Source organism: Neorhizobium sp. R1-B (genome assembly GCF_004368875.1).
Classification (GTDB): Bacteria; Pseudomonadota; Alphaproteobacteria; order Rhizobiales; family Rhizobiaceae; genus Neorhizobium; species Neorhizobium huautlense.
The window spans coordinates 111,431-166,802 of the sequence record NZ_SOEM01000003.1; the positions used below are offsets into that span (position 1 = coordinate 111,431).

The following is a 55,372-nucleotide window of genomic DNA, read 5'->3' on the forward strand; positions in this document are numbered from 1 at the left end:
TTTTTATTGCAGAATATACAACTTCTTTACTACGGTTCTACAACCGGACAAATCTCGCCAGCCCGGTTCAGTGAAGTTTAATCAATGCGTGAAAGCATGAACTGAGTTTGAGGATAAGGGAACAATCCGGCATCACCGGAGGATAAGTGCGGGAAAGACGAATGACTCGTTCTGTGGAGAGTCGTTTCATCGCGATCATTTCTGGCGCCCTGCTGGTCGTCGTCGCTCCGCTTTTCACGCTGTTTCTGGCGCTCTCTTCGCAACAGGCAGCCAAGAACCAGGGTGAGCATGTCAATGTCATGCTGATCACCAACTCCCAGGCGCTTGGGAAGCCGCTTTGGGACCTGGACACCGACAGCATCCGCCAAATCGCCTCCGTACTCATCGCAGACTCCGCCATTTTCGGCGTGCAGATCAACGACAACACCGGCAAGCTCAATATTGCAGAGGTGGATGTCAACCCGGTTGATTTCCGCGGGCTGCAATCGATCTCCGAGCCGATCTTCTACAAATCCCAGCAGGGAATGCGCAATGTCGGCAGCATCACCGTCTACGTGCCAAAGCTAGGATGGTTTTCCGCCCTGCACGAGATGGAAATGGCCTTCATTTCCATCTTCATCATCGCCATCCTGACCGTTTTTGGAGCCGCCATCCTCGGCAACCGCGTGATGGTGATCAAGCCGCTGATGCGGCTGACGGCCGCTATCGAGGCAACCCGCCGCCTCGGCTCGCGCCACCACGTCGACTGGCGCTCCAATGACGAGATGGGCCGGCTGGCCAAAAGCTTCAACGAGATGCAGAGCCTCCTCGAACGCGAGGAACGGGAACTGAAACGGGCACATCAGCAGACGACGGAGATCTACAATCTCACTCCGGCCATGTTGTTCTCGCTTGACCGCAGCGACCAGATAGCTGCCGTCAGCGACTATTGGCTGCTTGCCACCGGTTATCGCCGCGACGATGTGATCAATCGTCCCTTTGCCGATCTCGTGGCTCCCGCAGACAGGGAGATCTACCACGAGCGCAAGGTACAGGGAAAATCGAGCGGTCCGGTGATCGAGGTGACGGTCCGCTTCCTTTGTGCCGATGGCCGCATGATCGACGTTCTGATCGTCGAAACCGAATTGAGTGCCGCAAGCGGCAGCATTCCCGGATCGCTCAGCGTCATGACCGATGTCACCGAGCTGAAGCAATCGGAACTGCGCAATCACCAGCAGGCCATATCCGATCACCTGACCGGGCTATTGAACCGCCAGGGCTTCGAGGCGATGCTCGACCGGAAGATTGCCGAGGCGGATGAGGCAGAAACCGAAGTCGCGTGCCTTTTCGTTGATCTCGACCGATTCAAGGCGATTAACGACAATCTCGGCCATGCCGCCGGGGATGCCATCCTGTGCCAGTTTGTCGAACGAACAAAACCGATGCTGCACGAGAACGACAGCGCATCGCGTCTCGGGGGCGACGAGTTCGCAATCCTGATTGCTGGCGCCGACGCCCAGCATCGCGCGATCGACCTGGCCCAGACGATCGTCGACATGTTCGAGGTGCCGTTCTGCGCGCACGGCACCGGCGTCCGGCTCAGCGCCAGCATCGGTCTCGCCTTTTATCCCACCCATGCCGCCAGCGCCGCAGAACTCCTGCAGAAATCCGATATGGCCATGTATGCCCGCAAACGCGACGGCAAGAATGGGTCGCAGGTCTATGATCCGGCCATTCTGGACCAGACACGGGAAAGGGCCGAGATCGAAAGCGATATCGAAGCCGGCATTGCCGCCAACTGGTTCGAGGCACATTTCCAGCCGATCGTCGACATCGACACGGACATGCCATCGGGCTTCGAAGCGCTGATGCGCATGCGTCATCCGCGCAAAGGTTTGCTGTCGCCGGCAGGCATTATCAGCGTCGCCGAGGAAACCGGGACCATCGGCCAGATCGGCAACCTCATCCTGGAAGAGGCGATGGCCAACCTTGCCCGGGTTTCGCACCTGCCCGGGATGGAAGAAACCTATGTCGCCGTCAATTTTTCGCCGCTGCAGTTCGAGCCCGGCCTGCTCGCCCGCCTTGCCGGACTGATCGGCCGTCACGGCATTGAACCTTCCCGCCTCGTCATCGAGATCACCGAAGCAGTGCTGATGCATGACAATCCCGAGATCCGCACCATCCTCAACGATCTTCACACTCTCGGATGCCGCATCGCACTCGACGACTTCGGAACAGGTTATTCTTCGCTCAGCTATATGAGCCGTTTCCCGGTCGATATCGTCAAGATCGACCAGTCCTTCATTCGCTCGCTGACGGAACAGGCCGGCGATATCTCCACCAAGAATCGGATGCTGGTCGAAGGGATAAGCGCGATTTCCCATAAGATGAATTGCAAGGTCGTCGCCGAGGGCGTTGAAACGGAAGATCAGCGCGCGCTGCTCCGCCAGATGGGCATCGACTACGCTCAGGGCTATCTCTTCTCGAGGCCCCGCGAAATTTCCGAACTGGTCTCGGCCCTATCTGCCCGGCAGGCCGAAGTGAGGTCCATGGCGAGTTAGAGCATCGTCTCCGCCGGACGACATGCTGAGTCAGGAAGACAACGTGCTCGTTTGGAGGGGAACAGATGAAAAGGGCATTACTGCTTCTCGCCAGTTTCAGTTTCGCGTCTGGTATCGCTGCCCAGACCCCCGTTGTCTTCATGACCGAATCCTACCCGCCCTTCAGCTATCAGGAACCGGGGGGCAAATATCGCGGCGCCGGCATCGACCAGATCGAGATCATCATGCGGGAGACCCAGGTTCCATACACACTGGAAATCCTGCCCTGGGCCCGAGCGATCGCCATGGCGGAAACGCAAGCCGACCACTGTATCTTCGCGGCAGCCCGAACAGCGGAGCGCGAGGCCCGGTTTAAGTGGGTGGTTCCGCTTTTCATTGACCGCAATATTCTGGTCCGGCACGGCAGCTCGAAAGTTTCGGCGACCACAATGGACGAAGCCAAGCACTATACGGTCGGCACCCATCGTGCCGATTATACCGAAGGTCTTCTAAGGAGCTTCGGCTTCCCGAAGATCGACCTCAGTTCCGACTTCGATACGACGCTTCGCAAATTGCTTGAGGACCGCATCGAGATGATGCCCATGTCGGAAGGCGCCTACGAAAAGCTTAGAGCGGCCGGAACCGCAGTCGAGAAAGTGTTTGTGTTTTCAGAGCAGGATCTCGGCATTGCCTGCAACAGGGCCACGCCCGATGAGCTGATCACGACGATGCAGGCCAATCTCGACAGGCTCATCAAGGACGGCGTTCAGACCGCCATCTTCAACCGTTACGGCATCAACCAGCCCAAGTAGCACTGCTCGACAATGAAACCGGTTGACATTGCCGGCGTTTCGCGTTGGTGAAGACCATCAGCGAAGGACGGATTTCTTCATGCTTATCATTGCGGGTCTCGGCAACCCCGGTTCCAAATATGCGGGCAACCGGCACAATATCGGCTTCATGGCGGTCGACGCGATCCAGCGGCGGCCCGGCTTTTCCACGTGGTCGAAGAAATTCAAGGCAGAAATCTCCGAAGGCGAACTCGCCGGCGAAAAGGTGCTGCTGCTGAAGCCGCAGACCTTCATGAACCTCTCCGGCGAAGCCGTCGGCGAAGCGATGCGTTTCTATAAACTCGGCCCGGAAAACGTCGTCGCGATCTATGACGAACTCGACCTGCCCGCCGGCAAGGCCCGCATCAAGACAGGCGGCGGCCACGGGGGCCACAACGGCATCAAGTCTCTCGACGCCCATTGCGGCAAGGACTATCGGCGCCTGCGCCTCGGCATCGGCCACCCCGGCGTCAAGGAACTGGTGCACAATCACGTGCTCGGCGATTTCGCCAAGGCCGATCAGTCCTGGCTTTCGCCTCTCCTCGACGCGATCGCAGACAATGCCGAGATGCTGGTGAAGGCCGAGGATTCGCAGCTGATGAATAAGCTGGCGCTTGCCATCGGCAGCAAACCGGACGACGAGAAGCCGAAGGCCGAGAAGGCCACGCAACCGAAGCTGGCCGGCAAATCGCATATTCATCAGGCCCGCGGCGGCGCCAAGGCGAATATCCCGACTAGCGGCCCGATGGCCGAGATCCTGAAGAAGATGTTCGGCGACAAGGGTAAGTGAGACGGCTCCGGCTGCTTCCCGAGAAAACAGATACAATCGGAAAATCTGGAATGAACAAGGCTACCAACCCGAGCGACGTCACCGGCGAGCTCTTCACGCTTCGCGACTACTGGCGCTACGCCATCTCCCGCTTCAACGCGGCCAACCTGAGCTTCGGGCACGGCACGACGACGGCGGGTGACGACGCCGCGTTTCTTATCCTCGATTCGCTCGACCTGCCGATCGACGCGCTCGATCCGTTTCTCGATGCGCGCCTGCTGCCGGCTGAACGCCGTCTCCTCGCCGAGCGGATCGAGGCGCGCGTCACAACCCGCAAACCAACGTCGTACATTACCGGCCATGCTTATATTCAGGGCGTGCGTTTCCACGTGGACGAGCGGGTCATCGTGCCGCGCTCGCATATCGGCGAAATCCTGTTCTCCGAATACCTGAGCGGGGAAGGCTCGTCCTTCCTCCCGGATCCCCTCAGCGTGGAAAGCGCGGTCGACATCTGCACCGGTTCCGGATGCCTTGCCATTCTGGCGGCCAAGTTCTTTCCCAATGCGGAAGTCGACGCTGTCGACCTCTCTCCCGATGCGCTGGAAGTCGCGAAACTCAATGTCACGGAGCACGGGGTCGAGGGCCAGGTCAGCCTTTATGAAGGGGACTTGTTCGCGCCACTGGGCAAGAAGAAATACGATCTGATCATCACCAATCCGCCTTATGTGGATCATGAGGCAATGGAAGGCTTTCCAGACGAGTTCCGCGCCGAACCCGCCATGGCTTTCGATGGGGGTGAAGACGGGCTCGATATCGTCCGGCAGCTGCTTGCCGAAGCGCCAAAGCACCTCAACCCGGGCGGTGGCATGCTTTGCGAGATCGGCTCGGGGCGGGAGATCCTTGAAGAGGAATTTCCGGATCTCGAACTGCTGTGGCTGGAAACGGCGGAATCCCAGGATGCCGTCTTCTGGGTCAGCGCCGAAGCACTGGGCGTCCAAGCCGGGGAATAAGCCCTATTCCTCGGGTTCCGTCGTGAACATCAGCGGATAACCCGCATCCTTGGCGAGATCCACGGCCTCCTTGGCTTTGGTCTCGGCGATATCCTTGGCGCAGACCACGACCACGCATGTGCCCATGCGATGCGCCGTCAACATGACCCGATAACCGGTCTCCTCGCTCATGCGGAAGACGGCCTTCAGCACCATGATGACGAATTCGCGCGGCGTATAGTCGTCATTGACGAGTATCACCTTGTAGAGCTTCGGCCGCTCGACTTTGGGCTTTGTGGTCGTTTTCGGTTTTAGGGTAGTGTCCTCGGCCATCGGCCTCTCCTGACGATGCAATCCTATCGGGAGACATGCCGGCTATATCGCACCGCAACCGCCATATTTCAAGCAACCGGTTGGTGAACGGCAGGTCAGCCTGCATCGGAAAGCAACAGGCAGTCGCGGCCTTTTGCGCGGATGATAGCGACCGCACGCTTGTCGAAACTCACAAACGTATCACCACCTACTCGTCGACCTTCGAATTCGATCACGCCGTCAGCGAAATCTCCGCCGGCATCAAGAAAGGCGAGGCCGGCCTCAACGGCGTCGCGATTGCAGGAGATCCTTGGATCATCGACAAGCTTACGCAGTGACAATGCTATATCGGGTGCATCAAGCTTATAGCTTCGCGAAAGGACCCAGACAAATTCGCAAATCGCCGGGAGCGGCAACGCGATTGCATCAAGCTCGGCAAGATAACGTCTTGCCAGGTGGGACTGCCATACATCGTCATCGAGCACCGCCCGTAGGAGCAGGTTCGTATCAGCGATGATCATTTTCGCCCGCCCAGGCCTTCGCGATCTCTTCGTTGATTTCCTCGATGGTCAAGTGAACGTTGTGCTTATTCTTGAGGCTTCCGAAAAATGCTTCGAGTCCGCCTGTCTTCTTAGCTTTGACGACATCCTTACCGGTGGTTTTCAGGGCTGACAGTTCGAGCGTTCCGTCGGCGCGTTCCACCACGGCAACCTGGTCGCCCGGCCGCATCCCGAGACGCTTCAGGACATCCTGAGTGAGCGTTACCTCGCCCTCTTTCGTCACTGTGAAAACGGTCATTGCCGACTCCTTCTCCGTTAAAATAAGATCAAATGGCCCTGCCCGCAAGGCAACCGCTCTGGCCCTTTCGCCTTGCAGTGTCCCGACCAAGCCTTGACCGTCAGGACAGTTTCCCCCATAGCCACAGCAACGAAATTTCTAGCGATATAGGGTCCGGACCCATGGGTTTTAAATGCGGTATCGTGGGCCTGCCGAATGTCGGCAAGTCCACCCTCTTCAACGCACTCACCAAGACGGCGGCAGCGCAGGCCGCCAATTATCCCTTCTGCACGATCGAACCGAACACGGGCGAAGTGGCCGTTCCCGATCCCCGCATGCAGAAGCTTGCGGCAATCGCCGGCTCCAAGGAAATCATCCCGACGCGCATCTCCTTCGTGGATATCGCCGGCCTGGTGCGCGGCGCGTCGAAGGGTGAAGGCCTCGGCAACAAGTTCCTGGCCAACATCCGCGAAGTCGACGCGGTCGTGCATGTGCTGCGCTGCTTCGAGGATGACGACATCACCCATGTCGAAGGCCGCATCGATCCGGTCGGTGACGCCGACACCATCGAGACCGAGCTAATGCTCGCCGATCTGGAAAGCCTGGAACGCCGTGTCGAGCAGACCCGCAAGCGGGCGACCGGCAAGGACAAGGATTCGATCGCGCAGCTGCCGGTGATGGAAGCGGTGATCAAGCTCCTGAACGACGGCAAGCCGGCCCGGCTGCTTTTGAAGACGCTGGCGCCCGAAGAGATCGAGATCCTGAAGGGCCTCAACCTTCTGACCTCGCACCCGGTTCTCTACGTCTGCAACGTCGCGGAGGCCGATGCATCGACCGGCAACAAGCACACCGAGGCCGTCGCGGCGATGGCCAAGGAACAGGGCGCCGAATGCGTCGTCATCTCGGCCGCGATCGAGTCCGAAGTGGCGCAACTTCCGGAAGAGGAGGCCAAGGAATTTCTCTCCGCGCTCGGGCTTGAAGAAGCAGGCCTGGACCGGCTGATCCGCGCCGGTTACCATCTGCTGGACCTGATCACCTATTTCACCGTCGGCCCCAAGGAAACACGCGCCTGGACGATCGTGCGCGGCACCAAGGCGCCGCAAGCCGCCGGCGTCATCCACACCGACTTCGAACGCGGCTTCATCCGTGCGTTCACGATCTCCTACGACGATTACATCAACTTCAAGGGTGAAGTCGGGGCCAAGGAAGCCGGCAAGGGGCGTGACGAAGGCAAGGAATATGTCGTCAATGACGGCGACGTCATCCACTTCCGCTTCAACACCTGATATCGAGGGCGGGAGGGCCTCATGGCGGGAAACGAATTCTATTTCGAGGACTTTACGGCCGGGCGGGTTTTTCCCCTCGCGTCGAAACTGGTGACGGCCGGCGAAATCATCGAATTCGCCGGGGAGTTCGATCCGCAGCCCATGCACCTGTCGGAGGAAGCCGGCAGGGCCAGCATTCTCGGCGGGCTATCGGCCTCCGGCTGGCACACGGCCAGTGTATTCATGCGGATGATGTTCGACGGCTGGCTGTCGCGTTCCTCGTCTGAAGGCTCTCCCGGCATCGAATTCATGGAATGGAAGAAGCCGGTGCTTGCCGGCGATACGCTTTCCGGCAGGTCCACCGTTCTGGAGTCTCGCCCCCTGCGCTCGCGCCCCGGTATTGGCCTCGTGAGGTTCCTTCATCAGGTGGAGAACCAGCGTGGCGAGATCGTCATGCGCGGGGAAAACCCCATCATGATGCGCTTGCGCGCGGCCCGCGAGGACGCCGCATGAGGCTGATCGAACTCTCCCCGCCGGGCCGCAAAGTGGTCACCGGCACCCTGCTTTTCACCACCGAGGATATCATCCGTTTCGCGAAAAAGTTCGATCCGCAGCCCTTTCACGTGGATGCGGAAGCGGCGAAGGACTATGTCTTCGGCGCCCTTTGCGCCTCCGGCTGGCACACCTGCGCCGGCTGGATGAAGACCTACATTGCCTATTGGACGAAAGAGGTCGCGCGCCTTGAGAGCGAAGGTCTCATCGCTCCGAAGCTCGGTCCCTCCGCCGGATTCAAGAAGCTTCAGTGGCTGAAGCCGGTTTATGCGGGCGACACTATCACCTATTCCGTCCAGCTCACCGAAAGCCGCCCTCTCACCTCGCGCTCCGGCACCTTTATCAACATGACCATCAACGACGGCGTAAACCAGCACGGCGACGTGGTGATGCGCTACGAAGGCACTGTTCTCGAGTTTGCGTAGGCCGGGCTGGCGTTCGCCCTCCTCCCTAATGGCCTGCGAACTCCACCAATGTCCTGACCTCGACGCCGAGCGTTTCGAGCTTCTTGCGGCCGCCGAGGTCCGGCAGGTCGATCACGAAGCAGGCCGAGACGATCTCGGCGCCCAGCTGCCGCAGCAGCTTCACAGCGCCCTCGGCAGTGCCGCCGGTCGCAATCAGGTCGTCCGTCAGGATCACCTTCTCGCCGGGCTTCACCGCGTCCGCATGCATCTCCATTTCGTCGACGCCATATTCCAGGCTGTAGGCGATGCGCACCGTGTCATGCGGAAGTTTGCCTTTCTTGCGGATCGGCACGAAGCCAGCCGAGAGCTGGTGCGCGAGCGCGCCGCCGAGGATAAAGCCCCGCGCCTCGATGCCGGCGATCTTGTCGACACCCAGGCCCACATAAGGCCGCACCAATTCGTCCACAGCCTGCCGGAAAGCGGCCGCGTCGCCGAGCAGCGTGGTGATGTCGCGAAAGATGATGCCAGGCTTCGGATAGTCCCGGATGGAACGGATTGCGGCGGAGAGATCGGATTTGGACATGAGACCCCGAGAGAAAAATGGCAGATGGCGGGAGGCTAGCCTATCAAGTCGGCAACTCTCTCCCAACAAAAAAGCCGGCATCGCTGCCGGCTTTTTCATGCGAGGCGAAAGCCTCAGTGTTCCTTGTTGGCGTAGACCGACTTCTTCGTCAGGTAGATCAGGCCGGTGAAGATCACCAGGAAGACCATGACCATGAAGCCGGTGCGCTTGCGCTCTTCCAGATGCGGCTCTGCAGCCCACATCAGGAAGGCAGAAACGTCCTTGGCATACTGATCGACCGTCTGCGGAGCCCCATCGTCATAGGTCACCTGATCCGCGCTAAGCGGCGGAGCCATGGCAAGAGATGCGGACGCAACGAAATAAGGATTGTAGTGCGTGCCTTCCGGGACTTCCATACCGGCAGGCGGCTCCTGATAACCGGTGAGCAGCGAATAAATATAGTCCGGTCCGCCTTCCTGATACTGCCTGAAGATATCGAAGACGAATTGCGGGAAGCCGCGGGTGACGCCGCGCGCCTTGGCGATCAGCGAGAAATCCGGAGGAGCCGCACCGTTGTTGGCAGCGGCAGCGGCCTGCACGTTCGGGAACGGCGACGGGAAATAGTCCGACGGCACGGCCTTGCGCGCAAACATCTCGCCATCGTCGTTCGGGCCGTCCTGAACCTCGTAGTTCGCCGCGAAGGCTTTGACCTGCGCTTCCGAATAACCGAGGTCTTCCAGCGTGCGGAAGGACACCAGCTTCATGGAATGGCAGGCGGAACAGACTTCCGTATAGACCTTCAGGCCGCGCTGAAGCTGGCCCCTGTCATAGTGGCCGAACGGACCGGCAAAGCTCCAGTCAACCTGCTTCGGATGCTGGATCGGATAATGCGGCGTGCCGCCTTCCGCGTGCTCTCCGCCGGCAGGTGCTGCAGCGTGATCGTCCTGAGCGACCGCCGAAGCGGCGCCGAACCCTGCCAGAAAGGCCAGCGACACGAGGCTTGCAACAAGCTTTTTCATTTTTTTAATCCCTCTCGGTCGCGTACTGTCAGGCGCGGGCTGTGGCAGCGGCTGCGGCGGATTTACCGTTCTTTTCGAGAACGGCTTCCGTGATGGAGTTTGGAATGCGCCGCGGCGTCTCGAACAGGCCGAGCAACGGCATGATGACCAGGAAGAAGCCGAAGTAGTAGAGCGTGCCGAGCTGGGAATAACCGACGTAGTTGCCCGCAAGTTCGCCCTTGAACAGCAGCGCCAGCAGTCCGCCGCCTTCTGCGGGCATGGCGCCGAGCCAGCCGAGCATGATCGCATCGACCACGAAGAGCCAGAAAAACAGCTTGTACCAGGGGCGGTAGACGGCGGAGCGGACCTTTGACGTGTCGAGCCAGGGCAGGAAGAACAGGATGATGATCGAACCGAACATCACCAGAACGCCGCCGAGCTTGGAGTCGATCGGGCCGACATTGAAGGTGATGGCGCGCAGCATCGCGTAGAACGGCAGGTAATACCATTCCGGAACGATGTGAGCAGGCGTCTTCAACGGGTCAGCCGGAATGTAGTTGTCCGGATGACCGAGATAGTTCGGCATGTAGAAGATGAACCAGGCATAGACGATCAGGAAGACCGATACGCCGAGCGCGTCCTTGAGCGTCGCATAGGGGGTGAAGGCGACGGTATCCGTCTTGGTCTTCACTTCGACGCCGGTCGGGTTCGTCTGGCCGGTGACATGCAGCGCCCAGACGTGCAGGACGACGACGCCGGCGATCATGAAGGGCAGCAGGTAATGCAGAGAGAAGAAGCGGTTGAGCGTCGGCTGGTCGACGGCGAAACCGCCGAGCAGGAACTGCTGGATCCACTCGCCGACCAGCGGGAAGGCCGAGAAGAAGCCGGTGATGACGGTTGCGCCCCAGAAGGACATCTGACCCCACGGAAGCACATAGCCCATGAAGCCGGTGGCCATCATCAGGAGGTAGATGACGACGCCGAGGATCCAGAGGATTTCGCGCGGCGCCTTGTAGGAACCGTAGTAGAGGCCGCGGGCGATATGCAGATAGACGGCGATGAAGAAGAACGACGCGCCGTTCGCGTGCATATAGCGCAGGAGCCAGCCGTGGTTCACGTCGCGCATGATCTTTTCGACGCTGTCGAAGGCGACGCCAGTCGCTGCGGCATAGTGCATCGCAAGCACAACGCCCGTCAGGATCTGCACGATCAGCATGACCGACAGCATGGCACCGAAGGTATATGCGTAATTGAGATTGCGGGGAACGGGGTAGGAAACGAAACTGTCATGGATCATGCGCGGCAGCGGAAGCCGCGAATCGATCCACTTTTCGATGCCGGTCGATGGCTGGTATGTGGAATGACCGCTCATAAGTATTTATCCCCTCACCCGATCTGGATCACTGTGTCGGACGTAAACGTGAAAGTCGGAATGGCAAGGTTCTCCGGCGCCGGACCTTTGCGGATACGGCCCGCCGTGTCGTAGTGCGAGCCGTGGCAGGGACAGAACCATCCGCCGAAATCGCCGGCCTGGCCGAGCGGAACGCAACCGAGATGGGTGCAGGAGCCGATCATGACGATCCAGTTTTCCTTGCCTTCGCCAGCCGAACGATCAACTGCCGTCGCTTCTGCATCGGCCGGAAGGTTGGCATTGCGGGCGACAGGATCCTTCAGGTCAGCCAAGGCAACGGCATTCGCCTCTTCCACTTCCTTCGGCGTACGGTTCCGGATGAAGACCGGCTTGCCGCGCCATTTGACGGTCAGAGACATGCCCGGCTCGAGCGCTCCGACATTCACCTCGATCGAAGCCAGCGCCAGCGTCGAGGCATCCGGACGCATCTGATCGATGAAAGGCCAAGCGACCGATACCGCGCCGACCACGCCGGCCATGCCGGTCGTCAGGTAAAGGAAATCACGGCGCGTAGGCTCGCCCAGTGTTTCGCTATGTGTCTCGTGCTCGCTCACGGCTCAATCTTCCTTCTCACGCAATTCGCGAAAACCGCATTGCTCCCGTCCCAGGCGAATCTCGGTTGAACACAATTCGAACATAGATTCCCCGGCAATTCGGCGCGTTCTATGCTTGATCGCAAAATATGTCCAGTCTTGGCAAGTGCTGCGGGCCAGTTTGTCGCGGGAAAACTGAACGGTTGCGGCGCTCTAGTAACGCGGTCGCTACAAGCCTCCCAGACACGAGAATGGACCGATCCCGCGCCTCCCGAAATCTCGGTTTTTCATGGCGCTCGATCGAAAATCGCCGGGCCGACCGTTAACCGCTTTCGAGCCCACCGCATTGCAACAGACCGGAGCGCATGATAGGCGAACCGCACGGCGAAAGGCGGCCGCTGCGGACGGACCTGAATGAGACAAGCATTATCGGTTGCCATCTGCGTCATCGTGTCGCTTGTTCTTGCCGCAATCGGCACCCGCTACGTCCATCCTCACTGGATATTGGCAACGCTTTACAGCCTGCAGCTGCATGCAGCGGCGCTGTGCGTCCTCGCCATGATCCTTGCCCTGGCGGTGAAGCGGCACTTCTCCGTCTGGTTGCTGTTTGCCGCCTCACTTCTTTTTACCGGCCACGCGGTGCTGATGGGCCGGGAGTTTGCCGCAGTGCCGTCCGCGGAGGAGGCCCAAGCGCCGACCGTCCGTCTTCTCTCTTTCAACATCCTCAACGACAACTACGAAAACGCTGGGGACATCGTCCGCGCCATTGCGGGATCGGGCGCCGATCTCGTCAACATTATGGAGGCGGCTCCGCTGCGCGTTCACCTTGATGAACTGGCGAAGACATATCCCTACCGCGTGGGCTGCGGCGTCATCATTCCGCTCTGCGATCAGTTGATGCTATCCAAGACACCGATCGAAACGCCGATCGTCCGCAGCCTCAGCGACATCTTCCCCTCGCGCTTCATTCTCGCAAAGGTCACTGTTGCCGGCCGGACCGTCAATCTCGTCGGGATCCACACGACGAAGCCCTATTTCGACAATTTTCACTCGCAGGAACTGATCCGTGCCGCTCTGGCGATTTCGGAAGCGGAAGGCCCGCTTCTGCTATCGGGCGATTTCAACGCGTCGAGCCTCGCGCCGAACATGCGACGTTTCCTGCGCCTGACCGGGCTCAAGACGGTGGAATGGGAGCCGGCGACCTGGCCCATTCGCGCGGGCGTCTTCGGCGTCCCCATCGACCACGTCTATGCGCGGCCACCGTTAAAGATAAAGTCGTTGACGCGGCTTGCCGACGCCCACGGGTCGAACCACTACGGATTGATGGCCGAGATCGCCATTACCGGCCCCGCACCCTGATCCTATTGGGCCGCATCCGCCGCCAGAAAGCCCCCCGATTGCCGTGCCCAGAGCTCAGCATAGAGGCCGCCGCGGCCGATGAGCTGGCCGTGCGAGCCTTCTTCGATGATCCGTCCCTGGTCCATGACGATCAGCCGGTCGAGCGCCGCGATCGTGGAGAGCCGGTGGGCGATCGCCATGACCGTCTTGCCGTGCATGAGCCGCTGGAGATTGGACTGGATGGCGGCTTCGACCTCGGAATCGAGCGCCGAGGTGGCCTCGTCCAGAACCAGGATCGGCGCGTCCTTCAGCATCACCCTGGCAATGGCAACCCGCTGCCGCTGACCGCCCGAAAGCTTGACGCCCCGTTCGCCCACATGCGCATCGAAACCCTTGCGGCCGCGCTGATCCTCCAGCGCTGCGATGAACGCGTCGGCCTCCGCCTTTCGCGCCGCCTCGACAAGCTGCTCCTCCGTCGCATCCGGCCGACCGAACAGGATATTGTCGCGGATCGACCGGTGCAGCAGCGAAGTGTCCTGCGTCACCATGCCGATTTGCGCTCTCAGCGATTCCTGGGTCGCCTTGGCAATATCCTGGCCGTCGATGAGGATGCGCCCGCCTTCGAGGTCGTAAAAGCGCAGCAGCAGGTTGACGAGCGTCGACTTGCCGGCGCCCGAGCGTCCGACGATGCCGATCTTTTCTCCCGGCCGGATCGTCAGCGACAGGTTGTCGATGACGCCCCTCCGCCTGCCGTAATGGAAGCTGATATTCTCAAACCGGATTTCCGGACGCGTGACGACAAGCGGCGCCGCATCCGGCGCATCCACGAGCCCGATCGGCTGCGAGATCAGTTCCGCGGAATTCTGGATCGTGCCGATATTGCGCATGATACTGTTCAGCTGCGTCATCAATCGGCCGAGGAGAAAGTTCAGCCGCAGCATCAGCGCCAGCGTGAAGGCGACGGCGCCGGAGCTGATCAGCCCCGACAGCCAGAGATGCACGCTCATCGCGGCCATGGTGACGATCATCGTGCCGGAGAGGAAAGCCATCGAGGCTCGCACGCTGGTGAGCAGGCGAGTAAAAGCGATGATCGTCTCCTGGAAAGTCTCAAAGCCCGACCGCATGTAGCGGTCGTTGGCTTCGTCGCGGCCGAAGAGACGAAGCGTCTGGATATTGGAATAGGCATCCACCATCCTCCCGCTGATCATCGAACCGGCCTCTGCCGATGCCTTGGAATGCTCGCGGATGCGCGGCACGAAATATTTCGCAAGCACCGCAAATATCGAAAGCCAGGCGACGACCACGACAGCTAGGCGCCAGTCCAGTTGCGCCACCAGGGCAATCGTAGAGACCGAATAGATGCCGACGAACCAGACGCTTTCCATGAAGGACGTCAGCACGTCCCCCGTCGCCTGCCCCGCCGACCAGACCTTGGTGACGATCCGGCCAGAAAAATCGTTCTGGAAGAAGCTCAGAGACTGGCGGGAAACATGGATATACGACTGCCAGCGCACCAGGTTGTAGAAACCGGGCGTGATGATCTGCTGATCGACCAGCGCGGTGAACAGGCCGATCAGGAAGCGGCCGATGAAAACGACCAGCGCCATGACGACCAGCTCTGTCCCATGTTCGGCAAAGAGCCCGGACCAGCCGTCCGCGGGTTTGGCCGTATCGAGGATATCGACCAGCCGGCCCACATACCAGAACATCGCCGCTTCGACGCCCGCGGCAAGACCGCCGAGCACCAGCATGGCGAAGAAGGGAAGCTTGGCCTGCCGCACGTAAAACCAGATGAAGCTTATCAGGCCGGCAGGCGGCTTCAGGTCGTCCCGCCTCTCGAACGGCTTGATCCAGTTTTCGAAAGTGCGGAAGACCGTTTTCAACATCACCCCGATATAGGCGGATTCCCCTCTCCGGCAAAGGAGAATGGACGGATGACCGGCTTACATTTTCGTAACTTCGGCCATGAGGGAAGGAGAATGATGGAAGAAGCGGCGGATTACTCCGCCGCCTCGTCTTCGAGCGCGTGATCGCCGAGGAAGCCGCCGGACTGGCGGTTCCAGAGGTCGGCATAGATGCCGCCGGAAGCGACCAGTTCCTGATGCGTCCCGGCCTGCACGATCCGGCCGCGGTCGAGTACGATCAGCCGGTCCATTTCCGTCAAGGTCGAGAGCCGGTGGGCGATCGCGATCACCGTCTTGCCCTGCATCAGCGCAAAGAGGTTTTCCTGGATCGCCGCCTCGACTTCGGAATCGAGCGCCGAGGTCGCTTCGTCGAGCACCAGGATCGGCGCATCCTTCAGGAACACGCGGGCGATCGCGATCCGCTGCCGCTGGCCGCCCGAGAGCTTCACGCCCCGCTCGCCCACATGCGCTTCGAGCCCCTGGCGTCCCTGCATGTCGGAAAGTCCCTCGATGAACTCCCAGGCATTCGCCCGCTTTGCCGCCTCGATGATATCCGCATCGCTGGCATCCGGCTTGCCATAGGCGATGTTGTCGCGGATCGAGCGATGCAGCAGCGAGGTGTCCTGCGTCACCACGCCGATCAGCGAGCGCAGGCTGTCCTGCGTGACAGCGGAGATATCCTGACCGTCGACCGTGATGCGCCCCCCTTCCAGATCGTAGAACCGAAGAAGGAGGTTCATCAGCGTCGTCTTGCCGGCGCCCGAGCGACCGACGAGGCCCACCTTCTGCCCCGCCGGAATATCCAGCGTCAGGCCATCGATGACACCCTTGCCCTTGCCGTAGTGGAACCGGACATGGTCGTAGCGGATATGGCCCTTCTTCGCGGCAAGCCTGGTCGCCTCGCGCTGGTCGACGACATCATGCGGTTTCGTCATCATCGACATGCCGTCATAGACGGTGCCGATGTTTTCGAAGAGCGCGGAAACCTCCCACATCACCCATTGCGACATGCCGTTGATGCGCATGGCGAGGCCGATGGCGATCGCGATGGCTCCGATCGAAATGGCGCTGTCCAGCCAGAACCAGATCGACAGGCTTCCGACGACGAACAGCGCCGCACAGTTGTAAAAATAAACCAGCGCCTGGAAGCCGGTCACCTTGCGCATCTGCGCGTGAACGGTCTTGAGGAAGACGTCCATCGCATCGCGCGCATAGGCTTCCTCGCGACCGGCGTGCGAAAACAGCTTCACCGTCGCGATATTGGTATAGCTGTCCACCACACGGCCGGTCATCATCGACCGTGCGTCGGCCTGTTCGGACGAGATCTTGCGCAGGCGCGGCACGTAATAGGCGACCGTCAGCGAATAAACGATGATCCACAACACCAGCGGTGCGGCCAGGCGCAGGTCGGCCGACGCCACGACCGCCACCATCGACACGAAATAGGTGACGACATAGACGAAGACGTCGAGCACCTTCATCACCGTTTCGCGGATCGCGAGAGAGGTCTGCATCACCTTGGTCGACACCCGGCCGGCGAACTCGTTGGCGAAGAACGTCATCGAGTGCCGGAGCAGGAAGCGATGCATCTGCCAGCGGGCGATCATCGGGAAGTTGCCCATCAGTATCTGGTGCATGATCAGCGAATTGAACCCGGCAATCAGCGGCAGCGCGATCAGGACAACGAAGGCCATGAAGACGAGCTTCGTCCCTTCCCTCTCAAGAAAGGTCGCCCGGTCGGCGTTCGACAGCCAGTCGACGATGTCGCCGAGGAACTGGAAGAGCATCACTTCGCCGATCGCGATCAGCATCGTGCAGATCGACATGATCACGACCCATGGCCATACCGGCTTGGTATAATGCCACAAGAAGGCCAGCAGGCCGGAAGGCGGCAAGGTAGGCGTCTCATCCGGATAGGGATTGATGCGCCGTTCGAACCACGAGAACATGAAAAAGCTCCGTAAGTCGGACTGCCGTCGTTCTCCCGTGGACGTGGTAGAGACCAGGGGCGGACGGCGAAATTTAAGATAGCGCGGCCTTGTGCCGGCCACGGAACGAATCAAAGATGGGAAAGTTTGCGTGAAACCGCGAAACGCCTAGGCCAGACGAATAATGTTCTGGCAGCGGAGGCGCGAGAGCACGGTCATATCCATGTAGGCCTCCGTCGGCTGGCGTTGAAATGCAGGTTCCTTCTATCCCGTCCACGACAATTTGGAAAGGGTAAATCGACGCAAACATTACCTCCGCAGCTTTCATGTTGCCCGATCGTCACAGCTATGCCGGGTACTGAAAACACTTGTGTCCTGTTGCCGGTTTCCCGTAAGCACCGGAAATGACCACGCTCCGCATCGCCCTTTACCAGCCCGATATCGCCGGGAATACCGGTACGATCCTCAGGCTCGCCGCCTGCCTGGGGCTCGGCGTCGATGTCATCGAACCCGCCGGCTTCGACATCTCCGACCGCAATCTCAAGCGGGCCGGCATGGACTATTTGGCAAGCGTCGCTCTCGAGCGCCACGTCAACTGGCAGCGTTTCGACGAATGGCGAAAGGAGAATGGCCGCCGCCTCGTGCTTGCCTCCACCAAGGCCGCCCTGCCCTATACACGTTTTGAATTCCGGGCGGACGACATTCTTCTCTTCGGCCGCGAAAGCGCCGGCGTGCCCGATCACGTGCACGAGGCGGCTGAAGCGCGTATCCTGATCCCCATGGTCGAGGGCCAGCGCTCCATCAATGTCGCCATGTCGGCGGCGATGATCGCCGGCGAGGCGCTCCGTCAAACCAGCTGGAACTAATCCTACACCAATATAGCCATATACTGTCGCGAACGGCACTGTGCACAGGTGTGCAGCCGGCCTATATTCATTAGCCGGCAACCTATAATTCCCGCCTGTTTGCGCCGTCGCCGGCCGTCGGGGACCAAGGAGCATCCGCATGCAATCGACGATCGTCATCATCAACCTCCTCGGCGCCGTCTCGCTGTTGCTGTTCGGCCTTGGGCAGGTGAAGCATGGTGTGACGAGAGCTTTCGGCACCCGTCTCCGCGCCGGGCTTGCCACGGGCACCCGCAGCGGCTGGCGATCTTTCGTGTCCGGCCTGATCGCGACCATCGCGCTCCAGAGCTCCACCGCAACCGCGCTCACCGTCGCCTCCTTCGCGGACCGCAACCTGATCCGCCCGCGCATGGCGCAGATCGTTTTGCTCGGCGCCAATGTCGGCACTGCCGTCACGGCCTGGCTCGTCGCTACCGGCATCGAATGGCTTTCGCCGCTCATCATTCTCATCGGCCTCGTTCTCCATCGGGCGCGCTCGGGTACGCGGCAAGGCGCCGGCACGGCGCTGATCGGAGTCGGCCTGATGCTGCTGTCGCTGCAGCTGCTCGGCCTCGCGACCGAACCGATGCGCCAGTCGCCGGCGCTCGGCGCGTTCATCGGCCTCCTCGACAACGCCTGGCCGGTTGCACTTGTCGTCTCTGCGGCACTTGCCTTCGTCTCCTCGTCCAGTCTGGCGGCCATCGTGCTCATCCTGTCGCTCGCCTCGACGGGAATCCTGTCGACGGGCCTGATCATCGTGCTGGTCCTGGGCGCCAATCTCGGCGGCGCCATTCCGCCGGTGGTCGCCACACTCTCCGGGCCGGCCCCTGCCCGGCGCATCACGCTCGGCAACCTGATCGTCCGGGGCATCGGCTGCGCCATCGCGCTGCCGCTCGCGGGCTTCGGCGCGGAAATCATGCAATCGCTGCCGCTCTCGCCCGCGAAACTGCCCGTTGACGCGCATCTTGCCTTCAACATCCTTCTGGCGCTTGTCGCCTGGCCTTTTTCAAGGCTTTTATCCGACATCACCGCCCGCCTCGTCGCGGCGGATCCGGAAGTCGAAAGCGGACCGCGCTTCCTTGACCCCCAGGCGCTCGGAAATCCCGTCATGGCGCTCGCCAACGCCACCCGCGAGGTGCTGGGCGTGGGCGACGCGATCGAACGGATGCTGATCCGTGCGCAAAATGCCTTCAAGCACAACGACCTTGCGCCGCTTGCGGAGATTGCCGCGTTGGAGCAGCGTGTCGACAGCCTTCAGCAAGAGGTAAAGATCTACCTGTCGAAGCTCGGCCGTCAGGGCCTCGATGCCGAGAGCGCGCGCCGTTCGATCGCCATCATCGACTATGCCATCAACCTCGAGCATATCGGCGACATCATCGAAAAGGGCCTCTGCGAGCAGGTGCGCAAGAAGGTCTCGAATGGCCTGAAATTCTCCGACGACGGCTACCAGGAACTTGAAAGCCTCTTCAATCTGACCATCGACAATCTGCGCGCCGCCCAGACCATCTTCGTGACGGGCGACTTCAACCTCGCCCGCCAGCTGATGGAGATCAAGGTCGATGTCCGCCGCCTCGAGAAACGATCGGCGGAGCGCCACCTGGAGCGTCTTCGCGATGGCAGGATGGAAAGCCTCCAGACGAGCTCGCTGCATCTCGATCTGCTGCGCGATCTCAAACGTATCAACGCCCATATCGTGTCCGTCGCCCATCCGATCCTCGACGACAGCGGCATGCTGGTCGAAAGCCGCCTTCGCCTCGCCGAACCGCGCAACTGAGCCGTGCGAGGTCATGAGCGGCCTCCTTCGGCCCTCGCCTCCCTGAGCGGTTCCACATTCGGCAAGCCGGAGAACCGTGCGGCAATGCCGGGCAGCGACGCGGAAATCGTCGCCCCGGACATGAAGGTCAAGGTGCTGACCGAAAGCAGGGTGGAGTTGCGGGAAAAATGCGGATTGGCAGGCAGGCTGCCGGCAGTTTCTGTCTTCATGAGACGACGCTCCCTGGGTTTTGTTTCACGGGAGCACCTGCTATAGAACCTCAAGTAATATTGAGGTCAAGGGTCGCAATGCAGAAAAATTTCGATGAACGGATCCAGCTCGAGCTTTCCGTCGGAGACGTGGCCCGCAGAAGCGGCGTTGCCGTCTCGACGCTCCATTTCTATGAGGAGAAGGGCCTAATCCAGAGCCGCCGCAATCGCGGCAATCAGCGGCGCTATCCGCGGTCGATATTGCGGCGGGTTGCCATCATCAAGGTTGCCCAGAAGACGGGCGTGCCGCTGGCCGAAATCCGCGATGCCCTCTCCGTGTTGCCCCACGACCGCCCCCTCACTGCCAAGGACTGGCAAAAGCTGTCGGAGACCTGGAAACGCCAGCTTGACGAGCGGATCGCCGGCCTTACGGCGTTGAGAGATCAACTGAGCGGTTGCATCGGCTGCGGTTGTCTCTCCATGCAGGACTGTCCGCTCCGCAATCCCCACGACGTCCTCGGCGAGACCGGGCCCGGGCCGATCCTTCTGGACATCGAAACACTGTCCGGCGCCGAGGAAGATCACGCCGGATAGCAGGTTCAGGACCCGTAGCCCACTCCCGCTGCTTGGCACCTCCGGGTCGAACTGACCGACATTGTCAACAGTTGCGGCGGAGTTATCGGGGCGGCATTTTCTCGAATCTGTGCAGCGAGGCATCGATCGTGTCCCACGCATGGCCCCGGATGCTGTATGTGACGGCTTGCGGATTGAATGCGGCCGGGTCGTCGAGGCTCCCCGCGGAGATCGCAATCGGATCCGGCATTGCGGGAAATGTCAGGTAGACCGGCGTTCCGCAGGTCGGGCAGAAGGCATGGATCTTTTCGTTGCCGCTATCGCTCGTCACCCGCCAGGTGTTCGCTTCGCCGGTAATCGTCACATCGGCGCGACGGGGGAAGGTCAGATAGGATCCGTGCCCGGTGCCGCTTCGCTTCTGGCAGTCGCGACATTGGCAATGGTTCTCGAAGATGGGTTGGCTGCTCGTTTCATAGCGGATCGCGCCACACGCGCATCCGCCGATATAGGCCTTGGTCATTGTCATTCTCCCACTGGCAGACTTGTTGATTGGCACCGCAAGGAATTCATGCCGATTTCGGCTTGGCGAAAACATCGAGCCCCTGCCCGGTTTCCAGGAAGGATTTCAGGCTTGAAAGGACGACCGGCCAACCGCGCATGACGCCGTTCGCCATCCCGCTACCAGCTTCGAGCTCGTCGTGGCTGACGGTCAGCCGGACCATGTTCTCGTATTCCTCGATCGAAAACGTCACCCGGCTGTAGCTTGCCGGATCGGAGGCCTGCGAAGCGTTCGCCCAGGTGATGACGAGACGGGTGGGCGGTGAAACCTCGACGACCTCGCCGACGAGTTCGACGCTGCGCTCTTCATTGGCGCGAACATGTTCCCATTTCGATCCGGGCCTCCAGTCGGAGACGTTCTCGTGGCCCCAGTAGCGCCTTGCGACATCCGGTTTCGTTATGGCCTCGAACACCTCTTCGGGCGTCGAGAGAATGTAGGTCACGTAAACAAAGCTGGTTGTCTCTTTGGTCATATCACTCTCCTTCGAGTTCCTTCTTCAGATCGTGCAGCAGGCTGAGCCGCTGATGTTCGAATTTCCGCACCCACCGCTCGTAGACCTCGTAGAGGGGCACGGGGTTGATGAAATGCAGCTTTTCCCGACCGCGCTTGACCGTGCTCACTAGATTGGCCGCCTCCAATATCTCAAGGTGCTGGGTGGCGGACTGCCGGGCCATGTCCAGATTCTCGCAAAGCTGGCCGAGCGTCTGCCCGTTCTTCTCGCAAAGAAGATCGAGCAGCTTTCTGCGTGTCGGGTCGCCCAGCGCCTTAAAAACCTTGTCCGTGCCCATCGATCTCGCTCATCTATGAAGGTAGAATATGCAGGTAAATACCTGCATGTCAAATGACAGTTGCCCCTTGACCCGTCGTTCGTCACTGGCGCTCTACCGGGAGGGCGGCCGGTGTATTCGGGACGACGCGCCGGGATGCTCGATTGCCTACGGAAGAAAGTCCTGAATTTCTTCGTTCAGGTTTAACCAACACCCTGTTAAATGGCAGCCATGCCAAGCCCGCCCGAAACCGGCCTGGTTCCCACGCCACCCGCAGCAAAGGTCCATGGATGCCTGCTCGTTTTCCTCGTCTGCTTCTGAGCTTGCCGGTTTTGATTTCGGCGATCGCCACCTCTCCCGCCGCCGCGCAGCAGGCGGATCATTACTCGGCGGTAAGCAATACGGCGATGAGCGTGACCGGGGACATCTGGTTGGACGATTTCAGCATCACGTTCGAAAACGAAGAATCTCTCGCCTTCTCGGACCTGGTCGCCGATCATTTCCGTGTCGATGGCAGGCGCATACCGGCTTCAGTCTATCGCGTGGAGGATCCTGCCGACCCCGAGCTCGAAAACGGCAACCAGCTCTGCGGAACCGGTGACGTCACCTATGTCGCCAACTGGGCGGCGGGCGACGGCCTGTCGGCTATCGCCGTCTTCACCGGCAACAGGCCTCCGAAAAGCAGCGAGGAGATGTGCGCTCTTTATACCTACGAAGATCCCCGATAAGCGGACTTGCTGTCGCACCTGCGAAAATGCGGTTGGCAGTGCAGCATGTTTATGAGAAGCTTCGAACATGAATGCTCGCCACGAACGAACGTCTACCCGACGAGGCCATCATGTTCCCTACCGCATTCACTCACAACATCACGCAGTTTGCACGCACACTCAGCCTGCCTGAGCGCCTGCAGAACACGCCGCTTCGCAACCTGTCCCTTGAAACCTTGCGGCGGCGCAACACAACGCTGGATTCCCTTTTCTACGACATCAAGACCATCACGCCGGAAGAGGCCTTCTACATCAGCGACTCCCTCGCCGCCGAAGGAGCGATCCTCATCGTTCCGCCCTCGGACGGTCCTCTGCTGAAACTTTATGATACGCTGGACGATTTCATCATCGCGGGCGGAGACAAGATCGACATCCTCGCCGTGGCGGGTGTGGGAAGTTCCGCCCTCGGTTCGGCCGCCTTCGCCCGCAATGTCGCCAACGCTGCCGGGCGGCCGGTGGCCGTTGTTGTTTCGGGTTACGGTCTCGCTGATGTGGCAACCGAGGCGCTGGGCGGCTACTTCCTGTTCGGCTACCTTAACCAGATCCGACATACCTTTGAAATTCTGGACGAATTTTCCGGACGGCCGAAATTTGGAGCCGCACCGCACCTCGACCCCGAGCGGCTCGCAAGCCGCAGCCTCGACACGCAGACTGTCAGGGCAATGCTGGCAGATCCCCGCTTGTCCTTCCGCCTGCTCACCGGTCACTCCAAAGGAAACCTGGTTCTGTCGGAGGCCCTTTACGACCTTGCGGAAACGGACGCAGCGGCTGCGGAAAAACTTGCCCTGAACGCCAAGATCGTGACCTTCAGCGCCCGTATCGCCATGCCGCCCCTGTTTAAGGATGTGGTGGACGTGATGGGAGGATGGGATTGGTTCGGCGAGATCAACTCCCGCACCTTCATTCACAATGATGAAGTGGTTCCCCAGGCCTGGCATCACACCAATACGGAACTTCCGAGCCATCTTCCGGTAACGGCAGTCTTGCGCGAAATTCTGGCTCGCGCCGAAGCTCCCGAAGAAGTGGCTCAGCCGGCTGCAACCGCTCCGGAAGCCGCGCCAGCCGAACCTGTGCAAGCAGCCATATCGACCGTTCCGGCGCCTGAAGAGCCGCCATTTGCGCCATCGGTCGAAGAGCAAGGCGAAGAACAGCCTTCCCTGGAAACATCTCCAGCTCAGCCGGAACCTTCCCCGACACCGGTCGTTGCGGTGGCTCCCGCACCGCATCCGCCAATGCGCCGGGCGCCGCGGTCCGGCAAGCGTCCAGGTTCAAAGGCGAGGTAATCCGGAAAATTTCTTCGCGGCTCAATCTGCGCTCGGTAGCCGCCGCATCGTGAACTCGATGCGGTCGCCGTCGAGCTGGCGCCAGCTTTCCACCTCGGTCCAGTATGCGGCCTTGGGAAATTCATCGAACCACTGCCGGGCTTTTTCGCGCGCCTCCTCCCGCGACAGCAGGAAGGTTTCCCGGACGAACATTCCGGAGCGCTCGCCGGCTTTCTCCTGCCGGTGGCGTTGGATCCTGCGCCTCAGCCCGTCGAGCGGCGGTGGTGTGAATTTCGCCATGAGAGCCTCTCATCCGCACCTGTCTGAAGTTTAGAATAATGCTCGCAGACACGCTTTGCGAGTCTCATTTTCTACCCGCGACAAGCTATGGAATGGTCCGCGAAAGCTATAGATGCTAATGGCCAGCGGGAAAAATGCGAATCGCGCCAAGGAGATGGCGAGAGGACTGAATATGGAACGGCCGGAACTACCCAAGGGCTTGCCCGAGGATATCGAAGAGAAGAAGGCTGTCGCCAGGGCGTGGTTCGAAAGCCTCCGCGACACCATCTGCGCCTCGTTTGAATCGCTTGAAGACGAGCTCACCGGACCGCTTTGCGATCAGGAGCCGGGACGCTTCCAGAAGAAGGACTGGCAGCGCGACGAAGGCGCAGGCGGCGGCGGCAAGATGTCGATGATGGAAGGCCGCGTCTTCGAAAAGGTCGGCGTTCATACCTCCACCGTCTTTGGCGAATTCTCGCCCGATTTCCGCAGCCAGATCCCAGGCGCAGAGGAAGACCCCCGCTTCTGGGCATCCGGAATTTCGCTGATCGCCCACCCGGTCAACCCCAATGTGCCGACGGTCCATATGAACACGCGGATGGTGGTGACGTCGAGCAACTGGTTCGGCGGCGGAGCCGATCTGACACCGGTGCTTGATCGCCGTCGCACCCAGACCGATCCGGACAGCACGCTCTTCCACCGGGTGATGGAAATCACCTGCACCCGCCATGCGGCTGTGGCCGACTACGACCGCTACAAGGCCTGGTGTGACGACTATTTCTTCCTCAAGCATCGTAACGAGCCACGCGGCATCGGCGGCATTTTCTTCGATTGGCTGCATTCCGACGAGGAAAAAGGCGGCTGGGCAGCCGACTTCGCCTTCGTTCAGGATGTCGGACGCGCCTTCAATCTGGCCTATCCGAAAATCGTACGGTCCAATTTCAACAAGCCATGGACGGAAGAAGACCGCGACGAGCAGCTTATCCGCCGCGGCCGTTACGTGGAATTCAACCTGCTCTATGACCGCGGCACGATCTTCGGTCTGAAGACAGGCGGCAATGTCGAATCCATCCTGTCGTCTCTTCCTCCGGTAGTCAGGTGGCCGTAAGACGCCCTGGTCCGGCGTCACCTGCGGCGTTTTAGCTATAGCTTAACAAAAGTCATTTCAAATTTCCTGCGCTGTGCTAGCTTCCCTTTCGGTAGCACCGGGAGGAGGATGCGATGACTGCATCAACTAGCATACCAATGCCAAATGCGTCCGATGCAAAGGACGCGCTCCGAACCACCGACAGTCCCCAAATAATCGAACGCCTCGCTACAGAAATGCGGGTGAAAAGCGGCGGCGAACTGCCCCATGCCTTCTGTGTGGAACAGGTAAGGCGTCAGCTTGCGGGCAAGGCTTACGAGACCGCGCCAGCCAATGACCAACCCGGCCGGCACAGGACCTCACAGGAGGCTTCAGTCTTCGAAGCCTGGGCCTTGTGTGATTACTAGCGGGAACGGCGGAACGGGTTCCGAGTTATCGCTCTAAGGCGGGCAGACGGAGGAATTTCTTTCCGCCCGCCGACGGCAACAGGAGGAGACGTCATGCGATTGTTCGAATGCGGAACTCTCGTGCCGGGCTGCCAGTGGCACACCCGCGCCGAGGAAGATGCCGAAGTTGTCCGCCGAGCCGTGGAGCACATGCGCACGGCCCATGGCGAAGAAACCATTCGCGAAAACATGATCGAAAACATCAAGGCGCGCATTCGCAACGACGATAGCGCCGCCGCGGCCTGATCCCGTAAACTATCAGCGTTAGAGGGATTTGCGGATCATCTCGCCGAGCCGGGCGGCAAGCGTTGCCCGGTCGGGGTTGAAATTGCGCTCGATCCAGAACTCTTCCAACTGATTGAGGATTTCGCCCACACGTTTTCCCGACGGCACTCCGGCGGCAATGACGTCTGCGCCTCCAAACGGGAAGATCGGCTTTTGATATCTCTCGGCCCTTTCAAGAAGCGTCGACAGACGCGCTGATCTGCGCATCCCAGCCGTGTCGCCCTGCGCTCCTGCCCGCGCCAGGGACAGGCCGAGCTTGAGCCGCATTTTGACGCCTTCTGTGCCGTGGCGGTAAAGCAGCCGGTCGAAAACCACGTCCGTGATGTCGTCCGGCGGCATGGGAGCACTGGCCCAGCCAGTCAGCTTCGCTGCCTCGGCATTCGACATCCTGAGGCGCTTTGCGAGCCCCTCCAGCCGTTCCGCATCCGGAGGCACGGTTGCCGCGAGCCTCAGCATTGGATCGGCTACCCAGCCCAGTGCCTGCTCTGTGGCGACAAGAGGGTGGATATTGTCGATCCCCCATTTTTCCGTTTCAGGAAGGATTTCCGTCAGCACGCCGACCTGCCGCATCCAGAGCAATGCGCGGGAGGGATCGGCGGCGGAAAGCAGCTTTTTCGTTTCGGCCCATACCCGCTCCGCCGAAAGCGCCGCAAGCTTGTCTTTGGCCCGCGCGCAGGCTCTCAGCCCCTCCGCATCAGGCCGGCCGGACCCGTAATGAGCAAAAAAGCGGAAGAAACGCAGGATCCGCAGATGGTCTTCGGCGATCCTTTGCGCGGGGTCCCCGATAAAGCGGACCATGCGCCTTTCGATATCCGGCAGACCGTCGACAAGATCGATCACCTCGCCCTTCACGTCGGCATAAAGCGCATTGATCGTCAGGTCGCGCCTTTCCGCGTCTTCCTGCCAGCCGGTACCAAACGCCACCTTGGCGCGCCGTCCATCGGTCTCGACGTCGCGCCGCAGGGTCGTCACCTCGAATGGATGGTGGTTGGCGACGAGCGTTACCGTGCCATGCTCGATCCCGGTCGGCACCGCCTTGATGCCGGCCTCCGTCGCCCGTTCCATGACCTGTTCCGGCAGAAGCGTGGTGGCGATGTCTATATCGGCAACCGGCAGTCCCATCAGCGCATTACGAACCGCCCCGCCCGCAACGCGAGCCTCGCCGCCATCGGCATTCAATAGCTTAAGCACACGTTGCAGCGCCGGGTCCTGAAACCAGGCCTCGTTGGCAACCGAGGTCATGCATAGAGCCTTTCGTAAAGCGTTCGCAGAATGCCGGCGGTTATGCCCCAGATGTTCCGCTCCTCATAGGGCATCAGATAGAAATGCCGCTCATGCCCATCCCACACGCGGCTGCCGCGTTGATGGTTCGCCTCGTCCATGAGGAACGACAGCGGCACTTCGAAGACATCGTCCACCTCGGTCGGATTTGGTTTCAGCTCGAAGCCGCGTCTGACCAGCGAAAGCACCGGCGTGATGCGAAACCCCGTCGCGGCATAATAGGTCGGCAAGCGGGAAAGCGGCTCGACGAAAGACCGGTCGAGACCGATTTCCTCCTCCGCCTCGCGCAGCGCCGCCTGTTCCGGCGAGACGTCCTCGGGATCGATCGCTCCGCCGGGAAAAGCGATCTGACCTGAGTGCTTCCGTAGAGTCGATGTCCGTTGCGTAAGGATGACCTTGGCCTCGTCGCCATCGTCTACGACAGGCACAAGCACGGCGGCATCTTTCAATTTCAGGCCAGAAGCGAAGTCCACCAGTCCGGGATTGAGAAGGTGGTCGCCGTGGTCGCGCCAGGCATGATCCACCGGACCGCCATTCTGGTTCAGTGCCCGCCTACGAAAATCCGCGGCGGAATAGGGAGCAAATCCATTCATCGCGCCAAGGCATCCAGTTCTGCTGCCGGCATCACGGGGAAAGTCTGACCGCCGGACCGAACGGAGAACATTTCGACGCCATCCACCACCACGGGCTCGCCGAGCTCCACGAGATCGTACATCACCGCCCGCGACACCAATGCCTCCAGCCGGCCGCGCACCAGCAGATAGGGTTTGAGTTCGCGATTATCGCCTGATATCGCGAAGCGGATCGGATGTCCCGCACCCGCCTCCACCACGTCACCGACATTTGTCCTGAACGTGAGGATCTGACGGCCCTCACGCAGCGTGACCTGCATCTCGACCGCCAGGAAGGGCGCGTCGGCGATCCGGATGCCGACCTTTTCCACAGGTGTTACGAGATAGGTTCTGCCGTCCTCATCCTTGCGCAGAACCGTCGAGAAGAGCCTGACGAGCGGCGCCCGGCCGATCGGAGTTCCCATGTAATACCAGGTGCCATCGGCACGGATCTCCATGTCGATATCGCCGCAAAAAGGCGGATTCCACTTCTCCACCGGCGGAAGACCGGTTTTTCCCGCCCCCTTCTGTTCCGAGGCGCGCGAAATCAGGGCGGCGAGCCCCGCCGCATCGGATGCGGAATTTATCGTCTGCGCTGCCATCTTTCAGTCCCGGTTGAACCGTAATCAATCACTGAAGCAAATGTTCCTCACGAGATAGTCATTCGAAACGAGCTTGTCAGCCATGTTTCGGGTAATAAGTTTGATCAGATGAGGTCTGCGCTGCACCGCAGCGATTCGCCGCCGGCCGACGACCACCCGGCTGAGCCTGCCGGTTCCGGATGATGGAGAACGACATGGGCATGATGAATTCCACCGAAGCAGTCCTGGACGAAAAAGCCATCATCGCGGCCGCCGAAAATGCGCTTGCCGATATCGCCGCTATCCGCGCCGAAGTCGCCAAGGTGATCTTCGGGCAGGAAAAGGTGGTCGAAAATACGCTGCTTGCGGTGCTTTCCGGCGGCCATGCGCTGCTGGTCGGTGTGCCGGGCCTCGCCAAGACCAAGCTGGTCAGCACCCTTGGCGCGGTCCTCGGTCTCCACTCCAACCGCATCCAGTTCACACCGGACCTTATGCCGTCGGATATCCTCGGCTCGGAAGTGATGGATACCGACGATGCCGGACGCCGTTCCTTCCGCTTCGTCAAGGGTCCGGTCTTTGCCCAGCTCCTGATGGCTGACGAGATCAACCGCGCCTCGCCGCGCACCCAGTCGGCGCTACTTCAGTCCATGCAGGAATATCATATCACGGTGGCGGGCCAGCGATATGATCTGCCCGCCCCCTTCCACGTGCTCGCGACGCAGAATCCGCTGGAGCAGGAAGGCACTTATCCGCTGCCGGAAGCACAGCTCGACCGTTTCCTGCTGCAGGTCGACGTGCTTTATCCCGAACTTGCCGCCGAACGGCAGATCCTGCTCGAAACCACTGGGCTTTCGGAAGCAAAGCCGCGGGGCATCATCGATTCTGCCCGCCTGCAGGAGATCCAGGTGCTCATCCGTCAGATGCCGGTAAGCGACAAGGTCGTGGATGCGATCCTGTCGCTGGTTCGCTCCGCACGCCCCGGACACGGCAATGCCTCGACCGACAAGCATGTCGCCTGGGGTCCGGGCCCGCGCGCCGGGCAGTCGTTAATGCTGACCGCCCGTGCCCGCGCCCTCTACGAAGGGCGGCTGGCGCCTTCGCTGGACGACGTCTATGCACTCGCCGAACCCGTCCTCGAGCACCGCATGGCGCTCACCTTCGCGGCGCGAGCAGAAGGCATGTCGGTACGCGACGTGATCGGCGGCCTAGTGAAGCAGGCGCGCGGATAGCCTCCGTCGGGTTAGAAAGGACAATGCGTGGCATCCATCGGCCAGATCGTAGAGCAGACACCGAGTAGCGAAGTTCTCTCCCGCGCCCAAGCGCGTGCCATACTGGTACCTGACTGCATGGTGGAGGCAAAACGTATCGCCAATACGGTGATTGCGGGCTGGCATGGACGCCGCAAACGCGGCATCGGCGAAAATTTTTGGCAGTTCAGGCCCTATGCGGAAGGCGAAAGCCTTTCGCGCATCGACTGGCGGCGTTCCGCCCGCGACGACCACACCTATGTCCGCGACCGGGAATGGGAGGCAGCCCACACAGTCTGGCTCTGGGCCGACATGTCTCCCTCCATGATGTACAAGTCGACGCTGGCACTGGTTTCAAAGGAAAGCCGTGCGCTGGTGCTGATGCTGGCGCTTGCCGAAATCCTTGCCCGCTCCGGGGAGCGCATCGGGTGTCCCGGCATCATGGAGCCCGTTTCGGCACGCAATGCCGCGGAGCGGCTTGCCGCCGCCATCATGCACGCCCCGTTGACCACCGGGCTGCCGGAAACCAGCATGATTCGTGGCCACAGCGATATCGTCCTGATCGGCGATTTTCTGGATGATGCCGATAGGGTGATGGAGCGTATCACGCCGCTCGGCCGTCGCGGCCTGCGCGGTCACGTAGTCGAGATCGCCGATCCGGCCGAGGAAACCTTCCCCTATGCCGGCCGTACCGAGTTCACCGACCCGGAAACCGGTGAAAGGCTGGTCTCTGGCCGCGCAGAAATGATCCGCGAGGATTATCAGCGCGCCTATCTCGCCCGGCGCATGGCCCTTGGCGATGGGCTGCGCCGGCTCGGATGGAGCTTCGTCTTCCACCGGACCGATCATCTCGCTTCCGAAGCGCTCGTCGCCGTGCATGGCTATCTGTCCGGCCTGCCGGCACAGAAACCGGGAGGCAGGGCATGAGCGGTTTGATCTTTGCAAACCCCGCCATCCTCTTCGGCCTGATCGCTCTTCCGGTCATCTGGTGGCTGCTGAGGCTCACGCCGCCGCGCCCGAAGACGGAGGTCTTCCCGCCGCTGAAGATCCTGGCGAGCGTCCTGAAGCGCGAAGAAACGCCCTCGAAGAGCCCCTGGTGGCTGACGCTCCTGCGCATGGCTCTTGCCACCGCCGTGATATTGGCGATTGCCGATCCGGTGATGAATCCGCGTGTCAACTCGTTGAATACCGACGGCCCGCTGGTGCTCGTCATCGACAACGGCTGGGCAAGTGCCGCCGATTGGGAACGGCGCGTCCAGACGGCAAATCTTCTGGTCGACGACGCAGAAAGCGCCGATGTGCCGGTCTCCATCGCCTTTACGGCCGATCCCAGCCACGACGCCGTCCCCGGCACCGCCGCAGCCGCCCGCGAAAAGCTCGCCGCAGCACGCCCGAAGCCTCTGGTTCCCGATCGCGCCCGCGCCGCCGAGGCCATCAGCGAAGCGATGAACGGAAACCGTCCCGGAACACTCGTCGTGATGTCGGACGGCGTGGCCGCCCCTCAGGACGCCGAAGCACTGTCGGTTCTGGCAGCGCTTTCACCCGCCCAATTGCGCCTCATCGAGGGCGACGGCCGGAGCGCCGTGGCAATCACCGACGCGGTCAACAATGCCGGCGCGATGTCGGTCACGGCCACTCGTCTTACCACCGGAGCGCCGCAGCAGTTGGCGGTCAATGCGCTAGACGCGCAAGGCCGGGCACTCGCCTCCGGAACGTTCGAATTTGCCGCCGGCGCCGCGACCGCCACGGCCGAGATCGCCTCGCCCTTCGAGCTTCGCAACGACTTTGCCCGCCTAGGTCTCGACGGCCTGGCAACGGCAGGCTCGGCCCACCTGCTCGACGACGGCTTCAAGCGCCGGCGCGTCGCGCTTCTCGCCGGCGAGAGCGGCAGTGATTTCCAGCCGCTCCTGCAGCCGCTCTATTACATCAGCCGGGCACTGCAGCCCTATGCGGACGTCATCCAGCCGAATACCGCCGATCTGTCCGTCTCCATCCCGCAGATCCTCGAAGGCAATCCTTCCGCCATTATCCTGGCCGATGTCGGCCGCCTGCCGGCGGAAACCTATGCGCCGCTGCAGCAATGGATCTCCCGTGGCGGTACGTTGATCCGCTTTGCCGGACCGCGCCTGGCCGCAGCGCCTTCCGACGACCCGCTGGTTCCGGTCATCCTCCGCCAGGGCGAGCGCGCGCTCGGCGGTGCCATGTCCTGGTCCGAACCCCAGCCGCTTGCCGACTTCCCGAGTTTCGGTCCTTTCGCCGGCATGCCGCGGGCGACGGATATCACCGTCACGCGGCAGGTTCTTGCCGAGCCGACGCCGGATCTCGCCGAGCGTACCTGGGCGAGCCTCGCCGACGGCACCCCCCTTGTCACCACCAAGGAAGTCGAGGCCGGCCGCATCGTCCTCGTCCATACCACCGCCGAGGCAACCTGGTCCAACCTGCCGCTGTCAGGCAATTTCGTGGAGATGTTGCGCCGTCTCGTGCAGATCGCCCGCGCCGGCGGCGCCGCATCCTCCGGCCCGGCCTCGGATGGCGCGGCAGCAACCTTGCCGCCCTATCGCCTTTTGACCGCAGACGGCATCCTGACCACCGAAACCGGAACCGCCCGGCCGATCGCCGTCGCTGCCAACGAGACCCCGGTCGCCAGTTTCGATCATCCCCCGGGCCTCTATGGCACCGAAGACGGCTTTACCGCCGTCAACCTGCTGGCTCCGAAAACCGTCATCGCGCCCTTCGATGTGACGCCTGTCGGCGCAGCGGTGGCGCGCGAAGGGCTGGCTGGCGGTGAAGCCATTTCGCTCCGCCCTGCCCTGTTTGCCGCAGCCTTCGCGCTGCTGGTGCTCGACAGCTTCATCGTGCTGTTCATGAATGGCGCCTTCGCCCGCGGTGGCGTGCGACGAAATCGCGGCGCGGCTGCAGCCGCGATTGTCGCGACCCTTGCCTTGGGCCTCCTCACTTTTGCACCCGGCCGGATGATGGCGCAGGACATGCCGCCGGGGGCGGGAGCCAAGCCAGGGGACGAGCAGATCCTCGAGCGGCTGGACACCACCCATCTGGCCTATGTCGTCACCGGCGAGGCCGACGTCGACAACCTGTCGGAACAGGGGCTGGAAGGGCTCGGCCAGTTCCTGACCTATCGCACCACGCTCGAACCCGGCGCGCCGGTCGGGCTTGATATCACCAAGGATGACCTGTCCTTCTATCCGATCATCTACTGGCCGATTTCCGCCAACGCGCCGATGCCCTCGCAGGCAGCGATTTCCCGCATCGATGCCTATATGCGCAACGGCGGCACCGTTCTTTTCGACACGCGAGACCAGTACTCCGCACTCGACGGTGGCGGGACAACGCCGAACGGCGAGCGCCTGCAGGCAATCCTTGCCAATATCGACATACCGCCGCTAGAGCCGACGCCCGAGGATCATGTCCTTACGCGCTCATTCTACCTGCTCACCAATTTTCCGGGCCGCTATACCGGCAGTCCGCTCTGGGTCGAGGCGCGGCAGGAGGCGAGAAACACCGGCGCCCAGCTGTCGTCTTCGGGCGACGGCGTCACACCGCTCCTCATCACCGGCAATGATCTCGCAGGGGCCTGGGCCATCGACCCGCAGGGAGCGCCCGTATTGCCCACGGTGCCGCCCGATGAGATGCAGCGCGAATACGCCTATCGCGCCGGCGTCAACATCATGATGTACATGCTGACCGGCAACTACAAAGCCGATCAGGTGCATGTCCCGGCGCTGCTTGAGCGTCTTGGCCAGTAAGGGAGCAGCCGATGACCATCGAATTCTCCCCCTTCTTCTCCTGGCCGGTTCTTGCCGCTCTCGGTGTGCTGGCGCTTATCCTCGCCGGCCTCGCATTCTGGCGCGGCGTGCGCGGAGCCACGCTGCGCACGCTGGCACTTGCCGCGCTGCTTCTGGCGCTCGCCAATCCGACCCTGATGCAGGAGGATCGGGAACAGCTCTCGACCGTGGTTCCGATCATTGTAGACCGCTCGCAAAGCCAGGAGACCGCGGGGCGTAAGGAGCAGACCGACGAGGCTCTCGCCAGCCTGAACGACCGGTTCTCGCGATATCCGCGGATCGAGACAAGGGTGGTCGATGTCGCTGACGACGAAAATTCGGACACGCCCTCGACGAAGCTCTTTACCGCCCTGCGTTCTGCCATTTCCGATGTTCCCCCGGCACGCATCGGCGGCGCGGTTTTCCTGACCGACGGCCAGATCCATGACCTTCCCGGCATCAATCAGAACCTCGGCTTCAACGCTCCCGTCCATGGTCTCATCACCGGCCAGCCGGATGAGTTCGACCGCCGCGTCGAGGTGGTGCGTGCGCCCCGCTTCGGCATTGTCGGCGAAGAACAGGAACTGACGCTGCGCGTCTTCGACGACGGCCGTTCCGGCAGCAACGCCGCCCAGGTGACGGTGCGGATGAACGGCCAGCAGATCGCCACGCTTCAGGCGCGCACCGGCATCGAAACGCCGTTTGCCTTCACGGTTCCACGCGGCGGCAACAACGTCATGGAATTCTCCGTTGCCGAATTGCCGGGCGAAGTCACGACCGCCAACAATCGCGCCGTCCACGTCATCGACGGCATTCGGCAGAACCTGCGCGTCCTGCTGGTGTCCGGCGAACCGCATGCCGGCGAGCGCGCCTGGCGCAACCTCCTGAAATCGGATGCCTCGGTCGACCTCGTCCATTTCACCATCCTGCGGCCCCCGGAAAAGCAGGACGGCACACCGATCAACGAACTGTCGCTGATCGCCTTCCCCACCCGCGAACTTTTCGTCGAGAAGATCAAGGATTTCGACTTGATCATCTTCGACCGCTACAAGCATCGCGGCGTGTTGCCGATCCTCTATTACGATTATATCGCCCAATATGTGCAGAGCGGCGGCGCGTTGCTGATCGCCGCAGGTCCGGAGCACGCTGGCGAAGATTCGATCGCCTCTACTCCGCTCGAACAGGTTCTGCCCGCCGCACCGACTGGAGAGGTCCACAGCGCGGCTTTCTATCCGCATCTGTCGGAAGCGGGCCAGAAACACCCCGTCACCCGCGGCCTGGACGGATCGGACCAGACGCCGCCTGCCTGGGGCCGCTGGTTCCGCACCATTGACGTTAATACGCCGCAGGGCCAGACGGTCATGGAAGGGGACGGCAGCCGCCCGCTTCTCGTGCTAAACCGCCAAGGCGAAGGCCGCGTCGCCATGCTCTTGTCCGACCAGGGCTGGCTCTGGGCGAGAGGTTTCGAAGGGGGCGGGCCACATGTCTCGCTTTACCGCCGCATCGCCCATTGGCTGATGAAGGAACCGGAACTCGAAGAAGAGGCATTGACCGCTCGCGCCCTCGGCCGGACGCTGGAGGCGACACGCCAGACGATCGGCGACGATCCGGGTCCTGCCAGGCTTCGTTATCCCTCCGGCCGCACGGAGACGGTGCCTATGACCTCCGCCGGCCCCGGCGAATACCGGCTGGAGCGCCGGATGGACGAAACCGGCCTTTTCGAAGTCAGCAGTGGCGAGTTTTCCACCCTCGTCCATGTCGGCGCTGTCGATGCGCCGGAATTCAAGGCGATGATCTCCACCGAGAACACGCTGAAACCCTACGCCGACAAAACCCATGGCCTTGTCAAGCGCGTCGCCTCCGGGGACGGAATATCGCTGCCGGACATCCTGCCCGTGCGCGGTGAAGTGCGCGTCAACGACCCGGACCGGATGGTGATCCGCATGACGGACGAGAGCGTGCTGCGCGGCATCGATACGCTGCCGCTGTTTGCCGGCTTTGCCGGGCTTTCCGCCCTCCTCTTTGCCGTCGCTGCCATGTGGTGGCGCGAGGGGCGCTGAGCATGGCCGATCTTGAACTGACGTCCGAGCCCTCGCCTGAGGACCTTGCCGTAATCCTGGACGGGCTGACCGCCTTCAACGAAGGCGAAGTGGGCGCGGCGGAACGCCAGACGCTGGCCGTGCTGATCCGGGATCCAGAAAGAAAGGTGATCGGCGGTCTTTCCGGCTACACGTCCTGGGGCTGGCTGTTCACCCAGCTGCTGTTCATCCCGCAATCGCTGCGCGGCAATGGTATGGCCGGTCGGCTGCTTCGGACGGCCGAGGAAGAAGCCCGCCGCCGCGGCTGCCATGGCGCCTGGATCGACACCTTCAATCCTGTCGCCCTCGAAGCCTATAAGCGTCAGGGTTATGAGACATTCGGCGAATTACCCGGCTTTGTGAGTGGCCGGACCCGTACCTTCCTCAAGAAGGCGCTTTGAGTTATTCATCCGCTTACGGAATTTTACGCAAAGACGCCGGCGGCATGGATATCGAACTGAAATTGGTCGAGGGGGTCACGCCCGAGGAAGAAGAAATCATCCTCGATCGACTGAAGGCCTACAATATCGAAAGGTTCGGCAGGAGCGACCGCCGGGAGCTTGCAGTGCCGATCTACAACGCCGAAGGCAAGGTGATCGGCGGATTGACAGGCTATACCGGCCGCGGCTGGCTCTATGTGGCAATGCTTTACGTTCCCGATGAACTGCGCGGCCAGGGCCTTGCCGCCCGCATGCTGGATTTGGCGGAAACGGAAGCCCGCGCCCGGGGCTGCATCGGCGCCTATATCGATACGATGAACCCCGACGCTTTGAGGGTCTACCGGAAACAGGGTTATGTCGACATCGGCAGCCTGAACGGCCTTGCGGGAGGCCATTCTGTCACTTGGCTGCAAAAGCGTTTTTGACCTTCCCTCACCTCAGGTCAGCGACGTCTGGCGCGTTTCCGTATTGATCATGATCCCGGCAAGCGCGGCGAGCACGAGCAGTCCGGCAAAGATGCCGATGGTGAGCCCGAGGCCCTGCACCACGACATAACCGACCAGCGACGGCGCGAGCAGGCCGCCGAGACGGGCCATGGCGCCTGCCGCCCCCATGCCGGTTGCACGCGACGCCGTCGGATAAAGCTCCGGGGTATAGGCGTAGAGAGCGCCCCAGGTGCCGAGCAGCGCAAAGCTCATCAGCAGCAGAGCCGCTGCGATGAGGCTGGCATCCGAGGCAATCACGAAGAGCAGGCAACCGAGCGCCGACAGCAGGCAGAAACCGATCAGGGTCGGCTTGCGGCCCCATTTCTCGACGCCGTAGGCCGCGAGCGCATAACCCGGAAGCTGCGCCAGCGCCACGAGCACCAGGAAACCGTAGCCGCGGACGAAGCCGAAACCTTCGCCGGCGAGCCTTGCCGGCATCCAGGTGAAGACGCCGTAATAGGACACCGACACGAGAAACCAGATCGCCAGGATCATGATGCTGCGCTGGCGCAGTCCGGACGAAAAGATGCCGGTCGATTTCACCGGCGGCGGCGAAACGAGACTGGTTTCAGCTCCGAGCTGCGGCCGACCGTTGACGACGAGCATCCGCTCCACGATCGCTTTGGCTTCGTCACTCCGGCCGGAACGCAGGAGATAGAGCGGCGATTCCGGCACCAGGAACCGCAGGCCGATACCCGCAACAGCCGGAATTGCCGTCACCGCGAAGATATAGCGCCAGGCATCGGCTACCCCGGCAAGGCTCGCCCCCCAAGCGGCGAGCGCCACGACCAGCGTACCGACGGCCCAGAACCCTTCGAGGAACACCAGCCAGCGCCCGCGGTTCTTCGCCGGCAGGAACTCCGCCATCATCGCATAATCCACCGGCAGTGTGCCGCCGACCGCAGCGCCGGTCAGGAAGCGCAATATCACGAGGATCGTGAAGTCCGGAGCGAAGATGGAAAGGGTGCCGAACACAGCGTCGCAGGCGACGGTCACGATCAGCACCCGGCGGCGGCCGATACGGTCGGCGAGTCTGCCGAAACCCATCGCACCGAGAAGCATGCCGAAAAAGAAGGCCGTGCCCGTCTGCAATGCCTGAGGCACCGTCAGGCCGAAGGTTGCCGCGATGGAGGCGGCGGTGAAGCCGACCGCCAGCACCTGCATCGCATCCGCAGCCCAGACGAGGCCAAAAATCCCCATCAATCGCCGCTGGTAGGTCCCCGCCCCGGCGCGGTCCAGCGCGTCGTCCATCGTGATTGCCGTCATGCACCTGTCCCCCGGAGTTGACGAATCATCCCGGCAGTCATTGCCGGCCAATGGAAAGGTTGATTAGCGGACTTGGGCTATGGACGCCAGCCGATCGTTCCCTTGAGACGGGTATGCACGTCTTCCGCAATGGGTACGACGAGGACCCGGTTCGGATCCACGGGCCCCGGGAACTGGAGCGCGTTATACGCAACCTTCTCGAAACCGAGAGGGCTGTAATAGGGCGGATCACCCACCAGGATCACCGCTTCCGATCCCTTCCGTTTCGCCGCCTCGATCGCAATCCGCACCAGCTCGCGGCCGATGCCGCGATTTTTATGCGACGGCCGCACGGCGAGAGGTCCCAGCAGATGGCCCTTTACATCCCCGGCAAGAACCGGGGTCATCCGGACCGAAGCGATCGTCTCTCCATCATCGGTGCAGACGAAGGACAAGGAGCGGTCGTGCGGCCCCTGCTCCCGGATCCGGGCGGCGGCACGGGTGTGACGGCCCGGCCCGAAAGCTTCCGCATTGATGAGTTCGATGACGTCGTCATGGGACGCGTCTTCGGTGAGATAGACAAGTTCGTGCTTGTGCAGGAATTCGAGCTGAGACATGAAAGGACCGAAGCCGTGGAAAAAGAGCGGACAGGACAAGTGATCTCGATGACGCCGTGTGAGCGTCTTTCCCTAAGATCAGCGTCGTCGCAGTGCCCGTGCCTCAGTCATGGAAACAAATATCCCCAAATTGCGGAAAGCCAACTAGCAGGAAAATTCCTTTCCGTCCAATCGAAAAACGCAGTGTTTGCAAAAACGCGGCTCGCCAAAAGTCACCGCTGCCGTATCTATTGGCCGAAATAACCTCAAGGAGAATGCCATGGGCATGCTTGTCGATGGAAAATGGCAGGACGTCTGGTACGACACGAAGGAAAGCAAGGGCCATTTCAAGCGGGCTGCTTCGCAATTCCGGAACTGGGTAACTGCCGATGGCGCCGCCGGCCCGTCTGGCATAGGCGGTTTCAAGGCGGAGGCCGGGCGCTACCACCTCTATGTCTCCTACGCTTGTCCCTGGGCGCATCGCACGCTGATTTTCCGCAAACTGAAGAAGCTCGAGGAGCTGATTTCTGTTTCGGTAGTCGATTATCTGATGCTGGAGAACGGCTGGGAGTTTAAAAGGCGCGATGGTGCGACCGGCGACGACCTCTTCGATTACGACTATCTCTATCAGGTCTATCTGAAGGCCGATCCGCACTATACCGGACGCGTCACCGTACCGGTTCTCTGGGACAGGAAGCAGAACACGATCGTCTCCAACGAAAGCGCGGAAATCATCCGCATGTTCAACAGCGCCTTCGACGGACTGACGGGCTCCGCTGCGGATCTCTATCCGGAAGATCTCCGCGCTGAAATCGATGAGCTGAACACGCTCGTCTATGACACCGTCAACAACGGCGTCTACAAGGCAGGTTTCGCGACCGAGCAGGAGGCCTATGCGCAGGCCGTTGCCCGGCTTTTCGATACTCTGGACATGCTGGAACAGCGCCTCGGCCCCAGCCGCTATCTCTTCGGCGACCGGCTGACAGAGGCCGATTGGCGGCTCTTCACCACACTCTTCCGCTTCGATCCGGTCTATGTCGGCCACTTCAAATGCAATATTCGCCGCATCGCCGACTATCCGAACCTCTCAGGCTACCTGCGCGACCTCTACCAGCATCCGGGTATCGCCGAGACCTGCAATCTCCTGCACATCAAGAACCACTATTACGGCAGCCACCGGACGATCAATCCGACCGGCATAGTGCCCGTGGGCCCGGTGATCGATCTGGATGGACCGCACGGAAGGGAGAAATTGAAGACCGCAGCATGATCGGCATCGCATCGGCGACGGCTGCGACACACCGCCGCCGATATATCCAAAAGAATATTTCGATCGACTTTGGCGTCCAAACGGACTATGAATAAGGAGACGAAGGGTCACGGGTCGGGCGCCAGTAATCGCTTCTCCCCCGACGGAAGGGAGGCAGCCATGTGCAATGCAGTTTCGGTGTTTCCCAGAAACCAATACTGGGTCGTACGGATTGTCGAACAGGGCGCCGAAGCCGAACGCGAGTTTCTTTACGAAGTACACGCTCGCGCCTGGGCTGAGGGCCAATACATCAGGCTGAACAGGTCATTTTCCCCTAGCGCTGGCATTGTAAAGCGGGCGCCTATGGAAGCTGGCGGATGTTTCGAGAGCCTGGAAAATGGACACACCAGCTTTGGCGGAATGATTCCCGGCTGATCAACCGGTCGGCAAGCTTCACCAGAAATCCGACTTCTCAACCTCGCCGCACAGTTCCTTGAGCCGTCGCCGGGTCGCAGTCGTCGTGTCCTCGGGCAAGGCATCCAACGCGAAAAATCCGCTCTCCGCAATCTCCCTGTTGGGAGCCCTCGGTGCCATCTGATCGACGGTCACCTGGTAGAAGAGGACGTGATCCCGCTTGCTGGCATTGCGATTATAGTAGACGTGAAAAAGGGCCGGTTCTCCGAGGATTTCCAGATTGCCCTCTTCCCTCAGCTCCTTCGCGAGTGCGGCGCGGGCAGTCTCGTGCCGTTCCATGCCTCCGCCCGGCATGTACCAGCCGGGAACATAGGTATGGCGAACCAGGAAGATGCGCCCTTCCGCATCGAAGCAGGCTGCGCGCACGCCAAGCGTCATGCCCCGTCTCATGATGAAGAACTGGTGCAACAGCCAGACCATCATCCTTGTTCGAAAACCTCGGACCTCCGGGATGCCGTCATTGCTCATTCATAACTCCGGGAGCCGTCAGAAAATCGATAACGATTTGCGGGCTTATGCGTTATGTCTGCGGCATGTTCAAATTCGCGCATATTTCCGACATCCATTTAGGCCCGCTTCCGAAACTGACGCTTCGCGAACTCTTTTCGAAGCGTATCACCGGCTTTGTCAATTGGCACCGGAATCGCCGCAAGCATCTTTTCGTCAACACGCTTGACCTGCTTTTGAGCGATTTGAAGACGCGCGAGCCGGATCATCTGGTCGTGACCGGTGATCTCGTCAATCTTGCGACCGGCATCGAGATCCGACTGGCTGCCGAATGGCTGCAGACCATCGGGGATCCTCTGGAAACGACGGTCGTGCCGGGCAATCACGATGCCTATGTCCCCGGCGCCCATGATAAGTCGGTGGCGGCATGGTATCCCTTCATCGCCAGCGATGACGACCCGGAAATCTGGCCGGAGCACGACCACATCTTCCCCACCTATCGGCGCCGCGGGCCGATCGCGGTCATCGGCTGCTCGACATCCAATGCGACCCCGCCTTTCTCGGCTTCCGGCTATTACAGTCCCAGGCAGGCGCGCGAAACCGTAAACCTGCTGAAGAAGGCCGGCGAAGAGGGTCTGTTCCGCATCGTGCTGATCCATCACCCCCCGATTCATGGCGCGGCATCCTCGCACAAGAGAATGATCGGCATCCGCCGTTTTGCCGCCGCGATCTCGACCGGCGGCGCCGAACTGGTGCTGCACGGGCACACCCATCTCAACACGCTTTATTGGCTGAGAAGTCACCACGGTCAGGTTCCCGTCCTCGGCATAGCCTCTGCGTCGCAGGGGCCGGGCGGGCACAAACCGCGGGCCGCCTACAACCTGTTCACCCTTTCCGGGGAACCCGGCGCCTGGAACCTCCTCTGCGAGCGCTACAGTCTCACCGAGAATGGAGACGGAGTGGGTCTCGATATCAGCCGGCTCCTCTACGGCGAGATGCCGCCGACCATTTCGATCCCGGAAGCCGCGAGAATGTTGTAGAATCAATGTCGCGATTGTTGCGGAATCGCCACATTCCCGTCATAGCTAGTATCAGACTAAGTCATCACCGACATTATCAACCATAGCAAAGCCGCTCTCTGCCTATGAGCCAACCGAGCCCATCGACCGACATCCGGCGCGATCTCGTCGCCCTCCTCCCACGCCTGCGTCGTTTTGCGATGACGCTCACGGGCGATGCGTCGGATGCCGACCAGCTGGTTCGTGGCGCTGCCATGCGGGCGATTCAAAAAAGCCACCACTGGAAGGGAGAGGGACGGCTCGAGAACTGGCTATTCAGCATCATGCGGACGATCTGGTCGGACGAAGCGAGGAAGCGCCGAAAGGCTGAACCCGCCGGAACCGACGCCGGCTCGGCGCCCGAAAGGAAGAAGACGGCGAGTGCCGTACTCTCGATGCCGGAAGGGCTTGCCTCCGCTTTCCTGCTTACCGATGTGGAAGGCTTCACCTGTCAGGAAGCCGCCACCATCCTGGGTATTCCGGCAGATCAGCTTGCGGCCCGCCTCTGTGCCGCCCGCCTTGGTCTTTCATCGCTCAACGCCGTGACAACCGAGCGGAGGGCGTGACGGTGAACGCGTCGCAGCCGTCACCGCTCGAATTGCGGCTCTCCGCCTATGTCGACGCACAGACGGGCGACGGCGACTGGCACGATGTCGAAGAACTGCTGGTGAACGATCCTCAGGTCCGCGCATTGCACGACGCGCTGCGGCACGGCTCGGAAATCGGCCGACGGGCGTTCGACGATATGCTGAAGGAACCCGTTCCGCTCGATCTGGTCCGCTCCATCAAGCACGCACCGTTGCCGCGCCGTGCCGTCCGGCTGCCGCAGGCTCCGCGCTCCGGCTTTTCGCTCAAACCATCTGGCGTGCGGACCTTCATTGCCTGCCTCTCCCTATTCGTGCTTGGCGGCGCAATCGGCTATATGCTTGGCAGCCGCCCGGCAGCGCCCCAGGGACGTGTCGCCATTGCGGCGCCGGCGCAGGCCGCGCGCGATTGGCTGGACGATATCATCGCCCAGTATCGGCTTTATGCCCGCCAGACCAATCATCTGACGGAAATCCCCGCCGAAAGAGCCGCCGACATCCTAGAATGGCTGACGACCAATACCGGAATAAGCTTCCGCATTCCGGATCTTCAAGGCAGCGGCCTCGTCTTTCAGGGAGCGCGCATGTTTTCCGCCGGCGGCACTCCGGCCGGGCAGCTTTTTTACCGGCGCGTCGATGGCGATGCGGACGGCGACGTGATCGCCATCACCTTCACCAAGACGCGGCCCGAGGGCAATCGCTCGCTCGAGGAAATCCGCAACGAAACGGGAATCGTCACCTGGGTGACCCCGCTTGCGACCTACATGGTCATAGGCCCCTCTTCCGCCGCGGATCTGGACGATATCGCCGCAAAGGCTGCGGGGCTGATCTAGACCGCGTGAGAAATACCGAGCCGAATGACGCGGACGACCGCCTCCGGACATTCGTCGATCAGCATATGACCGGCCTCCGGCAAGCGGTGAACAGCGACATTCGAGGGTAAGCCGTCGGCCTGCGTAACGGGAAGAATACCGTCTCCCTCGCCCCATAGAACACGCACTGGCATTGCCAGCCGTCCCAGATCTTCGACCGGTAGCATCCCTTGCTCACGGCCTCCGGCATCGACCAGGATGGTACCGAGAATCCGCTTCAAAGCCTCGCGCGCACCGGAAAGGCGCCGCCGCTCCAGCGTGCTTTCCACCTCGGCGTCGCTTACAGGATGTTGTCGGCCGCTCATCATCAGAAGCGCGGCCCGCATCTCCTCCCTATTCCCGGCAGAGGCATAGCATCTCAACGCTTCTCCATTGATCCCCCGGCCGAAGCCGCCCGGTGCGAAAAGCGTCAGGCTCGCGACCTGTTCCGGAGTTCGCAATGCGATGAGCGCCGCCACCGCGCCGCCCATGGAATGGCCGGCAAGGTGGAACTTCTCAACATCGCGCTGGTGAAGATCGGCAACTATGGCTTTCGCCATCCATCCCGCGCCGCCGGCCGGCTCCACGGACAGCGACCTGCCATGTCCCGGCAAATCATAGGCGATGACCGGCAGTTCCGCCGCCAGTGTCTTGGCGACGGCGGTCCAGGCGGCGGCTGTTCCGCCGAACCCATGCAGAAGCACGATGGGAGCTGCCCGATGCAGCTCACCATAAAGTTCGGCGTGGAGGCTCATGTCAGGCCTTTGTCGCCCGCTCTTCCAGTACCCTGTTCGCCGCTGATACGATCGCTTCGAGCGAGGCCGCGACGATGTTCTTGTTGATGCCGGCGCCGAACAGTTTTCCGCCCGGATGCTCCATTTCCACATAGGCGATCGCAGAAGCGTTGGAGCCGTGCTGCAGCGAATGTTCGGAGTAATCCGCGACCGACAGCTCGATCCCGAGATAGGTCGACAGCGCATGGATGAAGCCGTCGATCGGCCCGGTGCCCTTGCCCTCGATGCGCTTCACCTCGCCGCCGTCCGTGATCTCGGCGGCCACGACGCGCACGCCCTTGTGGTCGCTGCCGGCTGGATAGGTGTGATGGTCGACGAATTTCAGTCGAGCGTCCGGCTGTTCCACATAGCGCTCGATAAAACGCTCGTAGATGCGTCTCGAGGGAAGTTCCACGCCCTCTTCGTCGGTAATGCGCTGGATGTCCTCCCGGAATTCGACCTGGAGATTGCGCGGCAGATTGAGGCCGTAGTCTTCCTGCAGGATATAGGCGATGCCCCCCTTGCCGGACTGCGAGTTGATGCGGATGATCGCCTCATAGGAGCGGCCGACATCCCGTGGGTCGATCGGCAGATAAGGCACCTCCCAGACGGGGTGGTTCGCCACCTTGATCGCCTTCATGCCCTTGTTGATCGCATCCTGATGCGAGCCGGAGAACGCGGTATAGACCAGTTCACCGACGTAAGGGTGCCGTTCGGGGATCTTCATCTCGTTGGAATATTCGTAGACAGCCTTGATCCGCTCGATGTCGGAGCAGTCCAGCTCCGGGTCCACGCCCTGCGTGTACATGTTGAGCGCCAGGGTGACGATATCTACATTGCCGGTGCGCTCACCATTGCCGAACAGCGTGCCTTCCACCCGGTCGGCACCGGCCATCAGAGCGAGCTCGGTTGCGGCGATACCCGTGCCTCGATCGTTGTGGGGATGCAGCGAAACGATGACGTTCTCGCGGTTGTCGATATTGCGGCACATCCATTCGATCTGGTCGGCATATATGTTCGGTGTCGCCATCTCGACAGTGGACGGCAGGTTCAGGATCAGCTTGTTGTCCGCGGTCGGCTTGATGATGTCGATGATGGCATTCGAAATTTCGAGCGCGACCTCCAGTTCGGTGCCGGTGAAGCTTTCCGGAGAATATTCGAAGCGATAACCGCCGCCTGCCTTTTCCGCCATTTCCGTGATCATCTTCGCCGCATCGACCGCGATCTGCTTGATGCCGGCGACATCCTTGCCGAATACCACGCGCCGCTGCAGTTCCGAGGTCGAATTGTAGAAATGGATGATCGGCTTGTGTGCGCCCTCCAAAGCCTCGAAGGTGCGGGTGATCAGCTCCGGGCGGCACTGAACAAGCACCTGCAGCGAAACGTCTTCAGGCACGCCGCCCTCTTCCACGCACCAGCGTGCAAAATCGAAATCCGTCTGGGATGCGGATGGAAATCCGATTTCGATCTCCTTGAAGCCCATGTCCAGCAACAGCTTGAACATGCGCGCCTTGCGGTCGTGACCCATCGGGTTGACCAGCGACTGGTTGCCGTCGCGCAGGTCGACGGAACACCAGATCGGCGCCTTGGAAATCGTCTTGGAAGGCCAGGTCCGATCGGGAATATTGATCGCCGGATAAGGCCGGTATTTCACGGCTGCCTCCGGCATGCCCTGTTTTACGGTGTGGGTCTTGGCGTCCATGGTTTGAACTCTCTTCTCGCTTCACGCGTTGCTGTGGCGCCCGTTCCGGGAAAAGCCGTCAGCGATGCGGACCCTTAGGGTCTATTGTGGCCGATGTCTTGAATGTTCGTGAGAGGAGCTCTTGCGCCGGCAGGCTTTCGGCCGCCGGGCGCTCCTCAACGGACCCGGCAACCGCGCGTAAGGTCGAGGCTAAGAAGCGAGAAAAGCGCAAAAACCGTCGCCCCGGCCGCGGTGCGGCGGGTCGGCAAACGGTGGGACATGATTGCGCCTGTCATGGTCATGCCCGGATGTATAACCGCAGCCGAAAAGCGAGGCAAGTCCCTGCTCATCTTTTCGATGTATGCAGGAAATGCCGCAAACCCAACATCACGCCGCCTGCAACCAGGCCCCAGAAAGCCCCGGATATACCGGCAAACGATGTGCCGGAAGCGGTGACGAGAAAGGTGATTGCCGCAGCCTCGCGCGTGTCGGGCTCCTTGTAGGCGGCGAAAGCGGCGCTCGAAAAAGCCGCGACCAGCCCCAACCCCGCCACGGCCTGCAGCAGGATCGGCGGCGCCAGCGATACGAAAGCTATGATTCCTCCGGCAACCAAACCCAGGCCGATATAGCCGAAACCGCCCACGATCGCTGCCCAATAGCGCTTGTTCGGATCGGGATGGGCATCCTCGCTGGCGCACATGGCCGCCGTGATCGCGGCCATGTTGACCGGCACGCCGCCGACCAATCCACCGAGGATCGAAAATATGCCAGTCCCGGCAAAGAGCACGCCCGGCGGCGGCTCGTAATGGTGCACCTTGAGGATCGCGATGCCCGGAATATTCTGGGACGCCATGGTGACGATAAAGAGCGGTATCCCCACGGATACGATGCCGTTCCAGGTAAAGACGGGATTGATGAAGGTCAGATCCGGATGGATGGCGGCGCCGATCTGGGTAAAGACGTCCGGCGGCAATTCGACCCCGAAGATCAATACCAGTACGAGCGCGCCAAGCGCGGCCGGCACGGCCCAGAGCCGCCAGCGGGAAACCACCACCATCCAGGTCAGGACGATCGGCAGGCCGAGCGCCGGATTGAATGCGACGGCTTTTACCGGCGCCAGGCACAAGCTCAGCAGAATGCCGGCAAGCATCGCATTGGCGAGCGGCGCCGGGATCATCCGGATCGCACGGCCGAGCGGACGGAACAGGCCCGAAAGGATGATCAGCGCGCCACACACCACAAACGCTCCGACGACGGCGGGAAAGCCGCCCTCGATCGCGCTGATGCCGGACAGGAGCGCGGCGCCAGGAGTCGACCAGGCGATACTGATCGGCATGCGGAACCAGGAGGAGAAGACGACCGCCAGCACGCCCATCGCCACCGATTGCGCAAGCAGCGCCGAGGCGATCTCCGGTGCGCTGGCGCCCATGGCCTGCAGCCCCTGCATGATGACGGCGAACGAACTGATGAAGCCGACAAATGCAGTCAGCAGGCCCATCATCAGGGCGGAGATGGAAAAATCCTTGAGCATGCGGGCGGGACTCGTGAGCTCGAAAGCCGGCATGGAGCATCACTGCCACCGCCGAAGCAAGGTCTGTTGGCGGCAAAAAGGTACGGCGGTGAACAAACCTCGGGAAGGCCGTTCACGCACCCGGAGCGCCCTGCGGCCGCGATCCAGGCCGTCCAGTCGTTTGTGCGAATATTCGCATGCGTTGATACTTTCGAAGGAACTTGGCTGTAGCCTTGTCGAGGTATGTCCTCCTACCGCGCTCCATTGGAGAAACGGGCCAACGAGAGAAGCTTAGAGACCATCCATGACGGCATTGCCAGGTCGCCTTGCAGAGATTGACGTCGGAACTCACTCTCTCTTTTCGCGCGAACAGCTCTACTTCATCCTCTCGGCCATGCCGGACCCCTGTTTCATTCTGACGCGCAGCGGTCGTTATGCCGCTTTGTTCGGCGGCAAGGATACCCGTCATTACCATGACGGCAGCGGGCTCGTCGGCAAGAATGTTTATGACGTCCTGAGCTTCGAAAAGGCCAGTCGGTTTGTCCGCGAGATCGACAAGGCGCTGTCTTCGCGCTCCCTGCACATCGTCGAATACAGCCTTTCCGCCCGCGATGTCTTGGGAATGGACTCCGCTGGACCGGACCATCCGATCTGGTTCGAAGGACGCGTCCAGGCTCTGGACTTCCAGGTGGACGACGAGGACGCGGTCGTATGGGTGGCAAGCAACATCACCGAAAAGAACGCGATCGAGAACCAGCTGCGTCATCAAAGCGAAACCGATGCGCTGACCGGGCTTTTCAATCGCAGAAAACTGCTGGACGTCCTTCAGCTGAAATTCGAACTCTTCCGCGATGAGCACATCCCCACCTCGATACTGATGTTCGACATCGACAATTTCAAAACGGTCAACGATCAGCTGGGCCATGCGGTGGGCGATATGGTTCTGCAGGTGACTGCCAATGTCTGTCGCCAGGAATTGCGAAAGACGGATTTCGTGGCGCGTCTCGGCGGGGATGAATTCGTGATCGTGATGCCTGCTACCCGCAAGCAGCATGGCATTATCATCGCCAATAAGCTGCGGCAGCAGGTTGCGTCGAATCTTCAACGTGCAGTCGGACACAACGTGACGATCAGCGGCGGCTTGAGCGATTTTTCCGCGCTTGATGCATCTTCCGACGAGGCTCTCAAGCGGGCTGACGACGGCCTTTATCGATCCAAGCGCACCGGCAGGAACCGGATCAACTCCACCTGACGTCGGACGCCGGTGCTCGACCCGATCCCCATGGCAATCAAGAGTTTATGAGCAACAGTCTTTACCCTCTTCGGAAATCCGCATGATCCCACTGTCGCTCGCCTCGAAATCGAAATGGCTAAGGCCGCATTTCTACGGGCTTGGCTATTTCCTTCCCGCCCTGGTGGCTGCCGCAGCCGTGGTGATCGGGGTGGTTCGGGCAGATATCGAGAAGCATGAACAATTTCGCGTAGCGCAACAGGTCAAGGCGGCAGAGCAGCTCGCGCGGGTCGCATCGAGCCTGGAAACCAATGTCCGCGGCAACGTCAACCTGATCTATGGATTGATCGCAGCCGTCGCTGCAAACCCGAACATGACCCAGCCGCAGTTTTCGGCCTTGTCCGAGCGCATCTTCGGGGTTCCCTCCCAGCTTCGAAACATCGCGGCGGCGCCCGATCTCGTCGTCAAATTCGTCTATCCGGAACACGCGAACAAAAAAGCGATCGGCCTCGATTACCGAACCAATGAGCAGCAGAGGGGATCGGTGATGAGGGCCATCGAAAGACGGGCCCTGGTCATCACCGGCCCGGTGAACCTCGTTCAGGGCGGACAGGGACTGATCGCCCGATACCCCGTCTTTTCGCTTTCTAATGGCCGCTTCTGGGGCGTCATTTCGGCGGTTATCGACCTCCAAAGGCTTTATACCGACAGCAACGTCAACACGCCTCGCCAGAGCCTCGACATAGCGATCGCAAAGCGTCCCGTGCCGGGCAACGAAGATGTTTTCCTTGGCAATCGCGAAGTATTTTCGCAAGAACCGGTCAAGGCGCGGTTCGAGCTCGGACACGATACCTGGTATCTTGCCGCTGTACCGAAAGAAGGGTGGCAAGGTTCGCCGCCGGATATCGTCAGTTTTCGCATCACGGCCTTTCTGGTCGCGCTTTGCATCGCCGGGCCGCTGATCTGGGCGGGCCTGCTGATGAAACAGCGCCATCGCAACACGCTCACTCTGCAACAGCGCGAGGAGCAGCTCGAAACCCTGTCGCAGCGGCTGGAATTGGCCCTCGAAGCATCCGGCGTCGGTGTTTGGGAATACGAGCCATCGTCCAAAGCGCTCATTTGGGATCGGCGCATGCGCGAGCTTTATGACGTGCCGCAGGACAAAGAGACTTGCGAACATCGGGACTGGCGGGAGGCGATCCATCCCGATGATGTCCAGGCCGTAAACGAACAGCTCGCCAAGTCGATCCACGAGGATACAAGCCACGGCCTGGAATTCCGCGTGGTGTCGCGTGACGGAAAGATCCGTCATATCCGCGCTCACGGTGCCACATATGTTGCAGCAAGCGGGATCAAGCGGGTCGTTGGCGCCAACTGGGACGTCACCACGGACGTGACAATGAACGCCGAACTGCGGGAAGCAAAGGCTCGGGCGGAGCGGCAGAACGCCGAATTGCGGTCTGCGAGGCGGACGCTCGAGCACCAGTCTCTGCACGATGCGCTGACCGGCCTGCCCAACCGCCGGTTCCTCGACCAGTTCATGGCCGCCGAGGAAACTGCGAGCCAGGATGATCACAAGCTCGCCTTCATCCATATAGACCTCGATCGCTTCAAGGAGGTCAACGATACCTTCGGCCATGCGGCAGGCGATGCCGTTCTCAAGGAGGCCACGGCCCGCCTCCTCGATCTTATCGGGCACGACGAATTCGCCTCCCGCATCGGCGGCGACGAATTCGTTGTCGTTACCGGCGGAGCCGAGCCGCTCGCAAGGGCCCGCCATCTTGCACAATCGATCGTGACGGCGCTCTCAAGGCCGATGGATATCGGCGAGCACCAGTGCCGGATCGGCTGCAGCGCGGGTATCGCGTGCCAGACGAGGGCTGGTGAAGAGCTTGGCCAGTTGTTGATCAACGCCGATATCGCGCTCTATGAGGCCAAGAAGCTCGGCCGCAACCGGGTCGAACTGTTCTCCGAAAAGCTGCGCGCCGCCGCCGTGCTGACAAAGCGGCTGTCCGACGAGTTCCTGAGCGCGCTGGAGCAGGACCAGATCATTCCCTACTTCCAGCCCCAGTTCGACGCACATTCGCTGGCAATCGTCGGCGTCGAGGCGCTCGCCCGCTGGCAGCATCCGACCCGGGGCCTGCTGACGCCCGATAAATTCCTCCACATCGCCGAAAATCTGCACAAGGCGGCCGACATGGACGCGACCATTCTCGATCGGGCGCTCTTCCAGACGACCTGGTGGCGAACCCTCGGGATCGACGTTCCGCATCTGTCGGTCAATATCTCCGCCCAGAGACTGAAGGACGAGCGGCTCTTCAAGCGGGTGACGGAACTGTCATTCACCCCCGGAACGCTCTCCTTCGAGCTTCTGGAATCGATTTCGTTCGAGGATCAGGACAAGGAACTGAAGGCCGCCATCCTCAATTTGAAAGCTCTCGGAATAGACATCGAAATCGACGATTTCGGAACCGGCCATGCTTCTATCGTCAGCCTGCTCGAACTCGGCCCGAAGAGGTTGAAGATCGACCGCAAGCTCATCGCCCCGCTGGAATCCGGCTCCCAGCGGCAGCTCGTCGCATCGATTATCGAGATCGGCCGCTCTCAAGGCATCGAGATCGTCGCAGAAGGGGTCGAGACCCCGGCTCATATCGAAATACTGCGCAGCCTCGGTTGTCAGATCCTCCAGGGATACGCATTCGCAAAACCGATGTCGTCGGCGGACTTTATCGCCTTCGCGCAAAACTGGCAGAGCGACCGGCCCGCATCGTTCCCTCCCGCCCTGGTTCGGTCGGCTTAAACCCGGTGCCGGCCGCGGGATGTACTGGATGCGGATAAAACCGTCGTCCTCGCCTGCCGATACCTATTGACCTGGCCCCTGGGTCCGCTCCGATAAAAGCTGCGGCCAACAACCGGCGAGGTGATTCTTGATGACGTCCGCACACTATCTGAGCCCCTCCGAAGCCTCCGAACGGCTTGGGATATCCCAGAAGGCGCTCCGTCTTTATGAACAGCGTGGGCTTGTCACGCCCGTCCGCACCGCCGCCGGATGGCGCACCTATGGCCCTGTCCAGATGACCCGCATCGCCGAGATCGCAGCCCTGAGGGCGCTGGGCCTCAGTCTTGCGCAGATAGCCCGGGTCCTGAAGGGCAACCGCAGGATCTTGAGCCTGTGCTTGCCGCGCATCATGCGAGGCTTAAGCTCGAGGCGCGCCGCGTCACGGAGACAATCGAGCGGGTCCGGACCCTGCGCGCGGAGCTGGCGGATGGTCGTCCGCCGGGAACCGAGAGCCTGATACGGCTGGCGCAGCCGGCCGGTGATCCCGTCGTGAGCTTCGACCTTCCCTGGCCTTGGGGTGGTGAACGGTTCGAACTGCGCGACATCAGGCGTCTCAACTACATCATCGGACCGCTCGGCAGCGGCAAGACGCGGCTCGCCAGGGAGATTGCGAAACGCCTGCCCGGCGCGCTTTTTCTCGATCTAGACCGGGCCGGTGACGATGCTTCGGAACTAAACCGCCAGCTTTCCGCCGATGAGGAATTGAGAGCTCGCGTCGATCTGGTGCTCGCCTGGCTCGCCGAGGATGGGGCTACGCCCTCCCCCGACCTCACCGTTCTTCTCGCCGCATTGGAAGCAGAGGGCCCACGCGTCCTGGTCATAGACATGATCGAACAGGGCCTCGACCGGGCCACGCAGGAAGCGTTGATTGCCTACCTGCGCTATCGAACACCTGCCCAAAGGCCACTCTTCATGCTGACCCGCTCCTCCGCGATCCTCGACCTCGCGCTCGTTGGACCGGACGAGGCGATTCTGCTCTGCCCAGCCAACCACAGCCCGCCGAGGAGAGTCGCTCCCTATCCGGGCGCTCCAGGTTACGAAGCGGTCGCCACCTGTCTTGCCCCTCCCGAGGTGCGCGCCCGTACCGAAGGCCTCATCGCCTGGCGCCCGGCGGCGATGCACGAAGCCCCTCAATGAACAGATCGAGCGCCCGGCGCATCGCATCCTCCGGTGGCCGGGAAACCTTCCATTCCGGGAAATGCCCGTCGATATACATCCGCGCCAATCCGTAGACGAGGGCGCGGGCCGAAAGCATGACGTCCTCGACGTCGAGCGACGCTTTCATCCGCCCCTCGTCCTTGGCCCGCCGAATGATGTCCGCAAGCTGTAGCCGCAATGCCTCGTTCACTGCCACCAGAGTTTCCGAGCCGTGGAAGTCGATCAGCGTACGCGAACTGACGATCTGGAAATGTGTCGGGTTCAGCCGGGCCCAATCGATGTAACCCATGCCCATCGCCCGAAGCTGTTCCATGGGATCGTCCTGCGCAAGCACCGACAGCGCCTGCCCGACCGAACCGGCCAGGCGTTGGATCGCCTGCTCGGCCACCGCCGTCAGCAAGGCGGCTTTGCTGCTGAAGTGACGAAAAGGAGCGCCCGGCGAAACGCCGGCATTTTTCGCGACCTCACGCACCGAGAGATTGTCGACGCCCTTTTCCTCCACGATCGCGATAGCCGCCGCCACCAACGCTTCGACCAGATTTCCGTGGTGATAGGTCCCTCGGGGGACCTTGGCGTCTTTGGTGTTCGGCATGTTTCTCTTCAAACTGTATCGTGATCACGCAACCTTAGCACGGCATCACTTTTTTGTAATCACTGATTATATCCCTTGCTCACTGGCTCAAGGCATGTAATCACTGCTTACATGTTTAAACCTTGGGAGGCTGCCGACATGGCATTGAATGGCTGGCGACTGGTCGCATCCGTCGCATGTGTATTATTCCTTCTGCTGGCTGTTGCCGCCGGATCGACGACCGCCACCACCGAGGGCGCGCGGATGGTCATCCGGTGGACCGCACGCCTCTCCCTCATCCTCTTCCTCATGGCCTTCACGGCCTCGGCATGGGTGAAGCTGGTGCCGGGGGCATACACCATCTGGCAGCGCCGCAATCGGCGTTACCTCGGACTTTCCTTCGCCCTCTCGCATTTCGTGCATCTCGGGGCGATCCTGCTCCTGGCATCGGTCGATCCGGACCTGTTCTGGAAATTGACCAACCCCGTCACGATCCTGACCGGAAGCCTCGCCTATCTCTTCATCGCCGCCATGGCCGCAAGTTCGTTCGATCGGATTGTTGCGGCGATGGGCGACAGGCTCTGGCACGGCGTGCACGGTTTCGGCGCCTGGTATATCTGGATTTCCTTCGTCTTCACCTTCGGAAAACGGGCCGTCATGGACACCGCTTATCTTCCCGCCATGGTGCTCATCGCCGCGGCACTGTCTGTCAGACTGCTCGCCTATTTCAAGGCGCGCCGGATCGGCGTTGCGGGCTAGCACCGGCACTCGCGGCAAAGCCGGATAAGAAAAAGCCCCGCCGGCTTCTGCTGGCGGGGCTTTGCTTTGGGTTCGACCGCTCAGATTTCGCTCTGAGAGGTGACGATTTTGGAAACCAGGCCATAAGCGACGGCCTCTTCGGCACCGAGCCAGTAGTCGCGATCGATATCCTTGGCGATCTTCTCTTCCGGCTGACCGGTAGCCTTGGAGAAGATCTTGATCAGCCGCTCGTTCATCTTGATGATTTCGCGAGCCTGGATTTCGATGTCGGAAGCCATGCCGCGCGTCCCGCCGGACGGTTGGTGCAACAGGAAACGGGTGTTCGGCAGAGCGATGCGGCGCTCCTTGGGAGCGGCGACATAGATCAGGGCGCCAGCTGAGGCCACCCAGCCTGTGCCGATCATCCAGACCTTCGGCTTGATGAACTTGATCATGTCGTGGACCGAGTCGCCGGACTCGACGTGCCCGCCGGGCGAATTCACGTAGATCCGAATGTCCTCGTCGCTGGCCGCGGAGAGCGCCACGAGCTGGGTGCAGACCTTCTGCGCCAATTCCTGTGTGATCGGCCCGTAGATGAAGATCGAACGCGACTTGAAAAGATTCGCCTCCGTTTCCTTGCCGAGCGGCAGTTCCTTCGTCTTGTCTTCGTTGTCGTCTTCGTCGTTCATTACGGTCTCCTGGATGGATTCTGATACGGGACATAATGCGTTCGCGGCCGTAAAACAATGGAGACGAAGTCTAAGAAGCAACCTTCCACGGACTAAGGTGAATGACGTAGGCTGCATTCCGCCCGATCCGCGATTGACAATGGACAGTGCGCCGCCGCTTGCCTATCCTTCGATCTCATTTCACACGATCACGATTTCGAGGGGACCCGAATGCTGAAACGCCTTTTACTCGCCACCGCTATTCTTGCGGCTTTTTCCGCCCCGGCCTTCGCCCATCTTGACCCGACGGAGCACGGTTCGTTTTTGGCCGGCGTGTCGCACCCGTTTTTTGGTCTCGATCACATCCTCGCCATGGTGGCTGTTGGCCTCTGGGCCGCACAGATCGGCGGCAAGGCTCTTTGGACGGTGCCCGCAGCATTCGTCGGCACCATGGCGCTGGGCTTTGGCGCATCCCTGACCGGGCTTGCCCTGCCCTTCGTCGAGCCGGCGATCCTCGCCTCGGTGATCTGCCTCGGCCTTCTGGTATCGATGGCCGTGAAAGTCCCCGCATCGGTGTCTGCGGCCGTCGTTGCCGTCTTCGCGCTCTTCCACGGTTTTGCCCATGGCGGCGAGCTTGGCTCGGCTGGAGCGTTGCAGTTCGGCTCTGGATTTGCTGTTGCAACCGCAGCGCTTCACGCCGCCGGTATCGAGCTCGGCCACGGCATTTCCCGCTTCGCCCCGGCATTGACGCGCGTCGCCGGCGCCGCGACCGCGCTTGTCGGCCTGTCGCTGGCCTTTGGCTAAAGTTACAGAGAATTAAGAAAGCGTCGGCTTTAAACGCCCCAAACCGAACCTAACTCCTTGTGAGAACTATTTGCTCGCAAGGAGTAAGATCATGTCCCCGGAAGAACGCCAGATCCTGACCTCCCTGTTCGACCGCGTTCGAACCGCGTCCTCCACCCCGAGGGATCGCGAGGCCGAGATCTTCATCGAACAGGCGAGCCGCGAACAGCCCTATGCCACTTACTATCTGGCCCAGGCGGTGGTGGTTCAGGAAAAGGGTCTGGAAGCGGCGGCCAATCGGATCAGGGAACTTGAAGAACGGGTCCGCCAGCTGGAGGCGGGCGAAAGCGAACACCATCGCGCCGAGCAGGGCGGCGGCTTCCTCAGCTCCATTTTCGGATCGAGCCAGCCGCAGCAACCCGCTCCGGCTTCCTCATCCGGCCCATGGA

Annotated in this window: 56 protein-coding genes and 1 pseudogene (1 of these 57 only partly in view); 32 read left to right on the forward strand and 25 right to left on the reverse strand. The window is 61.3% G+C overall.

The window, feature by feature from the left end:
- The first annotated feature begins 161 nt into the window (after positions 1–161).
- The 4 genes from EDE05_RS05525 to prmB all read left to right on the forward strand — a co-directional run bounded on the left by EDE05_RS05525 (position 162) and on the right by prmB (position 5,128).
- Positions 162–2,540 (forward strand): EAL domain-containing protein, encoded by a 2,379-nt coding sequence (locus EDE05_RS05525; protein ID WP_132409045.1) that lies wholly within the window; start codon positions 162–164, stop codon positions 2,538–2,540.
- A gap of 65 nt (positions 2,541–2,605) precedes the next feature.
- The gene (locus EDE05_RS05530) at positions 2,606–3,331 is read left to right on the forward strand and encodes a transporter substrate-binding domain-containing protein (protein ID WP_105370278.1); all 726 of its coding nucleotides are present in this window, start codon (positions 2,606–2,608) and stop codon (positions 3,329–3,331) included.
- Positions 3,332–3,410: 79 nt separating this feature from the next.
- The gene (gene pth, locus EDE05_RS05535) at positions 3,411–4,139 is read left to right on the forward strand and encodes an aminoacyl-tRNA hydrolase (protein ID WP_132409047.1); all 729 of its coding nucleotides are present in this window, start codon (positions 3,411–3,413) and stop codon (positions 4,137–4,139) included.
- A 50-nt stretch (positions 4,140–4,189) separates the two neighbouring features.
- Entirely contained in the window at positions 4,190–5,128 is a 939-nt protein-coding gene (gene prmB, locus EDE05_RS05540) for a 50S ribosomal protein L3 N(5)-glutamine methyltransferase (RefSeq protein WP_105370280.1), read from the forward strand.
- Positions 5,129–5,131: 3 nt separating this feature from the next.
- Here the strand turns inward: prmB and clpS are convergent, their stop codons facing one another.
- The 3 genes from clpS to EDE05_RS05555 all read right to left on the reverse strand — a co-directional run bounded on the left by clpS (position 5,132) and on the right by EDE05_RS05555 (position 6,217).
- Complete coding sequence (clpS, locus tag EDE05_RS05545) at positions 5,132–5,440, reverse strand: ATP-dependent Clp protease adapter ClpS (protein ID WP_105370281.1); 309 nt, start codon at positions 5,438–5,440, stop codon at positions 5,132–5,134.
- A 95-nt stretch (positions 5,441–5,535) separates the two neighbouring features.
- Complete coding sequence (locus tag EDE05_RS05550) at positions 5,536–5,940, reverse strand: type II toxin-antitoxin system VapC family toxin (protein ID WP_105370282.1); 405 nt, start codon at positions 5,938–5,940, stop codon at positions 5,536–5,538.
- Positions 5,927–6,217 (reverse strand): AbrB/MazE/SpoVT family DNA-binding domain-containing protein, encoded by a 291-nt coding sequence (locus tag EDE05_RS05555; RefSeq protein ID WP_112800942.1) that lies wholly within the window; start codon positions 6,215–6,217, stop codon positions 5,927–5,929. The genes EDE05_RS05550 and EDE05_RS05555 overlap by 14 nt, the downstream gene beginning before the upstream one ends.
- Before the next feature lie 161 nt (positions 6,218–6,378).
- On the opposite strand from EDE05_RS05555, the gene ychF reads away from it, so the two are divergent.
- From ychF to EDE05_RS05570, 3 genes are read left to right on the forward strand one after another with little or no spacing between them, the layout of a single operon-like run.
- On the forward strand, positions 6,379–7,482 hold the full coding sequence (gene ychF, locus EDE05_RS05560; RefSeq protein ID WP_105370284.1) for a redox-regulated ATPase YchF: 1,104 nt from the start codon (positions 6,379–6,381) through the stop codon (positions 7,480–7,482).
- Between the two features lie 21 nt (positions 7,483–7,503).
- Positions 7,504–7,974, forward strand: coding sequence for a MaoC family dehydratase (locus EDE05_RS05565; RefSeq protein ID WP_105370285.1), 471 nt, complete (start codon positions 7,504–7,506; stop codon positions 7,972–7,974).
- Positions 7,971–8,438 (forward strand): MaoC family dehydratase, encoded by a 468-nt coding sequence (locus tag EDE05_RS05570; RefSeq protein ID WP_132409049.1) that lies wholly within the window; start codon positions 7,971–7,973, stop codon positions 8,436–8,438. The genes EDE05_RS05565 and EDE05_RS05570 overlap by 4 nt, the downstream gene beginning before the upstream one ends.
- Before the next feature lie 25 nt (positions 8,439–8,463).
- On the opposite strand, the gene EDE05_RS05575 is transcribed toward EDE05_RS05570, so the two are convergent.
- The 4 genes from EDE05_RS05575 to petA all read right to left on the reverse strand — a co-directional run bounded on the left by EDE05_RS05575 (position 8,464) and on the right by petA (position 11,942).
- Positions 8,464–9,000, reverse strand: coding sequence for an adenine phosphoribosyltransferase (locus tag EDE05_RS05575; protein ID WP_132409051.1), 537 nt, complete (start codon positions 8,998–9,000; stop codon positions 8,464–8,466).
- Between the two features lie 113 nt (positions 9,001–9,113).
- Positions 9,114–9,998 (reverse strand): cytochrome c1, encoded by an 885-nt coding sequence (locus EDE05_RS05580; RefSeq protein ID WP_105370287.1) that lies wholly within the window; start codon positions 9,996–9,998, stop codon positions 9,114–9,116.
- A gap of 28 nt (positions 9,999–10,026) precedes the next feature.
- Positions 10,027–11,349, reverse strand: coding sequence for a cytochrome b N-terminal domain-containing protein (locus EDE05_RS05585; protein WP_105370288.1), 1,323 nt, complete (start codon positions 11,347–11,349; stop codon positions 10,027–10,029).
- A 14-nt stretch (positions 11,350–11,363) separates the two neighbouring features.
- A complete protein-coding gene (petA, locus tag EDE05_RS05590; protein WP_105370289.1) occupies positions 11,364–11,942 on the reverse strand; it encodes a ubiquinol-cytochrome c reductase iron-sulfur subunit in 579 nt (192 codons plus the stop codon).
- Between the two features lie 393 nt (positions 11,943–12,335).
- On the opposite strand from petA, the gene EDE05_RS05595 reads away from it, so the two are divergent.
- Positions 12,336–13,280, forward strand: a complete 945-nt coding sequence (locus EDE05_RS05595) for an endonuclease/exonuclease/phosphatase family protein (protein WP_132409053.1) — start codon at positions 12,336–12,338, stop codon at positions 13,278–13,280.
- Between the two features lie 2 nt (positions 13,281–13,282).
- Here the strand turns inward: EDE05_RS05595 and EDE05_RS05600 are convergent, their stop codons facing one another.
- Positions 13,283–15,148, reverse strand: coding sequence for an ABC transporter ATP-binding protein (locus EDE05_RS05600; RefSeq protein ID WP_132409055.1), 1,866 nt, complete (start codon positions 15,146–15,148; stop codon positions 13,283–13,285).
- A gap of 110 nt (positions 15,149–15,258) precedes the next feature.
- The gene (locus tag EDE05_RS05605; RefSeq protein WP_134100567.1) at positions 15,259–17,112 is read right to left on the reverse strand and encodes an ABC transporter ATP-binding protein; all 1,854 of its coding nucleotides are present in this window, start codon (positions 17,110–17,112) and stop codon (positions 15,259–15,261) included.
- 383 nt (positions 17,113–17,495) lie between these two features.
- Here EDE05_RS05605 and EDE05_RS05610 point away from each other — a divergent pair, with 383 nt between their 5' ends.
- Together EDE05_RS05610 and EDE05_RS05615 are read left to right on the forward strand one after the other, a co-directional pair.
- On the forward strand, positions 17,496–17,957 hold the full coding sequence (locus tag EDE05_RS05610) for a tRNA (cytidine(34)-2'-O)-methyltransferase (RefSeq protein WP_105370293.1): 462 nt from the start codon (positions 17,496–17,498) through the stop codon (positions 17,955–17,957).
- A 139-nt stretch (positions 17,958–18,096) separates the two neighbouring features.
- Complete coding sequence (locus tag EDE05_RS05615; RefSeq protein WP_132409059.1) at positions 18,097–19,749, forward strand: Na/Pi cotransporter family protein; 1,653 nt, start codon at positions 18,097–18,099, stop codon at positions 19,747–19,749.
- Between the two features lie 11 nt (positions 19,750–19,760).
- Here EDE05_RS05615 and EDE05_RS05620 read toward each other — a convergent pair whose 3' ends face one another.
- Positions 19,761–19,958, reverse strand: coding sequence for a hypothetical protein (locus EDE05_RS05620; protein ID WP_132409061.1), 198 nt, complete (start codon positions 19,956–19,958; stop codon positions 19,761–19,763).
- 78 nt (positions 19,959–20,036) lie between these two features.
- Between EDE05_RS05620 and soxR the strand changes: the two genes are divergently transcribed.
- Positions 20,037–20,531, forward strand: a complete 495-nt coding sequence (soxR, locus tag EDE05_RS05625; protein ID WP_105370296.1) for a redox-sensitive transcriptional activator SoxR — start codon at positions 20,037–20,039, stop codon at positions 20,529–20,531.
- An 82-nt stretch (positions 20,532–20,613) separates the two neighbouring features.
- Here the strand turns inward: soxR and EDE05_RS05630 are convergent, their stop codons facing one another.
- The 3 genes from EDE05_RS05630 to EDE05_RS05640 are packed head-to-tail and all read right to left on the reverse strand — an operon-like array spanning position 20,614 to position 21,857.
- Positions 20,614–21,030 carry a GFA family protein gene (locus tag EDE05_RS05630; protein WP_112800930.1) on the reverse strand — a complete coding sequence of 139 codons (417 nt, stop codon included), beginning with the start codon at positions 21,028–21,030 and terminating at the stop codon, positions 20,614–20,616.
- Positions 21,031–21,076: 46 nt separating this feature from the next.
- Complete coding sequence (locus EDE05_RS05635) at positions 21,077–21,541, reverse strand: SRPBCC family protein (protein ID WP_132409063.1); 465 nt, start codon at positions 21,539–21,541, stop codon at positions 21,077–21,079.
- A 1-nt stretch (position 21,542) separates the two neighbouring features.
- Positions 21,543–21,857 (reverse strand): helix-turn-helix domain-containing protein, encoded by a 315-nt coding sequence (locus tag EDE05_RS05640; protein ID WP_132409065.1) that lies wholly within the window; start codon positions 21,855–21,857, stop codon positions 21,543–21,545.
- Positions 21,858–22,000: 143 nt separating this feature from the next.
- Between EDE05_RS05640 and EDE05_RS27150 the strand changes: the two genes are divergently transcribed.
- Together EDE05_RS27150 and EDE05_RS05650 are read left to right on the forward strand one after the other, a co-directional pair.
- Entirely contained in the window at positions 22,001–22,564 is a 564-nt protein-coding gene (locus EDE05_RS27150; RefSeq protein WP_245519873.1) for a hypothetical protein, read from the forward strand.
- Positions 22,565–22,674: 110 nt separating this feature from the next.
- Complete coding sequence (locus tag EDE05_RS05650; RefSeq protein ID WP_132409067.1) at positions 22,675–23,886, forward strand: hypothetical protein; 1,212 nt, start codon at positions 22,675–22,677, stop codon at positions 23,884–23,886.
- Between the two features lie 21 nt (positions 23,887–23,907).
- On the opposite strand, the gene EDE05_RS05655 is transcribed toward EDE05_RS05650, so the two are convergent.
- On the reverse strand, positions 23,908–24,165 hold the full coding sequence (locus EDE05_RS05655) for a hypothetical protein (RefSeq protein WP_105370301.1): 258 nt from the start codon (positions 24,163–24,165) through the stop codon (positions 23,908–23,910).
- Positions 24,166–24,337: 172 nt separating this feature from the next.
- On the opposite strand from EDE05_RS05655, the gene hemF reads away from it, so the two are divergent.
- Complete coding sequence (hemF, locus tag EDE05_RS05660) at positions 24,338–25,252, forward strand: oxygen-dependent coproporphyrinogen oxidase (protein ID WP_105370371.1); 915 nt, start codon at positions 24,338–24,340, stop codon at positions 25,250–25,252.
- A gap of 479 nt (positions 25,253–25,731) precedes the next feature.
- Positions 25,732–25,923, forward strand: a complete 192-nt coding sequence (locus EDE05_RS05665) for a DUF1059 domain-containing protein (RefSeq protein ID WP_105370303.1) — start codon at positions 25,732–25,734, stop codon at positions 25,921–25,923.
- Positions 25,924–25,941: 18 nt separating this feature from the next.
- On the opposite strand, the gene EDE05_RS05670 is transcribed toward EDE05_RS05665, so the two are convergent.
- Genes EDE05_RS05670 through EDE05_RS05680 form a run of 3 tightly spaced genes read right to left on the reverse strand, consistent with a single transcriptional unit; the run spans position 25,942 to position 28,456 of the window.
- Positions 25,942–27,204, reverse strand: coding sequence for a CCA tRNA nucleotidyltransferase (locus EDE05_RS05670; RefSeq protein ID WP_112800921.1), 1,263 nt, complete (start codon positions 27,202–27,204; stop codon positions 25,942–25,944).
- A complete protein-coding gene (locus EDE05_RS05675) occupies positions 27,201–27,836 on the reverse strand; it encodes a CoA pyrophosphatase (RefSeq protein ID WP_132409069.1) in 636 nt (211 codons plus the stop codon). The genes EDE05_RS05670 and EDE05_RS05675 overlap by 4 nt, the downstream gene beginning before the upstream one ends.
- Positions 27,833–28,456, reverse strand: a complete 624-nt coding sequence (locus EDE05_RS05680) for a DUF1285 domain-containing protein (protein ID WP_132409071.1) — start codon at positions 28,454–28,456, stop codon at positions 27,833–27,835. Before EDE05_RS05680 ends, EDE05_RS05675 begins: the two co-directional genes overlap by 4 nt.
- Before the next feature lie 194 nt (positions 28,457–28,650).
- On the opposite strand from EDE05_RS05680, the gene EDE05_RS05685 reads away from it, so the two are divergent.
- From EDE05_RS05685 to EDE05_RS05710, 6 genes are read left to right on the forward strand one after another with little or no spacing between them, the layout of a single operon-like run.
- A complete protein-coding gene (locus EDE05_RS05685) occupies positions 28,651–29,664 on the forward strand; it encodes a MoxR family ATPase (protein WP_105370307.1) in 1,014 nt (337 codons plus the stop codon).
- A gap of 27 nt (positions 29,665–29,691) precedes the next feature.
- Positions 29,692–30,609, forward strand: coding sequence for a DUF58 domain-containing protein (locus EDE05_RS05690; protein WP_105370308.1), 918 nt, complete (start codon positions 29,692–29,694; stop codon positions 30,607–30,609).
- Entirely contained in the window at positions 30,606–33,446 is a 2,841-nt protein-coding gene (locus tag EDE05_RS05695) for a DUF4159 domain-containing protein (RefSeq protein WP_132409073.1), read from the forward strand. The genes EDE05_RS05690 and EDE05_RS05695 overlap by 4 nt, the downstream gene beginning before the upstream one ends.
- Before the next feature lie 11 nt (positions 33,447–33,457).
- Positions 33,458–35,524, forward strand: coding sequence for a hypothetical protein (locus EDE05_RS05700; RefSeq protein ID WP_132409075.1), 2,067 nt, complete (start codon positions 33,458–33,460; stop codon positions 35,522–35,524).
- A gap of 2 nt (positions 35,525–35,526) precedes the next feature.
- Entirely contained in the window at positions 35,527–35,943 is a 417-nt protein-coding gene (locus tag EDE05_RS05705) for a GNAT family N-acetyltransferase (RefSeq protein ID WP_112800913.1), read from the forward strand.
- Between the two features lie 44 nt (positions 35,944–35,987).
- Positions 35,988–36,407 carry a GNAT family N-acetyltransferase gene (locus EDE05_RS05710; RefSeq protein WP_132409077.1) on the forward strand — a complete coding sequence of 140 codons (420 nt, stop codon included), beginning with the start codon at positions 35,988–35,990 and terminating at the stop codon, positions 36,405–36,407.
- A gap of 12 nt (positions 36,408–36,419) precedes the next feature.
- Here EDE05_RS05710 and EDE05_RS05715 read toward each other — a convergent pair whose 3' ends face one another.
- Complete coding sequence (locus EDE05_RS05715; RefSeq protein ID WP_132409079.1) at positions 36,420–37,733, reverse strand: MFS transporter; 1,314 nt, start codon at positions 37,731–37,733, stop codon at positions 36,420–36,422.
- Between the two features lie 77 nt (positions 37,734–37,810).
- Positions 37,811–38,311: an N-acetyltransferase gene (locus EDE05_RS05720; protein ID WP_132409321.1), complete on the reverse strand. Its 501-nt coding sequence runs from the start codon at positions 38,309–38,311 to the stop codon at positions 37,811–37,813.
- A gap of 277 nt (positions 38,312–38,588) precedes the next feature.
- Here EDE05_RS05720 and EDE05_RS05725 point away from each other — a divergent pair, with 277 nt between their 5' ends.
- Positions 38,589–39,578 carry a glutathione S-transferase family protein gene (locus EDE05_RS05725; protein WP_132409081.1) on the forward strand — a complete coding sequence of 330 codons (990 nt, stop codon included), beginning with the start codon at positions 38,589–38,591 and terminating at the stop codon, positions 39,576–39,578.
- A 432-nt stretch (positions 39,579–40,010) separates the two neighbouring features.
- Here the strand turns inward: EDE05_RS05725 and EDE05_RS05730 are convergent, their stop codons facing one another.
- Positions 40,011–40,499 carry an NUDIX domain-containing protein gene (locus EDE05_RS05730; protein WP_132409083.1) on the reverse strand — a complete coding sequence of 163 codons (489 nt, stop codon included), beginning with the start codon at positions 40,497–40,499 and terminating at the stop codon, positions 40,011–40,013.
- Between the two features lie 65 nt (positions 40,500–40,564).
- On the opposite strand from EDE05_RS05730, the gene EDE05_RS05735 reads away from it, so the two are divergent.
- The 3 genes from EDE05_RS05735 to EDE05_RS05745 all read left to right on the forward strand — a co-directional run bounded on the left by EDE05_RS05735 (position 40,565) and on the right by EDE05_RS05745 (position 42,953).
- On the forward strand, positions 40,565–41,518 hold the full coding sequence (locus tag EDE05_RS05735) for a metallophosphoesterase (RefSeq protein ID WP_132409323.1): 954 nt from the start codon (positions 40,565–40,567) through the stop codon (positions 41,516–41,518).
- A 104-nt stretch (positions 41,519–41,622) separates the two neighbouring features.
- Positions 41,623–42,102, forward strand: coding sequence for a sigma factor (locus EDE05_RS05740; protein WP_105370317.1), 480 nt, complete (start codon positions 41,623–41,625; stop codon positions 42,100–42,102).
- 2 nt (positions 42,103–42,104) lie between these two features.
- Complete coding sequence (locus tag EDE05_RS05745) at positions 42,105–42,953, forward strand: anti-sigma factor (protein ID WP_132409085.1); 849 nt, start codon at positions 42,105–42,107, stop codon at positions 42,951–42,953.
- Here EDE05_RS05745 and EDE05_RS05750 read toward each other — a convergent pair.
- The 3 genes from EDE05_RS05750 to EDE05_RS05760 all read right to left on the reverse strand — a co-directional run bounded on the left by EDE05_RS05750 (position 42,950) and on the right by EDE05_RS05760 (position 46,956).
- On the reverse strand, positions 42,950–43,726 hold the full coding sequence (locus EDE05_RS05750; RefSeq protein ID WP_132409087.1) for an alpha/beta fold hydrolase: 777 nt from the start codon (positions 43,724–43,726) through the stop codon (positions 42,950–42,952). The two genes, EDE05_RS05745 and EDE05_RS05750, sit on opposite strands and share 4 nt — an antisense overlap.
- Position 43,727: 1 nt before the next feature.
- Positions 43,728–45,446 carry a 2-isopropylmalate synthase gene (gene leuA / locus EDE05_RS05755; RefSeq protein WP_132409089.1) on the reverse strand — a complete coding sequence of 573 codons (1,719 nt, stop codon included), beginning with the start codon at positions 45,444–45,446 and terminating at the stop codon, positions 43,728–43,730.
- 325 nt (positions 45,447–45,771) lie between these two features.
- Entirely contained in the window at positions 45,772–46,956 is a 1,185-nt protein-coding gene (locus EDE05_RS05760) for a benzoate/H(+) symporter BenE family transporter (protein ID WP_132409091.1), read from the reverse strand.
- 283 nt (positions 46,957–47,239) lie between these two features.
- Here EDE05_RS05760 and EDE05_RS05765 point away from each other — a divergent pair, with 283 nt between their 5' ends.
- The 4 genes and pseudogenes from EDE05_RS05765 to EDE05_RS05775 all read left to right on the forward strand — a co-directional run bounded on the left by EDE05_RS05765 (position 47,240) and on the right by EDE05_RS05775 (position 52,142).
- Entirely contained in the window at positions 47,240–48,187 is a 948-nt protein-coding gene (locus EDE05_RS05765; protein WP_132409093.1) for a diguanylate cyclase, read from the forward strand.
- 82 nt (positions 48,188–48,269) lie between these two features.
- Positions 48,270–50,966, forward strand: a complete 2,697-nt coding sequence (locus EDE05_RS05770; RefSeq protein WP_132409095.1) for an EAL domain-containing protein — start codon at positions 48,270–48,272, stop codon at positions 50,964–50,966.
- Positions 50,967–51,096: 130 nt separating this feature from the next.
- Positions 51,097–51,258: pseudogene (locus EDE05_RS27155) on the forward strand (MerR family transcriptional regulator); the annotation flags it as partial.
- 80 nt (positions 51,259–51,338) lie between these two features.
- The gene (locus EDE05_RS05775) at positions 51,339–52,142 is read left to right on the forward strand and encodes an ATP-binding protein (protein ID WP_245505076.1); all 804 of its coding nucleotides are present in this window, start codon (positions 51,339–51,341) and stop codon (positions 52,140–52,142) included.
- On the opposite strand, the gene EDE05_RS05780 is transcribed toward EDE05_RS05775, so the two are convergent.
- Positions 52,099–52,755, reverse strand: coding sequence for a TetR/AcrR family transcriptional regulator (locus EDE05_RS05780; RefSeq protein WP_132409097.1), 657 nt, complete (start codon positions 52,753–52,755; stop codon positions 52,099–52,101). The genes EDE05_RS05775 and EDE05_RS05780 overlap by 44 nt on opposite strands.
- Positions 52,756–52,893: 138 nt before the next feature.
- Between EDE05_RS05780 and EDE05_RS05785 the strand changes: the two genes are divergently transcribed.
- Positions 52,894–53,493, forward strand: coding sequence for a hypothetical protein (locus EDE05_RS05785; RefSeq protein ID WP_112800897.1), 600 nt, complete (start codon positions 52,894–52,896; stop codon positions 53,491–53,493).
- A gap of 80 nt (positions 53,494–53,573) precedes the next feature.
- On the opposite strand, the gene EDE05_RS05790 is transcribed toward EDE05_RS05785, so the two are convergent.
- Positions 53,574–54,161: an ATP-dependent Clp protease proteolytic subunit gene (locus EDE05_RS05790; RefSeq protein ID WP_105370325.1), complete on the reverse strand. Its 588-nt coding sequence runs from the start codon at positions 54,159–54,161 to the stop codon at positions 53,574–53,576.
- Between the two features lie 210 nt (positions 54,162–54,371).
- Between EDE05_RS05790 and EDE05_RS05795 the strand changes: the two genes are divergently transcribed.
- Positions 54,372–54,944 (forward strand): HupE/UreJ family protein, encoded by a 573-nt coding sequence (locus tag EDE05_RS05795; RefSeq protein WP_134100571.1) that lies wholly within the window; start codon positions 54,372–54,374, stop codon positions 54,942–54,944.
- A 91-nt stretch (positions 54,945–55,035) separates the two neighbouring features.
- Positions 55,036–55,372, forward strand: partial view of a DUF2076 domain-containing protein gene (locus EDE05_RS05800; RefSeq protein ID WP_112800894.1) — the 5' portion only. It continues 476 nt past the right edge of the window; 337 of the gene's 813 nt are visible here — the first part of the coding sequence; its start codon is at positions 55,036–55,038; its stop codon lies beyond the right edge, outside the window.

What these genes read in the sequence shown, in the direction of transcription:
- EDE05_RS05525 (WP_132409045.1), top strand. Translation starts at nt 162, where the DNA reads ATGACTCGTTCTGTGGAGAGTCGTTTCATCGCGATCATTTCTGGCGCC.
- EDE05_RS05530 (WP_105370278.1), top strand. Translation starts at nt 2,606, where the DNA reads ATGAAAAGGGCATTACTGCTTCTCGCCAGTTTCAGTTTCGCGTCTGGT.
- pth (WP_132409047.1), top strand. Translation starts at nt 3,411, where the DNA reads ATGCTTATCATTGCGGGTCTCGGCAACCCCGGTTCCAAATATGCGGGC.
- prmB (WP_105370280.1), top strand. Translation starts at nt 4,190, where the DNA reads ATGAACAAGGCTACCAACCCGAGCGACGTCACCGGCGAGCTCTTCACG.
- clpS (WP_105370281.1), bottom strand. Translation starts at nt 5,440, where the DNA reads ATGGCCGAGGACACTACCCTAAAACCGAAAACGACCACAAAGCCCAAA.
- EDE05_RS05550 (WP_105370282.1), bottom strand. Translation starts at nt 5,940, where the DNA reads ATGATCATCGCTGATACGAACCTGCTCCTACGGGCGGTGCTCGATGAC.
- EDE05_RS05555 (WP_112800942.1), bottom strand. Translation starts at nt 6,217, where the DNA reads ATGACCGTTTTCACAGTGACGAAAGAGGGCGAGGTAACGCTCACTCAG.
- ychF (WP_105370284.1), top strand. Translation starts at nt 6,379, where the DNA reads ATGGGTTTTAAATGCGGTATCGTGGGCCTGCCGAATGTCGGCAAGTCC.
- EDE05_RS05565 (WP_105370285.1), top strand. Translation starts at nt 7,504, where the DNA reads ATGGCGGGAAACGAATTCTATTTCGAGGACTTTACGGCCGGGCGGGTT.
- EDE05_RS05570 (WP_132409049.1), top strand. Translation starts at nt 7,971, where the DNA reads ATGAGGCTGATCGAACTCTCCCCGCCGGGCCGCAAAGTGGTCACCGGC.
- EDE05_RS05575 (WP_132409051.1), bottom strand. Translation starts at nt 9,000, where the DNA reads ATGTCCAAATCCGATCTCTCCGCCGCAATCCGTTCCATCCGGGACTAT.
- EDE05_RS05580 (WP_105370287.1), bottom strand. Translation starts at nt 9,998, where the DNA reads ATGAAAAAGCTTGTTGCAAGCCTCGTGTCGCTGGCCTTTCTGGCAGGG.
- EDE05_RS05585 (WP_105370288.1), bottom strand. Translation starts at nt 11,349, where the DNA reads ATGAGCGGTCATTCCACATACCAGCCATCGACCGGCATCGAAAAGTGG.
- EDE05_RS05595 (WP_132409053.1), top strand. Translation starts at nt 12,336, where the DNA reads ATGAGACAAGCATTATCGGTTGCCATCTGCGTCATCGTGTCGCTTGTT.
- EDE05_RS05605 (WP_134100567.1), bottom strand. Translation starts at nt 17,112, where the DNA reads ATGTTCTCGTGGTTCGAACGGCGCATCAATCCCTATCCGGATGAGACG.
- EDE05_RS05610 (WP_105370293.1), top strand. Translation starts at nt 17,496, where the DNA reads ATGACCACGCTCCGCATCGCCCTTTACCAGCCCGATATCGCCGGGAAT.
- EDE05_RS05615 (WP_132409059.1), top strand. Translation starts at nt 18,097, where the DNA reads ATGCAATCGACGATCGTCATCATCAACCTCCTCGGCGCCGTCTCGCTG.
- EDE05_RS05620 (WP_132409061.1), bottom strand. Translation starts at nt 19,958, where the DNA reads ATGAAGACAGAAACTGCCGGCAGCCTGCCTGCCAATCCGCATTTTTCC.
- soxR (WP_105370296.1), top strand. Translation starts at nt 20,037, where the DNA reads ATGCAGAAAAATTTCGATGAACGGATCCAGCTCGAGCTTTCCGTCGGA.
- EDE05_RS05630 (WP_112800930.1), bottom strand. Translation starts at nt 21,030, where the DNA reads ATGACCAAGGCCTATATCGGCGGATGCGCGTGTGGCGCGATCCGCTAT.
- EDE05_RS05635 (WP_132409063.1), bottom strand. Translation starts at nt 21,541, where the DNA reads ATGACCAAAGAGACAACCAGCTTTGTTTACGTGACCTACATTCTCTCG.
- EDE05_RS05640 (WP_132409065.1), bottom strand. Translation starts at nt 21,857, where the DNA reads ATGGGCACGGACAAGGTTTTTAAGGCGCTGGGCGACCCGACACGCAGA.
- EDE05_RS05650 (WP_132409067.1), top strand. Translation starts at nt 22,675, where the DNA reads ATGTTCCCTACCGCATTCACTCACAACATCACGCAGTTTGCACGCACA.
- EDE05_RS05655 (WP_105370301.1), bottom strand. Translation starts at nt 24,165, where the DNA reads ATGGCGAAATTCACACCACCGCCGCTCGACGGGCTGAGGCGCAGGATC.
- hemF (WP_105370371.1), top strand. Translation starts at nt 24,338, where the DNA reads ATGGAACGGCCGGAACTACCCAAGGGCTTGCCCGAGGATATCGAAGAG.
- EDE05_RS05665 (WP_105370303.1), top strand. Translation starts at nt 25,732, where the DNA reads ATGCGATTGTTCGAATGCGGAACTCTCGTGCCGGGCTGCCAGTGGCAC.
- EDE05_RS05670 (WP_112800921.1), bottom strand. Translation starts at nt 27,204, where the DNA reads ATGACCTCGGTTGCCAACGAGGCCTGGTTTCAGGACCCGGCGCTGCAA.
- EDE05_RS05675 (WP_132409069.1), bottom strand. Translation starts at nt 27,836, where the DNA reads ATGAATGGATTTGCTCCCTATTCCGCCGCGGATTTTCGTAGGCGGGCA.
- EDE05_RS05680 (WP_132409071.1), bottom strand. Translation starts at nt 28,456, where the DNA reads ATGGCAGCGCAGACGATAAATTCCGCATCCGATGCGGCGGGGCTCGCC.
- EDE05_RS05685 (WP_105370307.1), top strand. Translation starts at nt 28,651, where the DNA reads ATGGGCATGATGAATTCCACCGAAGCAGTCCTGGACGAAAAAGCCATC.
- EDE05_RS05695 (WP_132409073.1), top strand. Translation starts at nt 30,606, where the DNA reads ATGAGCGGTTTGATCTTTGCAAACCCCGCCATCCTCTTCGGCCTGATC.
- EDE05_RS05700 (WP_132409075.1), top strand. Translation starts at nt 33,458, where the DNA reads ATGACCATCGAATTCTCCCCCTTCTTCTCCTGGCCGGTTCTTGCCGCT.
- EDE05_RS05705 (WP_112800913.1), top strand. Translation starts at nt 35,527, where the DNA reads ATGGCCGATCTTGAACTGACGTCCGAGCCCTCGCCTGAGGACCTTGCC.
- EDE05_RS05710 (WP_132409077.1), top strand. Translation starts at nt 35,988, where the DNA reads ATGGATATCGAACTGAAATTGGTCGAGGGGGTCACGCCCGAGGAAGAA.
- EDE05_RS05715 (WP_132409079.1), bottom strand. Translation starts at nt 37,733, where the DNA reads ATGACGGCAATCACGATGGACGACGCGCTGGACCGCGCCGGGGCGGGG.
- EDE05_RS05725 (WP_132409081.1), top strand. Translation starts at nt 38,589, where the DNA reads ATGGGCATGCTTGTCGATGGAAAATGGCAGGACGTCTGGTACGACACG.
- EDE05_RS05730 (WP_132409083.1), bottom strand. Translation starts at nt 40,499, where the DNA reads ATGAGCAATGACGGCATCCCGGAGGTCCGAGGTTTTCGAACAAGGATG.
- EDE05_RS05735 (WP_132409323.1), top strand. Translation starts at nt 40,565, where the DNA reads ATGTTCAAATTCGCGCATATTTCCGACATCCATTTAGGCCCGCTTCCG.
- EDE05_RS05740 (WP_105370317.1), top strand. Translation starts at nt 41,623, where the DNA reads ATGAGCCAACCGAGCCCATCGACCGACATCCGGCGCGATCTCGTCGCC.
- EDE05_RS05750 (WP_132409087.1), bottom strand. Translation starts at nt 43,726, where the DNA reads ATGAGCCTCCACGCCGAACTTTATGGTGAGCTGCATCGGGCAGCTCCC.
- leuA (WP_132409089.1), bottom strand. Translation starts at nt 45,446, where the DNA reads ATGGACGCCAAGACCCACACCGTAAAACAGGGCATGCCGGAGGCAGCC.
- EDE05_RS05760 (WP_132409091.1), bottom strand. Translation starts at nt 46,956, where the DNA reads ATGCTCAAGGATTTTTCCATCTCCGCCCTGATGATGGGCCTGCTGACT.
- EDE05_RS05765 (WP_132409093.1), top strand. Translation starts at nt 47,240, where the DNA reads ATGACGGCATTGCCAGGTCGCCTTGCAGAGATTGACGTCGGAACTCAC.
- EDE05_RS05770 (WP_132409095.1), top strand. Translation starts at nt 48,270, where the DNA reads ATGATCCCACTGTCGCTCGCCTCGAAATCGAAATGGCTAAGGCCGCAT.
- EDE05_RS05780 (WP_132409097.1), bottom strand. Translation starts at nt 52,755, where the DNA reads ATGCCGAACACCAAAGACGCCAAGGTCCCCCGAGGGACCTATCACCAC.
- EDE05_RS05785 (WP_112800897.1), top strand. Translation starts at nt 52,894, where the DNA reads ATGGCATTGAATGGCTGGCGACTGGTCGCATCCGTCGCATGTGTATTA.
- EDE05_RS05790 (WP_105370325.1), bottom strand. Translation starts at nt 54,161, where the DNA reads ATGAACGACGAAGACGACAACGAAGACAAGACGAAGGAACTGCCGCTC.
- EDE05_RS05795 (WP_134100571.1), top strand. Translation starts at nt 54,372, where the DNA reads ATGCTGAAACGCCTTTTACTCGCCACCGCTATTCTTGCGGCTTTTTCC.